Source organism: Cellulomonas sp. GbtcB1 (assembly GCF_019091725.1).
Taxonomy (GTDB): domain Bacteria; phylum Actinomycetota; class Actinomycetes; order Actinomycetales; family Cellulomonadaceae; genus Cellulomonas.
Window position 1 is genome coordinate 1 of the sequence record NZ_JAGXJG010000016.1, and the last position, 57,671, is coordinate 57,671.

51 protein-coding genes and 1 pseudogene (1 of these 52 running past the window's edge) are annotated in these 57,671 nt (G+C 74.6%); 20 read left to right on the top strand and 32 right to left on the bottom strand.

What is annotated here, in order from left to right:
• A pseudogene (locus KVT14_RS07850) lies at positions 1–643 on the top strand (hypothetical protein); the annotation flags it as partial.
• A complete protein-coding gene (locus KVT14_RS07855) occupies positions 640–1,911 on the top strand; it encodes a glycosyltransferase (RefSeq protein ID WP_308160955.1) in 1,272 nt (423 codons plus the stop codon). The pseudogene KVT14_RS07850 and the gene KVT14_RS07855, both read left to right, overlap by 4 nt.
• A 5-nt stretch (positions 1,912–1,916) precedes the next feature.
• Here the strand turns inward: KVT14_RS07855 and KVT14_RS07860 are convergent, their stop codons facing one another.
• From KVT14_RS07860 to KVT14_RS07900, 9 genes are all read right to left on the bottom strand, one after another.
• The gene (locus KVT14_RS07860; RefSeq protein WP_217615144.1) at positions 1,917–2,618 is read right to left on the bottom strand and encodes an NADPH-dependent F420 reductase; all 702 of its coding nucleotides are present in this window, start codon (positions 2,616–2,618) and stop codon (positions 1,917–1,919) included.
• Complete coding sequence (locus tag KVT14_RS07865; RefSeq protein WP_217615145.1) at positions 2,615–3,655, bottom strand: LLM class flavin-dependent oxidoreductase; 1,041 nt, start codon at positions 3,653–3,655, stop codon at positions 2,615–2,617. The genes KVT14_RS07860 and KVT14_RS07865 overlap by 4 nt, the downstream gene beginning before the upstream one ends.
• A gap of 119 nt (positions 3,656–3,774) precedes the next feature.
• Entirely contained in the window at positions 3,775–4,812 is a 1,038-nt protein-coding gene (locus KVT14_RS07870) for a LacI family DNA-binding transcriptional regulator (RefSeq protein WP_217615192.1), read from the bottom strand.
• Positions 4,813–4,964: 152 nt separating this feature from the next.
• Positions 4,965–5,891: a carbohydrate ABC transporter permease gene (locus KVT14_RS07875; RefSeq protein ID WP_147795357.1), complete on the bottom strand. Its 927-nt coding sequence runs from the start codon at positions 5,889–5,891 to the stop codon at positions 4,965–4,967.
• Entirely contained in the window at positions 5,881–6,852 is a 972-nt protein-coding gene (locus KVT14_RS07880; protein ID WP_147795356.1) for a carbohydrate ABC transporter permease, read from the bottom strand. Before KVT14_RS07880 ends, KVT14_RS07875 begins: the two co-directional genes overlap by 11 nt.
• Positions 6,853–6,869: 17 nt before the next feature.
• On the bottom strand, positions 6,870–8,162 hold the full coding sequence (locus KVT14_RS07885) for an extracellular solute-binding protein (RefSeq protein ID WP_168216964.1): 1,293 nt from the start codon (positions 8,160–8,162) through the stop codon (positions 6,870–6,872).
• Between the two features lie 409 nt (positions 8,163–8,571).
• A complete protein-coding gene (locus KVT14_RS07890; protein WP_003792170.1) occupies positions 8,572–8,670 on the bottom strand; it encodes an AURKAIP1/COX24 domain-containing protein in 99 nt (32 codons plus the stop codon).
• Positions 8,671–8,849: 179 nt separating this feature from the next.
• Entirely contained in the window at positions 8,850–9,098 is a 249-nt protein-coding gene (locus KVT14_RS07895) for a helix-turn-helix domain-containing protein (RefSeq protein WP_147795354.1), read from the bottom strand.
• Between the two features lie 182 nt (positions 9,099–9,280).
• Positions 9,281–10,462, bottom strand: coding sequence for an acetoin utilization protein AcuC (locus KVT14_RS07900; RefSeq protein ID WP_217615146.1), 1,182 nt, complete (start codon positions 10,460–10,462; stop codon positions 9,281–9,283).
• Positions 10,463–10,883: 421 nt separating this feature from the next.
• Between KVT14_RS07900 and KVT14_RS07905 the strand changes: the two genes are divergently transcribed.
• The 10 genes from KVT14_RS07905 to KVT14_RS07950 all read left to right on the top strand — a co-directional run bounded on the left by KVT14_RS07905 (position 10,884) and on the right by KVT14_RS07950 (position 20,481).
• Positions 10,884–11,027 (top strand): hypothetical protein, encoded by a 144-nt coding sequence (locus KVT14_RS07905; RefSeq protein WP_217615147.1) that lies wholly within the window; start codon positions 10,884–10,886, stop codon positions 11,025–11,027.
• On the top strand, positions 11,018–11,653 hold the full coding sequence (locus KVT14_RS07910; protein ID WP_217615148.1) for a hypothetical protein: 636 nt from the start codon (positions 11,018–11,020) through the stop codon (positions 11,651–11,653). The genes KVT14_RS07905 and KVT14_RS07910 overlap by 10 nt, the downstream gene beginning before the upstream one ends.
• Before the next feature lie 26 nt (positions 11,654–11,679).
• Positions 11,680–12,660 (top strand): peptidoglycan-binding protein, encoded by a 981-nt coding sequence (locus KVT14_RS07915; RefSeq protein ID WP_217615149.1) that lies wholly within the window; start codon positions 11,680–11,682, stop codon positions 12,658–12,660.
• Positions 12,651–13,298, top strand: a complete 648-nt coding sequence (locus tag KVT14_RS07920; RefSeq protein ID WP_217615150.1) for an ATP-binding cassette domain-containing protein — start codon at positions 12,651–12,653, stop codon at positions 13,296–13,298. Before KVT14_RS07915 ends, KVT14_RS07920 begins: the two co-directional genes overlap by 10 nt.
• Positions 13,295–14,431: a hypothetical protein gene (locus KVT14_RS07925; protein ID WP_217615151.1), complete on the top strand. Its 1,137-nt coding sequence runs from the start codon at positions 13,295–13,297 to the stop codon at positions 14,429–14,431. Before KVT14_RS07920 ends, KVT14_RS07925 begins: the two co-directional genes overlap by 4 nt.
• A gap of 132 nt (positions 14,432–14,563) precedes the next feature.
• Positions 14,564–15,940 carry a TrkH family potassium uptake protein gene (locus KVT14_RS07930; protein ID WP_217615152.1) on the top strand — a complete coding sequence of 459 codons (1,377 nt, stop codon included), beginning with the start codon at positions 14,564–14,566 and terminating at the stop codon, positions 15,938–15,940.
• Between the two features lie 109 nt (positions 15,941–16,049).
• Positions 16,050–16,685 carry a TrkA family potassium uptake protein gene (locus tag KVT14_RS07935; RefSeq protein WP_308160964.1) on the top strand — a complete coding sequence of 212 codons (636 nt, stop codon included), beginning with the start codon at positions 16,050–16,052 and terminating at the stop codon, positions 16,683–16,685.
• Positions 16,682–17,923, top strand: coding sequence for an ROK family transcriptional regulator (locus tag KVT14_RS07940; protein WP_308160956.1), 1,242 nt, complete (start codon positions 16,682–16,684; stop codon positions 17,921–17,923). The genes KVT14_RS07935 and KVT14_RS07940 overlap by 4 nt, the downstream gene beginning before the upstream one ends.
• Before the next feature lie 148 nt (positions 17,924–18,071).
• Positions 18,072–19,331, top strand: coding sequence for a SpoIIE family protein phosphatase (locus KVT14_RS07945; protein ID WP_308160957.1), 1,260 nt, complete (start codon positions 18,072–18,074; stop codon positions 19,329–19,331).
• 121 nt (positions 19,332–19,452) lie between these two features.
• Positions 19,453–20,481, top strand: coding sequence for a magnesium and cobalt transport protein CorA (locus KVT14_RS07950; RefSeq protein ID WP_217615153.1), 1,029 nt, complete (start codon positions 19,453–19,455; stop codon positions 20,479–20,481).
• 151 nt (positions 20,482–20,632) lie between these two features.
• Here the strand turns inward: KVT14_RS07950 and mmsB are convergent, their stop codons facing one another.
• From mmsB to KVT14_RS08045, 19 genes are all read right to left on the bottom strand, one after another.
• Positions 20,633–21,814: a multiple monosaccharide ABC transporter permease gene (mmsB, locus tag KVT14_RS07955; protein WP_217615154.1), complete on the bottom strand. Its 1,182-nt coding sequence runs from the start codon at positions 21,812–21,814 to the stop codon at positions 20,633–20,635.
• Entirely contained in the window at positions 21,811–23,349 is a 1,539-nt protein-coding gene (gene mmsA, locus KVT14_RS07960) for a multiple monosaccharide ABC transporter ATP-binding protein (protein ID WP_217615155.1), read from the bottom strand. The genes mmsB and mmsA overlap by 4 nt, the downstream gene beginning before the upstream one ends.
• A gap of 110 nt (positions 23,350–23,459) precedes the next feature.
• Positions 23,460–24,602: a multiple monosaccharide ABC transporter substrate-binding protein gene (chvE, locus tag KVT14_RS07965; protein ID WP_217615156.1), complete on the bottom strand. Its 1,143-nt coding sequence runs from the start codon at positions 24,600–24,602 to the stop codon at positions 23,460–23,462.
• Between the two features lie 417 nt (positions 24,603–25,019).
• Entirely contained in the window at positions 25,020–26,528 is a 1,509-nt protein-coding gene (gene araA, locus KVT14_RS07970) for an L-arabinose isomerase (protein ID WP_217615157.1), read from the bottom strand.
• Positions 26,525–27,283: an L-ribulose-5-phosphate 4-epimerase gene (locus tag KVT14_RS07975; RefSeq protein WP_217615158.1), complete on the bottom strand. Its 759-nt coding sequence runs from the start codon at positions 27,281–27,283 to the stop codon at positions 26,525–26,527. The genes araA and KVT14_RS07975 overlap by 4 nt, the downstream gene beginning before the upstream one ends.
• A 26-nt stretch (positions 27,284–27,309) precedes the next feature.
• A complete protein-coding gene (locus KVT14_RS07980) occupies positions 27,310–28,923 on the bottom strand; it encodes a xylulokinase (protein WP_217615159.1) in 1,614 nt (537 codons plus the stop codon).
• A 279-nt stretch (positions 28,924–29,202) separates the two neighbouring features.
• The gene (locus tag KVT14_RS07985; RefSeq protein WP_308160958.1) at positions 29,203–30,243 is read right to left on the bottom strand and encodes a LacI family DNA-binding transcriptional regulator; all 1,041 of its coding nucleotides are present in this window, start codon (positions 30,241–30,243) and stop codon (positions 29,203–29,205) included.
• Between the two features lie 7 nt (positions 30,244–30,250).
• Entirely contained in the window at positions 30,251–31,099 is an 849-nt protein-coding gene (proC, locus tag KVT14_RS07990) for a pyrroline-5-carboxylate reductase (protein WP_217615160.1), read from the bottom strand.
• 75 nt (positions 31,100–31,174) lie between these two features.
• Positions 31,175–31,507, bottom strand: coding sequence for a YnfA family protein (locus tag KVT14_RS07995; RefSeq protein WP_217615161.1), 333 nt, complete (start codon positions 31,505–31,507; stop codon positions 31,175–31,177).
• 81 nt (positions 31,508–31,588) lie between these two features.
• Entirely contained in the window at positions 31,589–32,578 is a 990-nt protein-coding gene (locus tag KVT14_RS08000) for an Abi family protein (RefSeq protein WP_217615162.1), read from the bottom strand.
• A gap of 203 nt (positions 32,579–32,781) precedes the next feature.
• On the bottom strand, positions 32,782–34,974 hold the full coding sequence (locus KVT14_RS08005) for an HlyD family efflux transporter periplasmic adaptor subunit (RefSeq protein ID WP_217615163.1): 2,193 nt from the start codon (positions 34,972–34,974) through the stop codon (positions 32,782–32,784).
• Positions 34,967–35,866 carry a DUF5666 domain-containing protein gene (locus tag KVT14_RS08010; protein ID WP_217615164.1) on the bottom strand — a complete coding sequence of 300 codons (900 nt, stop codon included), beginning with the start codon at positions 35,864–35,866 and terminating at the stop codon, positions 34,967–34,969. Before KVT14_RS08010 ends, KVT14_RS08005 begins: the two co-directional genes overlap by 8 nt.
• 59 nt (positions 35,867–35,925) lie before the next feature.
• Positions 35,926–37,158 carry an ABC transporter permease gene (locus tag KVT14_RS08015; protein ID WP_217615165.1) on the bottom strand — a complete coding sequence of 411 codons (1,233 nt, stop codon included), beginning with the start codon at positions 37,156–37,158 and terminating at the stop codon, positions 35,926–35,928.
• A complete protein-coding gene (locus tag KVT14_RS08020; protein ID WP_217615166.1) occupies positions 37,155–37,889 on the bottom strand; it encodes an ABC transporter ATP-binding protein in 735 nt (244 codons plus the stop codon). Before KVT14_RS08020 ends, KVT14_RS08015 begins: the two co-directional genes overlap by 4 nt.
• Positions 37,882–39,177, bottom strand: coding sequence for an efflux RND transporter periplasmic adaptor subunit (locus KVT14_RS08025; RefSeq protein WP_217615167.1), 1,296 nt, complete (start codon positions 39,175–39,177; stop codon positions 37,882–37,884). Before KVT14_RS08025 ends, KVT14_RS08020 begins: the two co-directional genes overlap by 8 nt.
• 278 nt (positions 39,178–39,455) lie before the next feature.
• Positions 39,456–41,018, bottom strand: coding sequence for a methyltransferase (locus KVT14_RS08030; RefSeq protein ID WP_217615168.1), 1,563 nt, complete (start codon positions 41,016–41,018; stop codon positions 39,456–39,458).
• Positions 41,019–41,060: 42 nt separating this feature from the next.
• Positions 41,061–41,723, bottom strand: a complete 663-nt coding sequence (locus tag KVT14_RS08035) for a histidine phosphatase family protein (RefSeq protein WP_308160959.1) — start codon at positions 41,721–41,723, stop codon at positions 41,061–41,063.
• The gene (locus KVT14_RS08040) at positions 41,720–42,172 is read right to left on the bottom strand and encodes a hypothetical protein (protein WP_217615169.1); all 453 of its coding nucleotides are present in this window, start codon (positions 42,170–42,172) and stop codon (positions 41,720–41,722) included. Before KVT14_RS08040 ends, KVT14_RS08035 begins: the two co-directional genes overlap by 4 nt.
• Before the next feature lie 107 nt (positions 42,173–42,279).
• Positions 42,280–44,574: a sodium-translocating pyrophosphatase gene (locus KVT14_RS08045; RefSeq protein ID WP_217615170.1), complete on the bottom strand. Its 2,295-nt coding sequence runs from the start codon at positions 44,572–44,574 to the stop codon at positions 42,280–42,282.
• Between the two features lie 262 nt (positions 44,575–44,836).
• Between KVT14_RS08045 and KVT14_RS08050 the strand changes: the two genes are divergently transcribed.
• From KVT14_RS08050 to KVT14_RS08070, 5 genes are all read left to right on the top strand, one after another.
• On the top strand, positions 44,837–45,370 hold the full coding sequence (locus tag KVT14_RS08050) for a sigma-70 family RNA polymerase sigma factor (RefSeq protein WP_308160960.1): 534 nt from the start codon (positions 44,837–44,839) through the stop codon (positions 45,368–45,370).
• Positions 45,367–46,779, top strand: coding sequence for a hypothetical protein (locus tag KVT14_RS08055; protein ID WP_217615172.1), 1,413 nt, complete (start codon positions 45,367–45,369; stop codon positions 46,777–46,779). The genes KVT14_RS08050 and KVT14_RS08055 overlap by 4 nt, the downstream gene beginning before the upstream one ends.
• Before the next feature lie 26 nt (positions 46,780–46,805).
• Positions 46,806–47,027, top strand: a complete 222-nt coding sequence (locus KVT14_RS08060) for a hypothetical protein (RefSeq protein ID WP_217615173.1) — start codon at positions 46,806–46,808, stop codon at positions 47,025–47,027.
• Between the two features lie 151 nt (positions 47,028–47,178).
• Positions 47,179–47,715, top strand: coding sequence for a SigE family RNA polymerase sigma factor (locus KVT14_RS08065; protein ID WP_217615174.1), 537 nt, complete (start codon positions 47,179–47,181; stop codon positions 47,713–47,715).
• Positions 47,712–49,286: a PQQ-binding-like beta-propeller repeat protein gene (locus KVT14_RS08070; RefSeq protein ID WP_217615175.1), complete on the top strand. Its 1,575-nt coding sequence runs from the start codon at positions 47,712–47,714 to the stop codon at positions 49,284–49,286. The genes KVT14_RS08065 and KVT14_RS08070 overlap by 4 nt, the downstream gene beginning before the upstream one ends.
• Before the next feature lie 56 nt (positions 49,287–49,342).
• Here the strand turns inward: KVT14_RS08070 and KVT14_RS08075 are convergent, their stop codons facing one another.
• A complete protein-coding gene (locus tag KVT14_RS08075; RefSeq protein WP_217615176.1) occupies positions 49,343–50,293 on the bottom strand; it encodes a GGDEF domain-containing protein in 951 nt (316 codons plus the stop codon).
• 179 nt (positions 50,294–50,472) lie between these two features.
• Here KVT14_RS08075 and KVT14_RS08080 point away from each other — a divergent pair, with 179 nt between their 5' ends.
• Entirely contained in the window at positions 50,473–51,006 is a 534-nt protein-coding gene (locus tag KVT14_RS08080) for a SigE family RNA polymerase sigma factor (protein WP_217615177.1), read from the top strand.
• Entirely contained in the window at positions 51,003–51,851 is an 849-nt protein-coding gene (locus KVT14_RS08085; protein WP_217615178.1) for a hypothetical protein, read from the top strand. Before KVT14_RS08080 ends, KVT14_RS08085 begins: the two co-directional genes overlap by 4 nt.
• Positions 51,852–52,333: 482 nt before the next feature.
• Here KVT14_RS08085 and KVT14_RS08090 read toward each other — a convergent pair whose 3' ends face one another.
• The 3 genes from KVT14_RS08090 to KVT14_RS08100 form a co-directional block, all read right to left on the bottom strand.
• The gene (locus KVT14_RS08090; protein WP_217615179.1) at positions 52,334–52,681 is read right to left on the bottom strand and encodes an STAS domain-containing protein; all 348 of its coding nucleotides are present in this window, start codon (positions 52,679–52,681) and stop codon (positions 52,334–52,336) included.
• Positions 52,682–52,749: 68 nt separating this feature from the next.
• Positions 52,750–54,588, bottom strand: a complete 1,839-nt coding sequence (locus tag KVT14_RS08095; RefSeq protein ID WP_217615180.1) for an urea amidolyase family protein — start codon at positions 54,586–54,588, stop codon at positions 52,750–52,752.
• A 109-nt stretch (positions 54,589–54,697) separates the two neighbouring features.
• Entirely contained in the window at positions 54,698–55,471 is a 774-nt protein-coding gene (locus KVT14_RS08100; protein ID WP_217615181.1) for a LamB/YcsF family protein, read from the bottom strand.
• A 91-nt stretch (positions 55,472–55,562) separates the two neighbouring features.
• Here KVT14_RS08100 and KVT14_RS08105 point away from each other — a divergent pair, with 91 nt between their 5' ends.
• Positions 55,563–57,671: the 5' portion of a DEAD/DEAH box helicase gene (locus KVT14_RS08105; RefSeq protein WP_308160961.1), read on the top strand. Its footprint extends 588 nt past the window's final position; 2,109 of the gene's 2,697 nt are visible here — the first part of the coding sequence; the start codon lies at positions 55,563–55,565; the stop codon falls past the right edge of the window.

Genomic DNA, 57,671 nt, shown 5'->3' on the forward strand with positions numbered 1-57,671 from the left:
CGCCGCCCCCGCCGGCGCGGCCGCCCCCGCCGGCGCGGCCGCGGCCCCCGCACCGCAGGGCGCCGGCACCCCGCTCGTCGCCCTCGTCGCCGGGTTCCTCTACCCGGGCAAGGGCCACGACGACGTCGTCCGCGCCGTCGCCGACGCCGCGGACCTGCTCCGCGCGGCCGGCACCCCGCCGGGCGAGGTGGCGGTCGTCGCGGTGGGCGGCCCGTCCCCCGGCCACGAGGACGAGGTCGACCGGCTGCGGGCCCTGGCGGCGGGCCGCGGCGTCGCGCTCCGGGTGACCGGCGGGCTGGACGACGACGCGTTCCACGCGGCGCTGCGGGGGCCGGGCGTCCCCGTCGCGGCGCACCGGCACCTGTCGGCGTCGCGCACGCTGCTCGACTGGGGCGAGGCCGGGCGGCGGCCGCTGGTCGTCGACTCGCGGTACGCCCGCGAGATGGCCGCCCTGCGGCCCGGGACGCTCGCGCTGTACCCGCCGGACGACCTGCCCGCCCACCTCGCGCGCGCCTGGGCCGACCCGGCGGCGACCGCGCTGCCCGCCGGGGCGTCGCTCGCGCCGACGCTCCGGGACGCGGCGGCGGCGTACCTCGCGTGGTGGGCCGGCGACGCCGGCGCGTCCGGCGGGGCCGCCGCGTGACGCCCGCCGGCCGCCCGCTGCCCGGCAACCGGTGGGACCTGCTCGACGGCGTGGTCCCGGAGGCGCCGCCGACGGTCTCGGTGGTCGTCGTGCACTACGACCAGCAGGACGAGCTCGACCGCACGCTGCACGCGCTGGCCCGGCAGGACCACCCGGCCGACCGGACCGAGGTGATCGTGGTCGACGACGGGTCGCCGGAGCCGCCCCGCGTGCCCGCCGGCGTCCGGCTGCTGCGCCAGGAGGACCGCGGGTTCCGGGTCGCCGCCGCGCGCAACCTCGGCGCCGCGGCCGCCACGGGCGACGTGCTGGTGTTCCTCGACGCCGACACGGCGCCCGAGCCCGGCTACCTCCGCGCGCTGGCGCGGCTGCCCGCACTCGCCCCGGACTGCCTCGCGGTCGGCCGGCGGCGGCACGCGGACCTGTCCGGCGTGCCCGCGGACGCACCCGTCGAGCGCGCCGGCCCGGAGCACGAGCTGACCGAGCCCGCCTGGCTCCTGGACGGCTACCGGCACAGCCGCGACCTGCTCGCCGCGGACGACCGGTCCTACCGGTACGTGATCGGGGCCGTGACGGCGTGCAGCCGCGCGCTGTTCGCCGAGGTGGGCGGGTTCGACGAGGGGTTCTCGGCGTACGGCGGCGAGGACTGGGAGTGGACCTACCGCGCCTGGCTCGCGGGCGCCGTGCTCGCGCACGTCCCGGGGGCGGTCGCCTGGCACGACGGGCCGGACTGGTCCGGCCGGGACGAGGCGTCGCGGGCCGCGAAGAACGCCGAGACGCTGCGGCTGGCGGACCTGGTGCCGGTGCCGGGGTCCCGGCCGCGGGGGCTGCCGTCCGGGCGGGTCGACGTGCTGGTGCACCCGCCCGCCGGCGACGCGTCGGCGGCGCAGCGGTTCGTGTCGGTCGACTCGGTGCTGGCCGCGCTGCCGGGCGCCGAGGCCGGGCCGGACCCCGACAGCCCCGGCGGCACCGCCGACGACCCGCGGCTCGACCGCGTCCGCCTCGACGTCGTCCTCGACCGCCCGCTCCGTGCGACCGACCCGCGCGCGGTCGCCGAGGCGGTCGAGCGGGTGGCCGCCGAGGGCCTCGGCGAGCTCGCCCTGCTGACGCCGGACGGCGCGCCGCTGCTCCGGGTCGTGTCCCGGCGCGCCCGCGCCCGCGAGCGCCGCTGGGGCCGGGACGACCTGTTCCCGCGCGCGACGTCCGCGACCGAGGGCCTGGTCCCGCTGACGGACGAGCCGGACCTGGAGGCCTACCTCGGCGGCTGGTGACCCGCTCAGCCCGCGGCGTCCACCGCCGCGTCCGCCCGCGCCGCCGCCACGACCGCGCCCCGCTCCGTCGCCGGGAACCGGGCCAGCACGGCGGCCAGCGTCCCGGCGTCCTCGTTCGCGCCGAACGCCTCGGCGTGCGGCTGCAGCGCCACGCTGTCCGCGAGCGACCCCGCGGGCACCGGGTCGAAACCCAGCGCGTCCACGAACGCCGCCACCTCGGCCGCGGCCGCCGCGTCGTCCGCCGCGACCGCGATCGCCCGCCGCCCCGGCGAGCCCGCGGGCAGCGGGCCCTCGTCGAGGTCGTGGTACCCCATGTGGTTGAAGGCCTTGACCACGCGCGCGCCCGGCAGCGCCTCGGCCACCAGGGCGCTGGTCGCGACGGCAGGGTCGGCGAGGTCGGGGCGCTCGCCGTCGGTCTCCCACCAGTAGTTCATCGCGTCGACGACGAGCCGGCCGGCCAGCAGGTCGCCCTCCCGCTCGACCACCTCGGGCAGCCGGCCGAGCGGCAGCGCGAGCACCACGAGGTCCGCGCGCGCCGCCTCGCGCGCGTCGACGGCCCGGGCGCCCGGCGCCAGCACCTCGACGATCAGCCGGATGCGCTCCGGGTCGCCCGAGCCCGCGACCGCCACGTCGTACCCGGCCGCCACCGCGAGCCGCGCCAGCACGGTGCCGACCTTGCCGGCCCCGAGGATCCCGACGGTCGTCACGCGGCGCCCTCCGCGAGCAGGTCGCGCACCATCGGCGCGACGCGGCTGCCGAACAGCTCGACGGCGCGCAGCCGGTCGCTCACCCGCAGCGGGCCGCCGGTGTAGACGAGGTCGAACCGGCTCACGTCGAGGCCGGACACCGTGCGCGCGATCTTGCGGGCGACCGTCTCCGGCGAGCCGACGTAGAGCGAGCCGTGCGCCACCTCCGCGTCGAACTCCGCGCGGCGCAGCGGCGGCCAGCCGCGGTCGGCGCCGATCGCGTCGCGCATCTGCTTGTACGGGCCGTAGTACGCCTCGAGCGCGGCCTCGTCCGTCTCGGCGACCAGGCCGTGCGAGTGCACGCCGACCCGGCCCTCGGGGGTGCCGAGCTGCGCGGTGGCCCGCCGGTACAGGTCGACGTACGGCCGGAACCGGTCCGGCTCGCCGCCGATGATCGCGAGCATGAGGGGCAGGCCGTAGTGCGCGGCGCGGACCACCGACTGCGGCGAGCCGCCGACGCCCACCCAGGTCTCCAGGCCGCCCGCCGTCTTGGGGTAGACGTCGGCCGCCTCCAGCGGGGCGCGGGTCGTGCCCGACCAGGTCACCGGCTGCTCGCGGAGGAGCTGGGCGAACAGCTCGATCTTCTCCTCGAACAGGACCTCGTAGTCCTGCAGGTCGAACCCGAACAGCGGGAACGACTCCGTGAACGACCCGCGGCCGAGCATCACCTGCGCGCGCCCGCCGGACAGCGCGTCGAGGGTGGCGAACCGCTGGAACACGCGCACCGGGTCGTCGGAGCTCAGCACCGTGACGCCGGACGCGAGCCGGATCCGCTCGGTGCGGGTGGCGATGCCGGCGAGCACGGTCTCGGGCGACGACAGCGCGAAGTCGGGGCGGTGGTGCTCTCCGAGGGCGATGACGTCCAGGCCGACCTGGTCGGCGAGGACGGCCTCGTCGACCACGCGGCGGATCGCCTCGGGGTGGCTGAGCAGGCGCCCGGTGGCGTCGTCGGTCGGCAGGTCGCCGAAGGTGTCCAGGCCGAGCTGCAGGGCGGTCATGACGGGGTCCTCCCGGGTCGTCGTCGGCACCCATCGTGCGCGATGCTGATTGAACAATCAACTATCCGCCCGGATTCCGGGTCCGGTCCGACGGGCTCGTCGAGCTCGAGGGCCCGCCGTCAGGCCACGACCGTGCGCGCCGGCGCCGCCGACCGCACCGCGCTGCCCACCGTGGACTCCCGCGCCACGACCTCGAAGTCCGTGATCACCTCGACGTGCTCCTCCGGCGCCGTGCCCGCGACCCGCGCCAGCAGCAGGTCCACCGCCGTCTGCGCGATCTGCTCCCGCCCCGGCGCGACCGACGACAGCGGCGGGGACGCGTAGGCCGCGTCCTCGATGTCGTCGAACCCGATGACCGCGACCTCCTCGGGCACCGCGATCCCCCGGTCGTGCAGGGCGTGCAGGGCGCCGATCGCGAGGGCGTCGTTGAGCCCGAACACCGCGTCGATCTCGGTGCCGGAGTCGAGCATCCGCTCCATCGCCTCCGCGCCGGTCGACCGGTGCCACAGCCCCGCCTCGCCGAGCAGCGCCGGGTCGAGCGGGAGGCCCGCCTCCGCGAGCGCCTCCTCGTACCCGCGCTGCCGCAGGGCGGCGCTGCCGACGGTCTCGCCCTCGTGCGACCCGATGAGCGCGATCCGCCGGCGGCCGGTCTCGATCAGGTGCCGGGTCGCCGCGCGAGCAGCCTCGACGTTGCTCATCGTCACGTGGTCGGCGGGCCCGCCGAAGATACGCTCGCCGAGCAGCACCATCGGGAAGTCGACCGCGAACGACGCCCGGTCGTCGGTCCCGAGCGCGAGCGGCGAGAAGATCAGCCCGTCGGTCAGGTGCCGGCGCTGGCCGTGCAGCACCTCGAGCTCGCGCTCCCGGCTGGCGTTGGTCTGCTCGATCAGCACGATCACGCCGCGGCGCTCGGCGGCCTGGATCACCGAGTCCGCGAGCTCGGCGAAGTACGGCAGGCTCAGCTCGGGCACGGCCAGGCCGATCATCCCGGTCCGGCCCTGGCGCAGGTTCCGGGCCGACAGGTTCACCCGGTAGCCGAGCTGCTCGATGGCGGCCTCGACGCGGTCCTTGGTGCCCGGGCGGATGTACGGGTACCCGTTGATGACGTTCGAGACCGTCTTGATGGACACCCCGGCCAGCGCCGCGACGTCCTGCATGGTCACGCCCGCCTGGCGCCGCTTCCCGGTCACCGGACCACCTCCTCCGCCACGTGCTGCCCGACCCGGTCCCTGCCGATGCGGCCGCGCCGCGCCCCAGCGTAGGGGCGCGGCGCGGCCGGCGGGTCACGCGTCCGGGGTGGGTCCGGTCGTCACCGGCCGCCGAGCCCGGTGGTGGCGACCGCCTTGACGATCTGCCGCTGGAACAGCATGAACAGCAGGATCAGCGGCAGGGCGGCGATCACGGCCGACGCCATGGTCTGTGCGTAGATCGTGCCGTAGGCGTTCTTGACCGTCGACAGACCCACGGGGAGCGTCATCAGGTCGGGGTTGTTGGTGACGATGAACGGCCACAGGAAGTTGTTCCACGCGCCGATGAACACGAAGATCGCGACCGCCGACACGATGGGCCGGGAGATCGGCAGCACGATGGACCAGAACGTCCGCCAGTGCCCCGCCCCGTCGACCCGCGCCGCGTCCTCGATCTCCTGCGGCACCTCCGCGAAGAACTTGCTGAAGATGTAGACCATCACCGGCGCCACCAGCTGGGGCAGGATCACGCCCTGGTAGGTGTCGACGAAGCCCAGGGCCTCCATCTGCCGGAACAGCGGCACGATGAGGATCTGGCCGGGGACCGCGATCAGCGCGATGGTCGCCGCGAACAGCAGGTTCTTCCCGCGGAACCGGGTGCGGGCGAACCCGTAGCCGGCCAGGGCGCACGCCGCGACGGTGAGGATCGTGACCGACCCGGCGACCAGCAGCGTGTTCGCCATCCAGCGCGGCACCTCGCCGCGCTCGAACACCGTGCGGTAGTTCTCCAGCGTGAACCCGCCGTCCGGGAACCACTGCAGCGGCACGGACTGGGCCTGCGCCTCGGTCTTGAACGAGGTGTCGACCGCCCAGAGCATGGGCAGCAGCCAGGACAGCGCGAGCACCACGAGCAGGACCACCGACAGGACGGTGGCGACCTTGCTGCGGCCGAGCACCAGGCTGCGGGTGCGGCGGTTCTCCTCCCGGCGCTCCGCGTAGGCGCGGCGGAACCCGCCCGTCGCGGGGGCGGTGAGCGTGTCAACGGCCACGGCGCTGCTCCTTCCGGCGAGCGGTGGTCAGCACCTGGAACCCGACGGCGACCACGATGATGAGCGCGAAGTAGATGTAGGACATCGCCGAGGCGTAGCCCATCCGGTACCCGGTGAAGCCGGTGTCGTAGATGTACTGCAGGATCGGCCGGGTCACCCCGTCCGGGCCGCTGCCGCCGTTGAAGGCGATGAACATCTGGTCGAACACCTTGAGCGACGCCAGGACCTGCAGCACCGTGATGAGCACGGTCGTCGACCGGAGCTGGGGCAGCGTGATCGACCACAGCCGGCGCCAGGAGCCCGCGCCGTCCAGCGCCGCGGCCTCGTACATCTGGTCCGGGATGGCCTGCAGCGCCGACAGGTACAGCAGGAAGTTGAAGCCGACGGTCCACCAGAGCGTCAGCAGGGCCATCGACCACATGGCGACGCTCGGGTCGGTCAGCCAGCCGACCTTGTCCAGCCCGAGCCTGTCGAGCCAGTAGTTGAAGAACCCGATCTCGGGCTGGTAGAGCCACACCCAGATCTGCACGACGACCGCGACGGGCAGCATGTACGGCGCGAAGAACGCCAGCCGCCACACCCACTGGCCCGGCAGGCCGGTGTAGACCAGCAGCGCCATCGCCAGCGCGATCACCACCAGGGGGATCGTGCTCATCAGGGTGAACGCGACGGTGTTGCCCAGCGTGGACCACATGACGGGGTCGCCGAACGCCTCGGCGTAGTTGTCGAGCCCGACCCAGCCGCCGTTGCCCATCAGCGACTGCTCGGTGAAGCTCAGGCCGAGGCCCCAGAGTGTCGGGACCACCAGGAACAGCACGGCGATCACGACGAACGGGATGACGAACGGCCAGCCGCTGCCCTCGCGGCGGCTGCGGCCGCGGCGGGTGGGGCGGTCGGGGGTGCGTGGCGGCGAGACGGTGCCGGTCGCCTGCGACTGGGACGGTGTGGTGACGGTGCTCATGTCTGCGATCCCTTCCGTCACGCCGGCGGCTTGGTCTTGAGGGCGGCGTCGAGGCTGCCGATCAGGCGGTCGACGGCGGCCTCGGGGGACGACTTGTCGAGCCAGGCGCCCTGCAGCGCCTCGCCGACGCGCGCCTGGAAGTCCGACCCGGAGCCGGTGAACCACGCCTGCGGGTCGAAGACGGCCTCCTCGCTCGCCGCGGCGTAGTGCGACTGCGGCACCTTGGCCTGGTACTCGGCGGACTCGGTGACCTCGCGGTTGGCCGGGATGTGCCCGCCGTCGGACCAGAGCAGCGACTTGTTGAGCATCGCCGCGACCGTGGCGTAGGCCGCCTCGCGCTTCTCCGGGTCGAGGTTGACCTGGTGCGGCAGCACGAACACGTGCGAGTCGCCGTAGGTGGCCGGGGTGCCGAAGATGTTCGGCATCGGCATGGCGTCCACGTCGACGCCGGCCGTCAGGAACGACTGCAGCTCCCAGTTGCCGTTGAAGCACATCCCGACGCGGCCGGTGGAGAAGTTCGCGACGGCCGACGGGTAGTCGGAGTTCGCGATGGCCACGGTGTCGTCGAGCCAGGACTGCACCCAGCTCACCGACTCGACCAGCGCGTCCCGGTCCAGCTCCGCGGGCTGCCCCGGGTTCAGCACGACCTCGTTGCCGGTCTGCGCGTACAGGCCCCAGAGCATCCGGGACATCTGCGCGCCGTCGCCGGTGTAGCCGTAGCCGACGCCCGCGTACCCGGTGACCTCGGCCATGGCCCGCCCGGCCTCGATGAAGCCGTCGGGCGAGTCGACGCCCGCCAGCTTCCCGTCCGGACCCAGGATCCCGGCCTGGTCGGCCAGCCCCTTGTCGAAGAACAGCAGGAACGCGTGGAAGTCGAGCGGGACGGCCCAGAGCTTCCCGTCGATCGTCGCCCGGTCCCACAGCGCCGGCGGGAACATGTCCTCGGTGACGCCGTGCTCGGCGAGCAGGTCGAGGTCCCAGGGATCGAGCACCCCGCCCGGGACCCAGCCGGCCACCCGGGTCAGGTGCATGACCGCCAGGTCGGGGGCGCGGCCGCCGACCGACGCCATGATGAGCTTGGTGTAGTACGGCGCGCCCCAGGTGAGCACCACGGGGTCGATCCCGATGGCCGGGTTCTCGTCCTGCACCTCGGTCATCATCTGCTGGAAGATGCCGCCGTCACCGCCCGTGAACAGGTGCCAGAGCTGGATCCGCGTCTGGTTCGACGCGGCAGCGGCGTCGCCGCCGCACCCGCTCAGCGCCCAGGCCGTCCCGAGGGCACCGGCCCCCGCCACGGCTCCCCGGAGCACGGACCGGCGGCTGTACGCCGCTCGCCCCGGACCCCCGCGAGCTCCTGAGATCATCCTCGACCTCCCGCCTCCGCCGGCGCGCACGGCACCGGAGGGTTTTCATCGTTGAAGAACCGCTCGGCAGTGAATCAGGACGGGACAAACCCCGTCAAGGGGTGACGATCCACCCCGGTGTGCCACGTGGCAACACGGCGCGCCGGTGCGCCCGCGCGGGCGCCGCGCCATCCCCACCCGATTCTCGCGGCACCACCCGATCGATCGGGGTGCACCGCGAGAATCGGGTGGGAACGCGGCGGGCGGCAGGAACGCAGCCGGCGGCGGGCCTCCGGTGCGCGCGCCCCGAGCACGACGAGGGGCCCGGCACTCGGTGCCGGGCCCCTCGTTCACGACGCCGCTCGCGCGGCGGCCGTCACTTCTTGTTGCGACGCTGGTGACGCGTCTTGCGCAGCAGCTTGCGGTGCTTCTTCTTCGCCATGCGCTTGCGGCGCTTCTTGATGACGGAGCCCATGGGGTCCTCGCTTCCTGTGGCGAGCGCTCGCAGCGCCCCGCCGGGTCGTGGTCGATCGACGCGCGGCACGACGAACGCCCACGCACGGGAAAGTCCGCCCCTACCTTACGCGATCGGCGACGCCGTCCGCGACGCGCCGGTGCGCGACCGCCCCGGGGCGGGTGCGCAGCAGGCGCCGGTCAGGAGGACAGGCGGCCGGCGCGCGGCCCGCCCTCGTCCGCCTCGCCCTCGGCCTCGAGGTCGAGCCGGGCGGTCGCGAGGTAGTGGTCGAGTGCGTCCTGGGGCACCCGGAACGAGCGGCCGACGCGCACCGCAGGCATCTCGCCCGAGTGGAGCAGCCGGTACACCGTCATCTTCGAGACGCGCATGACCTCGGCGACCTCGGCGACGGTGAGGAACCGCACCCGCGGGGGCTGCTCGCTGGTCATGGCCGCTCTTCTCGCTCGTGCGCGCACGACCCGTGCGCGGAACTGGGTGCACACAGGTGCCGCGACGACACCTTAGAGCCTGCTGAGGCTGGTGTGAAAGGGGAGACGGATGGGACCACTCCCCGGGGTGCATCCACCCTCCCGCACCACCCTCGCGGCCGCCTCCCGGGGGCGGGCGGAGGTCAGTCGTGCAGCGGGTCCAGGCCCAGGAGCGGGAAGGCCGCCGAGCGGGTGGCCCGGACGGCGCGGTCGACGTCGTCCGCCGGGTCGAAGCCGTCGGCCCAGGGGCGCCACGCCGGCCCCGCGCCGTCGGACATCGACCCCGGGGCCTCCCGGCCGTAGAGCGCGACGACCTGGTCCAGCCACGCCTGCGGCATCCGGGTCGCCGGGTCGACCGGGGCGTGCGCCGCCACGGCCAGCAGGTGCGTCCACGCGCGCGGCACCACGTCGACCACCGCGTACCCGCCGCCGCCGAGCGCCAGCCACCGGCCGCCGGACACCTCGTGCGCCAGGTCGTGCAGCCACTCGGACACCAGCCGCTGCGCGTCGACGGAGACGTCGAGGTCGGCGATCGGGTCCTCGACGTGGGTGTCGCAGCCGTGCTGCGTGACCAGCACCTGGGGCGCGAACGCGCGGAGCACCGGCGGCACCACGGCGTCGACCGCGCGCAGCCAGCCGGCGTCGCCCGTGTGCGACGGCAGCGCCAGGTTCACCGCGGCGCCGGGCGCGCCGGGCCCGCCGGTCTCGTCCGGGAAGCCGGTCCCGGGGAACAGGGTCGCGCCGCTCTCGTGCACCGAGACCGTGAGCACCCGCGGGTCGTCCCAGAACGCGCGCTGCACGCCGTCGCCGTGGTGCGCGTCGACGTCGACGTAGGCCACCCGCTCGGCGCCGGCGGCGAGCAGGGCGCGGATCGCGACCGCGGCGTCGTTGTAGACGCAGAACCCGGACGCCGCGCCGGGCATCGCGTGGTGCATCCCGCCGGTGAGGTTCACGGCGTGGTCGGCGCGGCCCTCCCAGACGGCGAGCGCCGCCTCGCGGCTGCCGGCGACGATGCGCGCCGCCGCCTCGTGCATGTGCGGGAACACCGGGTCGTCCTCGGTCCCGATGCCGCGGGCCGGGTCGCCGGCGCCGCCCGCGGACGCGCGCCGCACCGCCGCGACGTACTCCGGCTCGTGCACGGTCTCGAGCTGGGCGTCGGTCGCGGGCTCAGCGCCCACCACCTCGACGCCCGGCAGGTCCAGCAGCCCCAGCGCCCGCGCGAGCCGCACCGTGAGGTCCAGCCGCAGCGGCGCCATCGGGTGGCCGGGGCCGAAGTCGTAGTCGAGGAGCTCGGGCGTCCACACCACGCGCACCCGGGCCGTCATGCCCACACCGTAGCCGCTGACCGGCCGCACCCATGCGGCGGTGCACAACGGGGACTGGCGCACCAGGTGCTTACGCACAGCGGGGACGGCTGGCCGATGAGCACTCAGATCTTGCCGACGACCACCTAGTTCCCGGGGACGGGGGCGACTCAGGCACCTACACAGGTTCTGCACAGACCCCGAGAGCGAAACGATCGAGATGCGGTCGGCGCTCCTGATCGACCGACCTGGACGACGCAAGGGGAGAAAGATGCGAAACAGGGCAAGGGTTTCGATGGTCGTGGCAGCAGCGACGTGCGCGCTCGCGTTGGGGACGGGGCCCGCCGTGGCGGCTTCTTCGGCGTGGCGTACCGCGAACGAGTGCGCGATCCTCAAGGTCGGGACGTGCGCCAGCGTCGCCACGATCGCAAGCTCGACCAGGGTGACGGCGGATGACGGGACGTGCGCGGGCCAGGTCGGCGTGTCGGTCAAGTGGCGCAGCGGCGAGATCTCGCAGGCGATCTTCGCCAACGTCTCCGTCACGGTGACTGGTTCGAACTACTCCCAGTACAAGGTGTGGCACTGACCACCGAGGGGCAACTACGTCGCTCGCTCAAGGGCGTCGCGTCGCTCGTCGTGGCTGCCCTCGCGCTGGGTGTCGGTGGTTGCGCGACACGCGGTGACGAGGGGTCCGGGGAGCTCCCGCGAGCGTACACACTCGCCGCAGCGCTCGCGGAGGCCGAGGACGCTGCGGCTGGTGAGCATCAGGTCGTCGCCCTGAGCCGTGCCGTCGATGCTGGCGTCGTCACGGTCGAGGACGTCCGGGAGGCCGCTCGGCGTGCTGTCACCTGCATGGTGGAGAGCGGGATCGACGCGCGGGTCGAGGAGAGCACGCTCTCTCACGGTCTGGTGCTCCCCGGCTATCTGGCGAGCTCGGACGGAGATGATCATGCCGAGGCTCGGATCGAGCTGTGCGACCGCAACGAGTACTTCTGGCTCAGCAAGGCGTACCAGCTGCAGCCGTCCTCGGTCGAAGCGATCGAGCAGCACGCCGAGCAGCGAGCCCCTGCCATCCGTGCGTGCCTTGAAGAGCACGGGGTCCCGAGCGAGGACGCGAGGTCGGCGAGCGAGCTCGCCGACCTCGCGTCCCGCGCGGCTCACGAGCTGATCGGCGTGAGCTGCCTCGCCGAGGCGGGGGTTGATGTGTGGTGAGTGCTCATGGTCGACTGCCCGCGGTCGTGCTGGCCGTCGGACTGATCGGTCCGCTCGTGGTGGCCGTGGCTCTCGCGACCGCCGCCCTGGCACGTTCCCCTCTCGAGGCGGACGCGCAGCCGGCTCCTGTCATCGCGGTGGTCGAGCGGGCCGTGCGCCAGGACGCCGAGTCGTCCTCGGTGACGTGGGTGCCGGCTGATCAGGTCCCGGTGCGGAGCCAGAGCGCAGGCACGGTCACAGCCGTCGACCTCGTTGAGGGTCGTGCGCCGACCGATGGCGATCTGGTCCTCGAGGTCGACGGTCTCCCCGTCTTCGCCTTCGTCGCTCCGACGCCGCCGTACCGGGACATCGTCGTCGGGGTGGCAGGACGGGACGTCCTTGCCCTGCAGCACTTCCTCGCCGCGCGGGGTTACGACGTGACCACCGACGGCACAGCCGGAGTGTCCACCGGGCGCGCGATCGCAGCGTTCAACTCCGACCATGGACGAGCCGGGGGCGAGAAGTGGAGCTCAGAGGCGCTCCTCTGGATCCCGACGACCGTCGGGCCGCCGACCGCTGTCGAGGTGCGGGTCGGCGATGTGATCGCGCCCGAGACCGAGGTCTATCTCGCGCCCGAGGGCCAGGACCGCATCGAGGTCGCCGCGGAGGCGGCGGACGTCGAGCGCACGCTCACCGTCGGGGACGTCGAGGTGCGACTGGGCGCGGGGTCGACGGCGGTCACGGACGCCGATGACGTCGCCCGGATACGCACGGCGATGGCCGACGAGCCCACTGCGGGGGGCGTACTCGCCCGCGCCACGGAGCGCGTCGTGGGGACCGTCCCGGCGTCCGCCGTCGTCGTCGATCGCAGCGGCGTCGCGTGCTTCTTCACGAGCCCCAGAGGGCAGGCCGTCCACATCGACGCAACCGAAGGAGGTTTCGGCCTGGTGGATGTCGACGAGCAGCTCATCGGAAGCCCGGTCCTCGTCGATCCCCGCGCGGCGGGCACCGTACTCACGTGCGGGTGATCGGCGAGCACGTCACATTCACGCACCCGGGTGGTGAACGGCCGGTGCTCAGCGATCTCATGATGGATCTTCCCGCGGGAAGCAGCACCGCGATCGTCGGACCATCGGGTTCCGGGAAGACCACGCTGCTGTCCCTGCTCGGGGAGCTCCTCCGTCCCCAGACGGGACGGTTCTCCTGCGTAGACCGCCATGGCCGGGTGTTTCGTCCGCGAGACGTCGCGACGTGGGTGCTGCAGACCGTGTCCTTGCTCCCCGACCGGACGGTGTCGGACAACGTGCGCCTCGGCGCGTACCTGGACGGGGCGGACCGGACCACCGCTGATCTGCGTGCCGCCTCCGCTCTCGCGCGGATGAGCCTCGCGGACCGCGGGCACGAGAGTGCGCGAGTCCTCTCGGGCGGCGAAGCGCAACGGGTGGCGATCGCACGGGCTCTGGCATCTGCCCGCCCGGTCATGCTGGCTGACGAACCGACGGGGCAGCTCGATGGCGTCACCACAGACCGCGTGCTCGACGCCCTCCTGGGCTCTGCGGGCCGCACGGTCGTCCTCGTGACCCACGACGGACGCGCGGCAGCACGCTGCGACCGCGTGCTTCGACTCGACCGGGGAAGGCTGCACCCGCTAGGAGATGCCGGGTGAGGCGCGACAAGCGGGCACCGGTGGTCTGGCCGGATCGTCTGGCGGCGGCTGAAGGCCTGGCGAACGCTCGGAACGGACGTTGGACATCGGTGCTGCTGGTGCTCGTGGCCAGTTGGCTCGTCGGCAGCAGCGGCGCGGCCAATGCGCTCGAAGTGGGTCGGCTCGTCTCAGTGGAACGCGAATGGGTGGCAGCAGGTGGCCGGACGTTCGTGGTGGAACCTTCGGACCCATCCGAGCGAGGTGGGATCGATGTGGCGTTGTGCGACCGCCTCGTCGACGTCGACGGGGTGACCGGATCGTTCTCCACCCTGAGCACGAGCGCTGCTGCTGCACCGCGATCGGCACCGGGTCATCGGGCGACCATCGTCCAGGTCTCGCCGGGCGTTCATCGGTTCTTCGACGTCACGGCGGCGCGTGGCGCGGGGGTGATCGCCACGTCGGAGATGGTTGCGCGGACGGGGGTACGCGACGGCGAGGTCGTGACGCTCGACATCTCCGCATTCGACGGTGCGGTCCTGCCTGCCACCGCCACAGCCACCGCGGAACTGCGCGTCCTCGACAGTCCTGCGTTGGCGGCCGATCTCCGGGAGGCTTGGCTCGTGCCGGAGCTTCTGGCCGGCGCCGCGTCGAGATGTTACGTCGCGACGGACGCGGCGCACCTCAGCTCGGTGCAGGCCCACCTCGGACAGGCGCTCGCGGCTCACGACGGGACCCCGGCCGTGGTCCGCCCCCGGCTGGCGGGAAGCACGTACGGGCTGGAGCTCGCCGGGGCGTACGCGCAGCGTCCGCTCGCGGGGGCGTCGGTCTTCGGCGGCGCGATGCTCACCGTTCTCTTCATCGTCGTCCGTTGGCACCACCGCGGGCAGTGGGCGGTCTACCGGACGTTCGGCGCTCACCGTCGGGCACTGCTGCTGATCCAGCTCGCCGAGTGGCTGGTCCTCACTGCTGTCGGGTGTGCCTGGGGCTGGGCCACTTCGGTCGCGCTCGGCATCGGCCAAGCGGTGGACGTGCACGTCGTCGTCGTCCAGGCGACGGCACACGCGGCGGTCACCTGGGCGAGCGGGACGCTGGGGGTGATCGCAGCAGCGATGCTGCCCACCGGCACGCTGCTCGACACCCTCAAGGACCGATGACGCCAGCCCGTCCGGGAAACGGCTCGCGCGGCCCTCAGATCCCGGGGTCTGCCGTTGATCTGACGTCCGGGTACCGTTCTGCGCGCAGGTGCGAACCGTCCTGCCGATGGCACCAGCCCAGAGGGAGGGCGGATGGCACGGGGCCTCCCCGGGGTGGTCTGGTCCGGGCGCGAGCTCGTCGACCGGCTGGCCCGCCAGTCCCCCGCCCGGCTGGCGCTCGGCGTGTTCGCATCGGTGATCGTGGTGTTCACGGCCCTGCTGTCGATGCCGTGGGCGACCGCGTCCGGCGAGCGGGCGCCGTTCGTCGACGCCTTCTTCACCGCGACGTCGGCGGTGTGCGTCACCGGCCTGGTCACGGTGGACACCGGGACGTACTGGTCGACCGCGGGCCAGGTGACCATCCTGGTCGGCATCCAGATCGGCGGCCTGGGCGTGATGACCCTGGCGTCGATCCTCGGCCTCGCGGTGTCCCGGCGGATCGGGCTGACCCAGAAGCTGCTGGTCACCTCGGAGACCAAGACGACCCGGCTCGGCGAGGTCGGCTCGCTGGTGCGCACGGTCATCGTCACGTCGGTGGTGCTCGAGGTCGCGATCGCGCTGGTGCTGATCCCGCGCCTGCGGATGCTCGGCGACTCCTGGGGCGAGGCGGTCTGGCACGGGGTGTTCTACGCGGTCTCGGCGTTCAACAACGCGGGCTTCATCCCGACCACCGAGGGCCTGGCGCCGTTCGCCGCCGACTGGTGGGTGCTGCTGCCGATCATCGTCGGGGTGTTCATCGGGTCGCTCGGCTTCCCGGTGATCCTCAACGTCGCGCGCACCTGGCGCCGGCCCCGCCGGTGGAACCTGCACTCCAAGCTGACGATCACCACCAGCCTCGCGCTCGTCGCGTTCGGCGCGGTGGTCGTCGCGGCGTTCGAGTGGACGAACCCGAAGACCCTCGGCGGCATCGGCTGGAACGAGACGCTGCTCGCCGCCCTGTTCGCCGGCGTCATGCCGCGGTCCGGCGGGTTCTCGACGGTGAACGTCGCCGACATGCACGAGGGCACCTGGCTGCTCAACGACGCGCTGATGTTCGTGGGCGGCGGCTCCGCGTCGACCGCGGGCGGCATCAAGGTGACGACGCTCGCCGTGATGCTGCTGGCCATCGTCGCGGAGGCGCGCGGCGACCGGGACGTCGAGGCGTACGGCCGGCGGATCCCGCGCGAGGCCCTGCAGGTCGCGATCGCGGTGTCGCTCGTCAGTGCGACGATCATCCTGGTGGCCTGCCTGCTGCTGCTGGCGATCACCGGGCTCACCCTGGACGTGATCCTGTTCGAGGTGATCTCGGCGTTCGCGACCTGCGGGCTGTCCACCGGGATCACCGCCGACCTGCCCGACGCCGGCAAGTACGTGCTCGCCGTCCTGATGTTCATCGGCCGGACCGGCACGATGACGCTCGCCGCGGCCCTCGCGCTGCGCAGCCGTCGCCGTGTCGTCCGGTTCCCCGAGGAGAGGCCGATCATTGGATGACCTGACCCGCACCGGCGCGACCGGCCTGAGCCCGCTGCCCGGCGACTCCCGGCGCGGCGACCGCCGCGGTCCCGAGGGCCGGGCGAAGGGCCCCAAGCGCGAGGCCGGCATCCTCGTGATCGGCCTCGGCCGGTTCGGCTCGGCCATCGCCGCGACCCTGGACCGGCTCGGCCAGGACGTGCTCGCCGTCGAGCGGGACCCCGACCTGGTCGCGCAGTGGACCGGCCGCATCCCCCTGGTCGAGGCGGACGCCGCCAACCCCGAGGCTCTCGAGCAGGTCGGCGCGCGCGAGTTCTCCGTGGCCGTCGTCGGCGTCGGGTCCTACCTGGAGGCGTCGGTGCTCATCACCGGCAACCTCGTCGACATGGGCACGCCGCAGATCTGGGCCAAGGCGGTCAGCGCCGAGCACGCCCGCATCCTGCAGCGCATCGGCGCGCACCACGTGGTGCTGCCCGAGGCCGACGCCGGGTCCCGGGTCGCGCACCTGGTGTCCGGGAAGATGCTCGACTACATCGAGGTCGAGGACGGGTTCACGATCGTCAAGATGAAGCCGCCGCGCGAGACGCAGGGCTTCACGATCGGGCAGTCGAAGATCCGCGAGCGGTACGGGGTCACGGTCATCGGGGTGAAGAGCCCCGGGATCGACTTCGTGTACGCGACGCCGGACACCCGGATCGCGGCGAACGACCTGCTGATCGTCTCGGGCCACGCGGAGCTGCTCGAGCGGTTCGCGGCCCGGCCGTGACGGGCGCGCCCGCGGGCGACGGGCGCACCGGTCGGACCGCGCGCCCCGAGCCGGTCCCGCCGGGCCGCGACCTGCCGTCCGACGCCGCGCCCGCGCCCCGCGACAGCCGCGGGCTGCTGCTCGCCGCGCTCCGCCGCGAGGACGCGCGCACGCAGGTCGAGCTCTGCCGGGCGACGGGCCTGTCGCCCGCGACGGTGTCCACCGCCGTGGCGGCCCTCGCCGCGGAGCGCCTCGTCCGGGTGTCGCCGACGACGCGGTCCGGCCGCCGGGCCACCCAGGTGCAGCTCGCCCCGGCGGGCGCGCTGGTCGGCGTGCACTGCTACCTGGACGAGGTCCGGGTCGTGCTCGACCGCGGCGACGGCGAGCAGGTCGAGGCGGCGATCCCCCTGCCGGCCGTGCCGGGGGCGGGGCAGCAGCGGGCCGAGCACGCGGTGCGCGCGGCGCGGGCGCTGCTCGACCGCGTGCTGCGGGACACCGGCACCGACCCCGGCGCGGTCGCGGCGGTCGGCGTGGGCGTCCCGGCGCCCGTCGAGGTGCGCACCGGCCGGGTCGCGGGCGCCGGGGTGCGCGCGGGCTGGGGCGGCATGGTCGCCGCGCCCGCGCTGCTGGCTCCGGCGCCCGGGGTGCCCGTGCTGTTCGACAACGACGGCAACCTCGGCGCGCTCGCGGAGGCGCGGCTCGGCGCGGGGCGCGGGCGGTGGTCCGTCGTGCACGTCGCGCTGGGCGAGGGCGTGTCGGGCGGCGTCGTCGTCGGCGGGGAGGTGGTGCACGGCCGCACCGGCACCGCGGGCGAGCTCGGCCACCTCACCATCGACCCGGACGGCCCGGTGTGCTCGTGCGGCAACCGCGGCTGCCTCCAGGTGCTCGCGGGGGCGTCGGCGGTGCTGGACCTGCTGGTGGCGAGCCACGGGCGCCTGACCGTGCCGGAGCTGCTCGCGCACGCCGCGGCGGGCGACCCCGGGTGCCGCCGCGTGCTGTCCGACGTGGGCCGGCACCTCGGCACCGCGCTGGCCTCGGTGTGCACCGTGCTGGACCCCGACGTGCTGGTGGTCGGCGGAGCGCTCGCCGGTGCCGGGGACGTGCTGCTGGACCCCCTGCGCGAGGTGCTGGCCGAGCGCACCGCCGTCACGGCGGGCGCGGTGGTGGAGGTGGTCGCGGGGCGGCTCGGCGTGGGGGCGCCGGCCCGCGGCGCGCTGCTGCTGGCCCGGGACGCGGCGCTGGGGCGCGTCGAGGGCTGACCGCCGGCCGGCGCCGTGCGGCCGGCGGCGCCCCGCCGCACGTCCGTGCACGTGTCCGGGAGCACGCGCCCCCGGGCTCATCCCGCGCCGCAGGATGCCGATGTATCCGGGAGAGCAGGACCGTCGCGCACGCCCCGGGAGGTGATCGGTGCCGACCCGCACGACCACCCCCTCGGTGCCGACCCCGCGCGAGCCCGCGCGCGACGGCGCCGACCCCGCCGCGCCGGCCGTGCCGCCCGTGCCCGTCGTCGACGCCGCCGGCCCGACCGTCGTGGTCGCGCCCCTCGACGCGGCCGCACCCGCGGCGCGCAGCCTCCCCCAGCGCCTGGCCGCGCTCGAGCAGCTGGGCACCGTCACCGGCGCCGTCGAGCCGCGGTTCGACCGGGTCGTCCGGCTCGCCCGGCAGCTCTTCGACGTCCCCACCGCCACGGTGTCGCTCGTCGGCGCCGGCGAGCCCGCCCCCGCGCCGATGGTCGTGCCCGCGGAGCTCGCCGGGACCCCCGCGCCCGGCCGCGACGGCGTCGCCGTCCTGGAGGACCGCGGCCCCGACGCCCGGCTGCGGTTCTACGCCGAGCACCCGCTCGTCGGCGCCGACGGCCGGACCCTCGGCACCCTGTGCATCGCCGACACCCGCCCGCGCCGGTTCACCGCCGACCAGTCCGCCCTGCTCCGCGACCTCGCGCACTGGGTGGCCAAGGAGCTGAGCGTCGACGCCGAGCTCGAGCGCGCCCAGCAGGTGCAGATGGGCCTGCTCCCCCGGGAGTCCCCGCGGGTCGACGGCTACGAGCTGGCCGGCGCGTGCCTGCCGAGCAGCCAGGTCGGCGGCGACTTCTACGACTGGTACCCGGCCGCCGACGGCGTGGTGCTCACGCTCGCCGACGTCATGGGCAAGGGCCCGGCGGCCGCGATCCTGGCCGCCGCCGTGCGCGCCGTGCTCCGCGGCTCCGCGCAGGGCGAGTCCGTCGACCGCGCGATGCTGCAGGCGGGCGCCGTGCTGCACGCCGACCTGTCCGGCGCGGGCCTGTTCGCGACCGCGTTCCACGCGCGGCTCGAGGCCGCGACCGGCCGCGTGACGTACGCCGACGCCGGGCACGGGCTGACGCTGGTCGTGCGCGCCGACGGATCGTGGGAGCGGCTGGACGCCCTCGGGCTGCCGCTCGGCGTCACCGACGAGGCCACCCGGGACCTGGGCGAGACGCACCTCGGGCCCGGGGACCTGCTGCTCGCGTTCAGCGACGGGGTGCTCGACCTGTTCGACGGGTCGCTGCGCTGCGTGCCGCTGCTGGTCGGCGAGCTCCTGGACTGCCCGAGCGCGGACGAGGCCGTGCAGCGGGTGCTGCGGCTGGCGGCCGTGAGCGCGAGCCGGCCGGACGACGTCACGGTCGTCGCGCTGCGCCGCGCCGCCTGAGCCGGGCCGATCGGATCCATCGGCACCGGCACGCCGGGGCGTGTCCGCGCGGACGGATCCATGCGCGCGTGCCGACGTGCACGCGCGGGACGGCCGCGCCCCGCGGACCTATCGTGAGGGAGTGACGGACGTGCAGCGCACCGGGGCCGACGCCGTGATCGGCGACTGCGGCCTCTACACCGGCGGCGAGCGGGTGCCCGGGCGGGTCCCGCTCGGGAAGGCCGCGCACGTCGCCGACGCCACCGACGGCTACGTCTGGGTCGGGCTGCGCGAGCCCACGGACGCCGACATCGCCGAGGTGGCCGCGGAGTTCGCACTGCCGGCGCTGGCCGTCGAGGACGCCGTGCACGCCCACCAGCGGCCCAAGCTCGAGGTCTACGACGACGTCGTGTTCGCCGTGCTCAAGCCCGTCCGGTACGTCGACCACGTGGAGGTCGTCGAGGTCACCGAGATCGCGATGTTCCTCCGGCCGCAGGCGGTCGTGTCCGTCCGGCACGGCGAGGGCGGCGTGCTGCGCCAGGTGCGCGCGGAGCTCGACGCCGGCGTGCCCGCCGAGGAGGACTTCGGCCCCGCGGGCGTCCTCTACCGGACCGCCGACCGCGTCGTGGACGCCTACGAGGTCGCGCTCGGCCACATCGACCTGGACGTCGACGAGATCGAGCTGCAGGTGTTCGGCCCCGGCGACGACGACCACTCCGAGCGCATCTACAAGCTCAAGCAGGAGGTCGCGGAGTTCCGCCGGGCGATGCTGCCCCTGCAGCGGCCGCTGGAGCGGCTGGCGGCCGGCGAGGTGCCGCACGTGCCCGCCGCGGCCGAGCCGTACTTCCGCGACGTGCACGACCACCTGCTGCGGGCCGTCGACCAGATCGAGGTGATCGACCGGCAGCTCACCGACGTCCTGCAGGCCAACACCGCGCGGGTCACCACGGGCCAGAGCCGGGTGGCGCTGCGGCAGAACGAGGACATGCGGAAGATCTCGGCCTGGGCGGCGATCGCGCTGGTGCCCACGGCGGTCGCCGGGATCTACGGGATGAACTTCGAGCACATGCCGGAGCTCGGCACGCGGTACGGGTACTTCGTGGTGCTGGCGGTCATCGCGGGCGCGTGCGTGGCCCTGCACCGCGCGTTCCGCCGCAACCGCTGGCTCTGACCCCCGAGTGGACCCGGGTGGAGCGTTCTGCCCGACACGCACCGGCGTGTCGGGCAGAACGCTCCACCGAACCCCACTCGACGCGGCACGGGCCGGGACCCGGGGTCTCCCCCGCGTCCCGGCCCGTACCGGCCGTGCGCTGCGCCCGAGGTCAGCGGGCGGCGCCCGCGCGGCGCTTGTTGTAGATGTCGAACGCCACGGCCAGCAGGAGCACGAGGCCCTTGACGATCTGCTGCGTCGACTGCGGCACGCCCATCAGCTGCATGCCGTTGGACATCACGGCCATGATCAGACCACCGACCATGGCGCCGGTCACGCGGCCGACACCACCGGTGGTCGACGCGCCGCCGATGAAGCAGGCGGCGATGGCGTCGAGCTCGAACATGTTGCCCGCGCCGGGCTGCGCGCCGTTGGAGCGGGAGGAGTAGATCGCACCCGCGACACCGGCCAGGAAGCCCATGTTCACGAAGATCCAGAAGTTGACCTGCTTGACCTTCACGCCGGACAGCTGGGCGGCGTTGAGGTTGCCACCGATCGCGTAGACGTGGCGGCCGAACACCGTGCGGGTGGTGACCGTGTTGTAGGCCAGGATCAGCACCGCGAGGATGATCAGCACGATCGGCAGGCCGCGCGAGTGCGCCAGCTGCCAGGCGAACGCCATGACGACGACCGCGATCGCGACGATCTTCAGGATGAACAGCGGGAGCGCCTCGACCGACTGCTGGTAGCGGACGCGGCCCATGCGGGAGCGCCAGGCGGAGTACGCGTAGCCGACGATGGCGACCGCCGCGATGATCAGCGTGAAGGCGTCGAAGCCGTTGCCGCCGAGCAGGCCGTTGATGAAGCCGCCGGCGACCTTCTGGTACGAGGAGGGGAACGGCGACAGCGAGATGTTGTTCAGCACCTCGTAGGTGAGGCCGCGGAACAGGAGCATGCCGGCCAGCGTCACGATGAACGCCGGGATGCCGACGTACGCGACCCAGAAGCCCTGCCACGCGCCGACCAGGAGGCCGACCACGAGGGCGGCGAGGATGCCGACCCACCACGGCTGGCCGTTCTTGATGACCAGGATCGCGGACACCGCGCCGGTCAGCGCCACCACGGAGCCCACCGACAGGTCGATGTGGCCGCCGATGATGACGATCACCATGCCGATGGCGAGGATCAGGATGTACGAGTACTGCAGGACGATGTTCGTGATGTTGCCCGGTGCGAGCAGCACGCCGTCCGTGAGGATCGCGAAGAGCGCGATGATCGCGACGAACGCGATGTAGATGCCACTCGTCCGCAGGTTCTTGGTGAAGATGTCCCGCAGGCCTTCCACAGCCGTCATCGAACCGTTTCCTTTTCCTTCGTCATGAGCTCCATGAGGCTCTCCGGGGTGGCGACCGCGCGCTCCTGCACGCCGGTGATCCGACCGAACGCGAGGGTGTAGATGCGGTCGCAGATGCCCAGGAGCTCGGGCAGCTCGGAGGAGATGACCACGACGGCCTTCCCCGCGTCCGCGAGCTTGTTGATGATCGTGTAGATCTCGTACTTGGCGCCGACGTCGATGCCACGGGTCGGCTCGTCCAGGATCAGGACCTCGGGGTCCGTGTAGATCCACTTGGACAGCACGACCTTCTGCTGGTTGCCGCCCGACAGCTTGCCGGTCAGCGCCATCACGGTCGGCGACTTGATGTTCATGGACCGCCGGTACTCCTCGGCGACCTTGATCTCCTCGTTGCCGTTGACCCAGCCGGCCTTCGACAGCTTGCCGAGCGCGGCGGCCGAGATGTTCCGGCGGATGTCCTCGATGAGGTTGAGGCCGTAGGTCTTGCGGTCCTCGGTCGCGTACGCGAGCCCGTGGCCGATCGCCTCGCTCACCGAGCGGGTCTTGATCTCCTTGCCGTGCAGGAAGACCTTGCCCGTCACGTTGCGGCCGTAGGAGCGTCCGAAGACGCTCATGGCGAGCTCGGTGCGGCCGGCGCCCATCAGGCCCGCGATGCCGACGATCTCGCCGGCGCGGACGTTGAAGGACGCGCCGTCGACGACCACGCGACCCGGCTGGGTGGGGTGCTCGACGTGCCAGTCCTCGACCCGGAACACCTCCTCGCCGACGTGCGAGACGTGCTCGGGGTACCGGTGCTCGAGGTCCCGGCCGACCATGCCCTTGATGATCCGGTCCTGGGTGACGTTGTCGGCGACCATGTCGAGGGTCTCGATCGTCTTGCCGTCGCGGATGATCGTCGTGGAGTTCGCGATGTCGGCGATCTCGTTGAGCTTGTGCGAGATCATGATCGAGGTGATGCCCTGGCCCTGCAGGTGCCGCAGCAGGTTGAGCAGGTGCTCGGAGTCCGAGTCGTTGAGCGCCGCGGTCGGCTCGTCGAGGATGAGCAGCTTCACCTTCTTGGAGAGCGCCTTGGCGATCTCCACGAGCTGCTGCTTGCCGACGCCGAGCTGGCCGATCGGGGTGGTCGGGTTCTCGTCGAGGCCGACCCGTGCCAGCAGCACGGCCGCCTCGGAGTTCGCCCGGTTCCAGTCGACGAGGCCGTGGCGCGCCCGCTCGTTGCCGAGGAAGATGTTCTCCGCGACCGAGAGGTAGGGCACCAGAGCGAGCTCCTGGTGGATGATCACGATCCCCTTCTCCTCGGAGTCGTTGATCGAGCTGAACTCGACCGTCTCCCCGTCGAAGCGGATCTCCCCGTCGTAGGTGCCGTGCGGGTACACGCCCGACAGCACCTTCATGAGGGTGGACTTGCCGGCCCCGTTCTCCCCGCAGATCGCGTGGATCTCCCCGCGCTTGACGTTCAGGTTGACGTCCTGCAGCGCCTTGACCCCGGGAAAGGTCTTGGTGATGGAGTGCATTTCCAGGATGTGGTCGCTCATGCGGCCTCGACCGTCCTCAGTCGTGTCGGGCGATGGAACTCGTCACCGCGCAGGCCGGCCGGCACGTGTCGTGCCGGCCGGCCCGCGTCGGTCACGCGGTGGGTCGGGGGTCAGGAGGCCTGACCCGCCGCGACCTCCTCCTCGGTCCAGTAGCCCGAGTCGATGAGGAGCGACTGGATGTTGTCGGCGTAGACGATGTCCGACTCCAGCAGGAACGACGGGACGACCTTCACGCCGTTGTCGTAGTCCTCGGTGTTGTTCGCCTCGGGCTCGTCGCCCTCGAGGAACGCCTGGGCCGAGACGACGGCCTGCTCCGCGAGCTTGCGGGTGTCCTTGAAGATCGTCGAGAACTGCACGCCGTCCTTGATGAGCTTGACGGAGGCGATCTCGGCGTCCTGGCCGGTCACGATCGGCAGGCCGGCCTCGATGCTGTCGCCGTAGCCGGCGTTCTGCAGCGCGGTGATGATGCCGCGGGAGATGCCGTCGTAGGGCGAGAGCACGCCCTGGACCTTGGTGCCGTCCGAGTACGTGGAGGTCAGCAGGTCCTCCATGCGCTTCTGGGCGGTCTCCTGGAGCCAGCGGAGCGTGGCGACCTGCTCGATCTCGGTCTGGCCCGACTTCACGACCAGCGTGCCGTTGTCGATGTACGGCTGCAGCGTGTCCATCGCGCCCTTGAAGAAGAAGTGCGCGTTGTTGTCGTCCAGCGAGCCGGCGAACAGCTCGATGTTGAACGGACCGGTCGCGCCGGCCTCGTTGCCCTCGGCGTCGAGGATGCCCAGGCCGACGAGCAGCGAGGTGGCCTGCTGGACGCCGACGTTGTAGTTGTCGAACGTGACGTAGAAGTCGACGTTCTCGGTGTCGCGGATCAGGCGGTCGTAGGCGATGACCGGGATGCCCTGGTCGGCCGCGGCCTGCAGCTGGTTGGCCAGCGCGGTGCCGTCGATCGAGGCGACGATCAGGAGGTCGGCGCCCTTCGTGATCATCTGGTCGATCTGCTGCGCCTGCGTCGGGATGTCGTCGGCCGCGTACTGCAGGTCGACCGTGTAGCCGGCCTCCTCGAGCTGGCTCTTGACGGCGTCGCCGTCCGCGATCCAGCGCTCCGAGGTCTCGGTCGGCATCGCGACGCCGATCGTGAGGTCGCTGGGGTCCGCGTCGGTGCCCTCGCCGCTGGTGCTGCCGGCGCCGCCGCCGGAGCACGCCGCCAGGCCGAGCGCGAGAACGCCGCCGAGCGCGACGAACCGGATGCTCTTCATGTCCTTCTCCTCCTCGAGAGGGTTGCTGACCTCGTCGTCATGGGCTCGGATTCCGCACCGTCGCCCGTCCTGCCCTGCGCCGCGTGCCGGGGTCGTTCTCCCCCGCCACCGGCGAGCACGTGCACACTCTCGCGGCCTTGACTTCAAGAAGTCAAGCCAAAGGAACGGGGCCCAGGTTGCAGATGGGTAACGGTCCGACGCCCGAGGGCGACCGGCAGCGTCGCCGCAGGTCACACGCACTTTTTCGCACCCTCGGTGCAGCCGGTCGCGCGCCCGGATCACCCGCTCGGCACAGGCTCTTGGATTCGTTCACCGAAGTCAGACGGCCGAACGGGCGATGGCCAGGTGAGCGCTCACACGACGACGGCCCGCCCCCGCAGCAGCGGGGACGGGCCGTCGGGACGGAAGGGCGGGGGCTCAGAACCCCTGCGCGATCCGGTAGTACACCTGGTTCCAGCGCACCTGGTCGCGGAAGCCGCGGCGGGTGGTGTCCTGGTCGATGACCAGCAGCTCGGTGCCGGCGATGTCGGCGTAGATCTCGAACGCCTCGACGCCCGCCGCGGTCGACATGACCGTGTGGTGCGCGCCGCCGGCCGTCAGCCAGGCCTCGGCCGACGTGGCGAAGTCCGGACGGGGCTCCCAGACCGCGCGGGCGACCGGCAGGTTCGGCAGCTCCTGGGTCGGGGGCACGACGTCCACGACGTTCGCGGTCATCCGGAACCGGTCCCGCATGTCGGCCAGCGACACGACCACGGCCTCGCCCGGGTCGGCGTCGAACACCATGCGGACCGGGTCCTCCTTGCCGCCGATGCCGAGCGGGTGGATCTCCACCTTCGGCTTCGACGTGGTCAGGGAGGGGCAGACCTCGAGCATGTGCGCGCCGAGGATCTTCTCGGCGCCCGGGGTCAGGTCGTAGGTGTAGTCCTCCATGAGCGAGGCGCCGCCGGGCAGGCCCTCGCCCATCACCTTGGCCGCGCGCACCAGGACGGCGGTCTTCCAGTCGCCCTCGGCGCCGAACCCGTAGCCCTTCGACATCAGGCGCTGGACGGCGAGGCCCGGGAGCTGGCGCAGGGCGCCGAGGTCCTCGAAGTTCGTGGTGAACGCCTGGGCGCCCACCTCGGTCAGGAAGGCCTCCAGCGCGATCTCCTGGCGGGCCGCGTAGCGCAGCGACTCGTGGCGGTCGCCGTCGCGGCGCAGCTCGGGCACCACGTCGTAGAGCTCCTCGTACTCCGCGACCAGCGCGTCGACGTCGGCGTCCGCCACGGCCTCCACGGCGGCGACGAGCTCGTTCACGCCCCAGGTGTTGACCGAGACGCCGAACCGCAGCTCGGCCTCGGTCTTGTCGCCCTCGGTGACCGCGACGTTGCGCATGTTGTCGCCGAACCGGACGAGCTTCAGCTCGTGCGTGGCGGCCCAGCCCGCGGCGGCGCGCGCCCAGGTGCCGACCCGCTTCGCCACCGCCGGGTTCGACGCGTGGCCGACGACGGTCGTGCGCGCGACGCCGAGCCGGGAGGCGATGTACGCGTACTCGCGGTCGCCGTGCGCGGCCTGGTTGAGGTTCATGAAGTCCATGTCGATGCTGTCCCAGGGCAGCTCGACGTTCGCCTGCGTGTGCAGGTGCAGCAGCGGCTTGCGCAGCTGGTCCAGGCCGGCGATCCACATCTTGGCCGGGCTGAACGTGTGCATCCAGGTGATGACGCCCAGGACGCGGTCGTCGGAGTTCGCGTCGAGCATCGCCCGGCGGATCGACACGGAGTCCTTGAGCACCGGCTTCCACACGATGCGGACCGGCACGTCGGCGGCCTCGTCGAGGGTGCGGGCGACCTCCTGGGACTGCTCGGCGACCTGGCGCAGGGTGTCCTCGCCGTAGAGGTCCTGGCTGCCGGTGAAGAACCAGACCTCGCGGTCGGCGTAGGGCTTGCTCATGCGTCCTGCTCCTTCGTGGTGGGCTCAGCGGCCGGAGCGGCGGTGCCCTGGCCGTAGACGTTCTGGTACCGCGCGTACAGCGAGTCGACCTGGTCCTGCGGGATGCGGGTGGGCTCCCCGAGCTGGCGGGAGATGTGCACGGTGCGCGCGACCTCCTCGACCATGACGGCGGCCTTGACCGCGGCCTTGGCGTCCTTCCCGATCGTGAAGGGGCCGTGGTTGCGCATGAGCACCGCCGGGCTGCGCGACTCCCGCAGCGTCTCGACGATGCCGCGGCCGATCGAGTCGTCGCCGATGAGCGCGAACGGGCCGATCGGGATGTCCCCGCCGAACTCGTCGGCCATCATCGTCAGCACGCACGGCACCGGCTCGGCGCGGGCGGCCCAGGCCGTCGCGTAGGTCGAGTGCGTGTGCACGACGCCGCCGATCTCGGGCATGTGCGTGTAGACGTAGGCGTGCGCCGCGGTGTCCGAGGACGGGCTGCGGGTGCCGTCGACCAGGTTCCCGTCGAGGTCGCACACGACCATCGACTCGGGGGTGAGCTCGTCGTAGGTCACGCCGGACGGCTTGATGACGAGCAGGTCGGCGGCCGACGGGCCGGCCGGGTCGACCTGGACGCGCTGGGACACGTTGCCCGCGGTCCAGACGACGAGCTCCCAGCGGGGCAGCTCGGCGTGCAGCGTCGCGACGACCTCGCGGGTGCGCGCGACCGCCTCCTGCACCTCGGCCGGGTAGTCGGCGAGGGTCCGGGTCATGGGGTCTCCTCCTCGGGAGTGGGTGGTCAGAGGGACTCGGTCGCCGCGCGCTCGACGGCCAGGCCGGCGCGGTAGCGGTCCAGGAACTGCTCGTAGCCGGCGACGTCCGCCGGGTCCGGCGCCACGGTGTCGACGTCCGCACCGGCGAACACGCGCTCGGTCAGGTAGGTCGGCAGGTCCTGCTCGGCCGCGGCGTCGAGGTACGCCGCGAGCACCGCGATGCCCCAGGCGCCGCCCTCGGCCGCGGTCTCGCCGACCGCGACGGGGGCGTCGATCGCCGCCGCCAGCAGGCGCTGCGCGACGCCCGCGGTCCGGAACATCCCGCCGTGCGCGAGCATCGCGTCGATGGCGACGCCCTCGCCCTGCAGGACGTGCATGCCGAGGCTCAGCGTGCCGAACGCCGAGTACAGCTGCGTCCGCATGAAGTTCGCGAGCGTCAGCCGGCTGTCGGGGGTGCGCACCACGAGGGGGCGGCCGGCGTCGAGGCCGGTGATGGGCTCGCCGGAGAGGTAGTTGTATGCCAGCAGGCCGCCGCCGTCCGCGTCGCCCTCGAGCGCCGCGCGGAACAGCGCGCCGAACACGTCGTCGGCCGCGGCGGGCGCGCCGAGCGCGGTGGCGAACTCGCCGAACAGGCCGGCCCAGGCGTTGAGCTCCGAGGCGCCGTTGTTGCAGTGCACCATCGCGACCAGGTCGCCGGCCGGGGTGGTCACGACGTCGAGCTCGTGGTGCACCCGCTCCAGCGGCTTCTCCAGCACGACCATCGCGAAGATCGACGTGCCGGCGCTGACGTTGCCGGTGCGCGGGGCGACCGAGTTGGTCGCCACCATGCCGGTGCCGGCGTCGCCCTCGGGCGGGCACAGCGGGATGCCGGCCCGCAGCGTGCCGGTCGGGTCGAGCAGCGCGGCGCCCTCCTCCGTGAGCCGGCCGGCGTCGGCGCCCGCGGGCAGCACCTCGGGCAGCAGCGCCTCGACCTTCAGGCCGGGGCGACGGGTCGCGACGATCTCGTCGACCTGGGCCAGCATCGTCGCGTCGTAGCCGCGGGTGGCCGGGTCGATCGGGAACATGCCGGACGCGTCGCCGACGCCGAGCACCTTGCGGCCGGTGAGCTTCCAGTGCACGTAGCCGGCCAGCGTCGTGGTGAAGTCGATCTGCGGGACGTGCGGCTCGTGGTCGAGGATCGCCTGGTAGAGGTGGGCGATCGACCAGCGCAGCGGGATGTTGAAGCCGAGCTTGTCGGTGAGCTCGGCGGCGGCCCGGCCGGTCGAGGTGTTGCGCCAGGTGCGGAACGGCACCAGCAGCTCGCCGTCGGCGTCGAACGGCAGGTAGCCGTGCATCATCGCCGAGACGCCGAGCGCGCCGAACGTCGTCGGGCGGACGCCGTACCGCTGCTCGACGTCGGCCAGCAGCGTGGCGATCGACTCCTGGAGGCCGGCCCACACGGCGTCGAGGGAGTAGGTCCACACCCCGTCGACGAGCTGGTTCTCCCACTCGTGGCTGCCCGTGGCGACCGGCGCGTGGTCCGGGCCGATCAGGCAGGCCTTGATCCGGGTCGAGCCGAGCTCGATGCCCAGCGAGGTCCGGCCGTCCGTGATCGCGGCGGCGATCTCGTCGCGGCGTGCGTCGTCGTGGTCCTGCGCCATTGCGTGCTCCGTCCTCGCCGTTCGGGCAGCACTGCCCGCTCGCCTGCGATGTTCCCGCACGCGGCTGAGCGCCGCGTCCTGCCGCCGATGTTAGCGCTCACACGCCCGCGCGCCAACCGCCCTGCTGACGCGCCCGTGCGCTCGCTCCCGCGAAGGCCTGACCTCGCCGAGTCTCCGTTCTCGGCCTGTGCGACACAGGGCGTGCAGAGACGCGAAGTGGAGACTCGACGCACGCGTGGCGAGGGCGGGACGCCCAGCGCGCGGGTGCCACGGGCAGGTTCAGCGCGCGGCCGGGGGCGCGGTGCTCGCGCGCGGGACCAGGGTCGCCGGGAGGAGGGTGCGGGGCGGGGGGTCGCCCGCGAGGGCGGCGACCAGGGCGCGGATCGCGCTGCGGCCGAGCGCCGGGAAGTCCTGCCGGACGGTCGTCAGCGGCGGCACGAAGTACGCGGCGCCGGCCTCGTCGTCGAAGCCGACCACCGACACGTCCTGCGGCACCCGCAGACCGCGCTCCCAGAACGCCCGCAGCAGGCCCAGGGCGAGCTGGTCGTTGGCGGCGAACACAGCCGTCGGCGCGCCGGCGTCGGCCAGCCGCAGCCCCTCGCGGTACCCGGACTCGGCGGACCAGTCGACCTCGACCGGCTCCGGCGCCCCGACGCCCGCGGCCGCGCACGCCTCCCGCCAGCCCGCGAGCCGCTCCTGCGCGTCGAACCAGTCCTGCGGCCCGGCCAGGTGCACGACCTCGCGGTGGCCCAGCTCGACGAGGTGCCGGGTCGCGGCCCGGGCGCCCTCGCGCTGGTCGACGCCGACCGCCACGACGTGCGCGGGCCCGGGCACCGGCTCGCCCGAGGTCACCGACACGACCGGCACCGGCACGTCGAACGCCGCGACCGCCTCGGCCACGTCGACCTGGGGCGCGATGATCGCGATGCCCTCGACGGCCTGGTCGAGGAAGTGGTCGAGCGCCCCGCGCATGGTGCCCGCGTCGAACGTGTCGATCGCCGCGACGCTCACGTAGTAGCCGACCTCGCGCGCCGCGCTCTCCAGGCCGATGAGCGTGCTCGTCGGGCCGTGGTGCACCGACGACGTGGTGACGACTCCGAGCGCCCCGGACCGCCGGGTGACGAGCGCCCGGGCCGCGCTGTTCCGGCGGTAGCCGAGCTCGGCGATCGCCGCGAGCACGCGGTCGCGGGTCTCGGGCCGGACGCTCGGGTGGTCGTTCAGCACGCGCGACACCGTCTGGTGCGACACCCCGGCCAGCGCGGCGACGTCGCTCATCGCGGGCGGTCGCCGCACGGCGGGGACGCCGGGCGTGCCGGTCACGGCGGGCCTACCGGTCCCCGCGGGGCGCCGGGGCCGCCGCCGCGCCGAGCTCACGCGACCGGTCGTGCGCCGCGCGCGCCGCCGCGACGACACCGGCCCGGACGCCGTGCGCGTCGAGCTGCGCCACGCCCGCCACGGTCGTCCCGCCGGGCGACGAGACCCGCTCGCGCAGCACGACCGGGTGGTCGCCGGTCTGCGCGGCCAGGGCGGCCGAGCCCTCGACGGTCGCGACGGCGAGCCGGGTGGAGAGGTCGCGCGTCAGCCCGAGCAGGACGCCGGCCTCCGCCATCGCGTCGATGAGGTAGAACGCGTACGCCGGGCCCGAGCCGGAGATCGCGGTCACGGCGTCCAGGTCCTTCTCGGCCACCCGGACGACGAGCCCGGTCGCGGCGAGCGCGCGCTCCGCGAGGTCGAGGTGCTCGTCGGTGGCGTGCGTGCCGGGGGCGATCGCGCTGGCGCCCTTGCCGACCAGCGCCGGGGTGTTCGGCATGACCCGGACGACCGGCGTGCCCTCGGGCAGCGCCGCCTCGTACACCGCGACGGGGATGCCGGCGGCGACCGAGACGACCAGGGTGCCGGGTCGCAGCGTCGGGGCGATCTCCGCCAGCACGTCCGGCACGACCTGCGGCTTGACCGCGATCAGCACCAGCCCGGCACCCTTGACCGCCTTGGCGTTCGGGTCGGCCGCGCGCACCCCGTACCTGCTCGACAGCTCCATGGCCCGGGCGGCGCTGCGCTCGGTGACGTCGACGTCGTCGGCGGTCCAGCCGGCCGCGAGCAGAGCCGTGACCAGGGCCTCGCCCATGACGCCGCCGCCGAGGACCGCCGCGTGCGGTCGTGCCGTGGTCTGCGTCATCGGGTGTCCTCCGGTGGTGGTCGTGCGGGTGGGGCTGGCGGCGAGCCTAGCCCCGGTGGCGGTCGGCCCGGCCGCTCAGGCCGGCCGCGGCGCGTACATGATGACCGCGACCCCGGCGAGGCACAGCAGCGCGCCGAGCACGTCCCAGCGGTCGGGCCGGAAGCCGTCGGCCACCATCCCCCACGCGAGCGAGCCGGCGACGAACACGCCGCCGTACGCCGCGAGGATCCGGCCGAAGTGCGCGTCCGGCTGCAGGGTCGCGACGAACCCGTACAGCCCGAGCGCGATCACGCCCGCGCCGATCCACACCCAGCCCCTGTGCTCGCGCACGCCCTGCCAGACCAGCCACGCGCCGCCGATCTCCAGCAGCGCGGCGAGCGCGAACAGCAGCACCGACCGCAGCGGCATGCGGACCCCTCCCCTGCCGGGCCGCGGGCGGGCGTCGGCGGGTCCAGCGTGGCAGAAAGGCGCCCGGCCGGGTCCCCTCGGTCAAGCCGGTTCGTAGGTCCAGAGCTCCATCCCCTGCCAGCCCTCGGGAAACCCCATCGACGAATGGGGATCGAGGCCCGGGACAACAGGGAACTTCTTGACGACCGTCGCCAGCTGCCGCGGCCAGTTCGTCGTCGGGTCCAAGCAGATGAGCATGTGCCCGATGATCGCGGCGAGCACGTACACGCGGTTGTTGTCCGTGTGGCGGAGGTGGTGGAGCCGAAGGTGCGTCTGGGTCGTCGCCGGGATGCGCGGTGGGTACACCGTCGCGCGGTTCCACACGCGCGCGTTGTGAGCGCAGTGGTTGCGCAGGACGTTCAGGGATCGCAGCCAACCGTGCACGACATCACGGTTCTTGATCTCGAGAGTGCGTGCGATCGCCCCCGCGTCCCGGGAGCCGAGCAGGTTGTACAGGCCCGTCAAGCACCCGAAGGTCATGATCTCCGTGGCCGCCCAGATCGGGAGCCGGCCCTCGTACTTCCAGACGAAGTGGCGGACGAACTCTTCGGTCCTCGCGTCGTCCAGCAAGGCGTGGAAGCGACGCAACCACTCCTCGTGCAGCGTCCTCCGGGGGCCCGCGCCCCTCACGTGGGCGACCTCTCGGCACCGTGCCCCGTCCAGGTGCGCCGCGTCCAGGTGGCCGTGCGGGTCGGTCTTGCCCAGCTGGTAACCGACCTGCACGCGCAGGGCGACCTCGATCCGCTGGAGCCCGCTCAGGAGCACGCCCCGCAGGCGGTCGTCGAAGTCATGGAGAGCCACCGCCTGCTCGAAGGTCGCCCCGTCGACGAACTTGTCAGACGGTGGCAGCCGCGGTCCCGACGGTCCCTGCGGCGCCGGCCTCCGAAGGACGTAGGTGTAGGCGGAGAGCCGGTAGTAGCCGATCCGGCGCAGCGCGCGGACCGCGGCACGCTCGTCACCGATCTCCAGCCCACGCCGACGCAGCAGGCCGACCTGCGCGTTGTAGTTCAGGTGGGGCTTGGCGTACTTCATCGGACGCTCCTGCACAAGAAAACCGACCCATCAGTGCCGGTGACCGGAGGTCGGTGGCACCCAGAGGGGTCGGTGTTTGTGCCACGAGACTAGCCGAGGCACGACGTGCCTGCAGGTGATCTGGGTCACACGACGAGGCAGGGCGCCCGACCGGTGCCGCGCAGGGGACGCGGGGACCGGCCGGGCGCCGTCGAGGGCCCGGATCAGCTCCCGGGCGGGCCGCCGGCCGGGAGCCCGCCACCGCCGACGTCGCCGCTGAAGCCGCCCGGGAAGGTCATCTGTCCCTGGCCCGACGACGAGTCGTCGGTGCTGCCGCCCAGGCCGGAGAGCCCGCCGCTGGACTCCGAGTCGTCCGACACCAGCGACTCGCTCAGGTCCGCCAGCACCACCTCGTCGCCCGCCGACAGGCCGGACACGATCTGGGTGCGCTCGGCGCCGACGGCACCCCGCTCGACCTCGACGGACTCGACCGTCCCGCCGCTGAGCACCTGCACCGTGGCGGTCGAGCCGTCCAGGTGCACCGCCGACGACGGCACGGTGAGCGTCTGCTCGGACGCGGCGACCGCGATGGACACCTGGGCCGAGGAGCCGTTGTAGAGCGCGACGCCCTCCGGGTCGACCGAGATGTCCACGGTGTAGGTCGGGTCGGACGACGTCGTGGACGCGTTCAGGATGCCGATGGCCGTGACCGTGCCGGTCAGGTCCTCGTCGCTGGTGCGCACCGAGAGGGCGGCCTCCTGGCCGACCTCGACCAGGTCGACCTGGCTGAGCGGCACCGTGGTGGACACGGTGTACCCGTCGTCGCCGATGACGGTGATGACGGCCGACGTCGAGGAGGCCTCGACCTCGTCGCCCGCGGCGATCGAGACCGCCGCGACGGTGCCCGCGATCGGGCTGGTGAGGTCGACCAGGTCCAGCTTGCTCCGCGCGACGGCGAGCTCCGCCTCGGCCTGGTCGATCGCGGCCTGGTCGGCGAGCAGGTCGGCGGCGGTCGCGACCGCGGAGCCGCCCGAGCCCGTGGCGCCCGAGCCCGAGGTGCCGGACGGCACGGAGCCCGTGGTCGAGGAGGTGTCGCCCGAGGACGACTGGCCCGTGCCGGACGACGAGCCGCTCGGCAGCGCGGCGCTCTGGTCGGCGGCCGCGGAGCCGTCGGTGGTGCCGCTCGCCGTGCCGCCGGTCGTCCCGGTCGTGCCGCCCGTCGACGGCGCCTTGCCCGTGCCACCCGAGCCCGCCGACGTCAGCGCGTCCTGCGCCGCGGTCACCGCGGTGTCGAGGTCGGTCACCAGGGCCATGAGGCCGGTCTGCGCCTCGTCCACGGTCGTCTGCGCCGCGAGCACGGCGGTGATGGCGTCCTGGCACGAGGTGAGGTCGCCGGTGGTCGTGCTGGTGGTGGACGCGGCGCCGGTGATCACCGCGCCCGTGGTCGCGGCGGCGCCGCTCGCGGTGGCGTCTGCCGTCGCAGCCTCCTCGGCCGGCGCGTCCTGCGTCGGCTCCTCGGTCGGCTCGGTGGTCGGTTCGGTCGTCGGCTCGTCCGTCGATCCGTCGCCGGCCCCGTCGCCCGAGCCGTCGCCGGACCCGTCACCCGAGCCGTCGTCGTCGAGCACCGCCCGGCACGCCTCCTGCGCGGCCGCAGTCGCGGTGGACGCCTCCGCCAGCGCCGCCTGCGCCGCCTGGTACTGCGCGAGCAGCGCCTGCTGGGCGGCCTTCACGGCGGCGACCGCCTGCGTCACGGCGGGGTCCGCCGCAGACGCGTCGCCGTCGGTCGCGCCGGCTCCCGTCGACCCGCCGGCCTGCGCGTCCCCGCCGGTCGCCGCGTCGTCCGGGGCCGAGCCGGTCGAGCCGATCCCGGTCGACCCGGACCCGGTCGTCGACGTCCCCGTCCCGCCCGAGGACGCGCCGGTGCTGGTCGTGCTGCCGCTCGTGCTGCTGCCCGAGGTCTGGGAGTCGATGTCGTCCTCCAGCTGCTGCTGCGCGTCGGCCACGGCCTGCTCGGCCTCCTCGACGGCGTCCTCCAGGGAGGCGGTGTCGAGCGTGGCGAGCACCTGGCCCGCGGTGACCGTGTCGCCGACGGCCACGTCGACCGCGCCGACGGTGCCCGCGACGGAGAAGGACCGGTCGTACCGGCTGGCCGAGGCGACCGTGCCGGTGGCGTCGATCGTCTGCTCCACGGTCCCCCGCTCGGCGGTCGCCGTCCGGTAGCCGCTGCCCTTCGAGCCGTTGACGGCGATCGCCACGCCGCCGCCGACCATGCTGAGCGCGGCCGCCGAGGCGATCCCGCCCAGGACGAGCCGCCGGCGCCGCGCCGCGCGCCGGGCCCGGGCCTTGGGCGTCAGGGTCTCCGCGGGGGCGACCTCCGCCGCCCGGCGGCCCACGCGCCGCTTCAGGCTGTCACGCATCGTCGCCCTCGCTCCCGGTCGAGCCGGACGCGCCCGGGAAGCCGCCGCGCCCGCCGAACCCGGTCGAACAGCCGTCGTCGGTCGCGTCGGACAGCGTGAGGCTCGTCGCGGCGACCTGGCCGCTGCTGTCGGCCTCGCCCTGCGCCGTCACGCACCGCCCCACCGCGATGGCCGAGGCGTCCGCCGCGACCGTGCTGGTGAACGTGGTCGCGTCGTCGACGGTGACGGTGGCGGTCGTCGTCGTCGCGTCGTCCGAGCCGGGCGCCCCCGTCGACTCGACGGTGATCGTGCTGCCGTCGACCGCGGTGACGAGCCCGGCGGTCGCGCCGCCGAACCCGCCGCCGGAGCCCCCGGAGCCGCCCCCCGGGAAGTCCGTGGGCGCCCCGTCGGGCATCTCGGCGCCCTCGGGCAGGTCGGTCGGCATCCCGCTGGGCATCTCGCCGTCCGTCGGGAACCCGCCGCCCGAGCCGCCGCCGAAGCCGCCCGTGCAGCCGTCGTCGGTCGCCGCGGTGATCGCGACGGACGTCGCCGCCGCGCCCTCGTCGCCCGAGGTGAACGCCACCACGCACGACCCGACGGTGACGTCGGACAGCGCGGCGGTCACGGTCTGGGTGATCGTCGTGGTGCTGTCCCAGGCGACCGCCGTCTGGCCGTCGTCGCCCTGCACCTGCAGGAGGGCGTCGGCGACGGCGGCGATCTCGCCCGAGGTGCCGCCGCCGCCGGGCATCCCCCCGCCGCCCTGGCCGGACGGCGCCTGGGCCTGCGCGCTGTCGCCGGCGTCCGCGGTGCCGGTGGACCCGGCGTCGGCGGTGTCGCTCGAGCAGGCCGCGAGCAGCACCAGGACCGCGACGGCGGCGGGGGCGGCCAGGAGGCCGGTACGGGTGCGGGACATGTCTCTCCTCGTGGTGGTGGTGCCGGGGGCGGGGTCGGGGGCCGGGGGACGCACGGGCCTCACTCCGACCGCAGGGCGTCGATGGGCGCGAGCTTCGCGGCCCGGGTGGCGGGGTAGACGCCGAACACGAGGCCGATGGCCATCGCGATCGCGACCGAGCCGCCGACGGCGGCGCCCGAGATGACGATCGACGTGTCCAGCAGGTCCGGCAGGACCTTCGCGGCGACGACGCCGAGCGCCGCGCCGAGCAGGCCGCCGGCCAGGCCGAGCACGCCCGCCTCGACCAGGAACTGCCGCCGGATGGCCCACGGCGGGGCGCCGAGCGCCTTGCGCAGGCCGATCTCGCGGGTCCGCTCGGTGACGGAGACCAGCATGATGTTCATGACCCCGATGCCGCCGACCAGCAGCGACAGCGCCGCGATGCCGGTGAGCAGGACCGTCAGCGTCCGGTAGACCGAGGTCGCGGTGCTGACCAGGGAGTCCTGGCTGTCGATGCTGAAGTCCGCGCTGTCCGCGTCGGTGATGTCGTGCAGGTTGAGCAGGAGCCGGTTGGCCTCCTGGTACGCCGCCGCCAGCTGGTCCGCCGACGCCGCCTGCACGTAGATCGTGGTCAGCGAGTTGCGGTCGAAGCCGCCGGACACGGTGTCGGACGCGGTGGTCAGCGGGATCACGACCAGGTCGTCCAGGTCGGTGTCGGTGCTGGAGCCGGCGGTGTCGAGGACCCCGACGATCGTGAACGCGGTGTCCGCGATGGTGAGCTGCTGGCCGACGACGTTCGTGGTGCCGAACAGCTCGGTGGCGGTGGTCGCGCCGATGACGGCCACGGTCGCGCCCTCCGCGTCGTCGTCCGCCGTGAGGAACTCGCCGGAGGTGACGGCGCGGGACCGGACGTCGAGCCAGTCCTCGGTGGTGCCGACGACCGTGGTGGTCCAGTTCGTGTCGTTGGCCTCGACGGACAGCGACGACTCCTTCTCCGGCGCGACGGCGCCGATGTCCGGGGCGTTGACCTCGGAGGACAGGGCGTCGGCGTCCGAGCGGGACAGCGTCGCGCCCGTGCCGAAGCCACCGCGCACGCCGTCGGAGTCGGTTGACGAGCCGGGCGTGACGATGAGCAGGTTCGACCCCAGCGCGCTGATCTGCTGGCTGACGTCCTTCTGCGTTCCCAGGCCCAGCCCGACGGTGAGGATCACCGCGGCGATGCCGATGAGGATGCCGAGCACGGTCAGCATCGAGCGCAGCTTGTGCCCCCGCACCGCGGCCCAGCCGGTGCGCAGGGTCTCGGACCAGGTCATCGCGGGTTCACCTCGTCGGACTGGATGAGGCCGTCCCGGACGAACACGATGCGCCGGGCGTGCTCGGCGACCTCGAGCTCGTGGGTGATCAGCACGATGGTGCGGCCCTGGGCGTGCAGCTCGTCGAACAGCGCGAGCACGTCCTCGGTGGACCGGGAGTCGAGGTTGCCGGTGGGCTCGTCCGCCAGGATCAGCGCGGGCTCGCCCACCAGGGCGCGGGCGACGGCGACGCGCTGCTGCTGGCCGCCGGACAGCTCGCCCGGGCGGTTGTCCAGCTTCTCGCCCAGGCCGACCCGCTCCAGGGCGGCGACCGCGCGCTCCTTGCGCTCGGCCGCCGGCACCCGGCCGTAGACCAGGGGCAGCTCGACGTTCCGCCACGCGGTGAGCGACGGCAGCAGGTGGAACTGCTGGAACACGAAGCCGAGCCGCCGGTTCCGGACGTCGGCCAGCTCGACCTCGTCCAGCTCGCCGACGTCCTCCCCCGCCAGCCGGTACTCCCCGGCGGTCAGGACGTCCAGGCAGCCGACGATGTTCATCAGCGTCGACTTGCCCGAGCCGGACGGGCCCATGATCGCCACGTACTCGCCGGCGCCGATCGCCAGGTCGACGCCCCGCAGGGCCTCGAACTCGATGCTGCCCGTGCGGTACGTCTTGCGGGCGCCGACGATCTCGATGACGGTCCCCTCCGGGTCGGCCGCGCCGGGGAACCGGTCCAGGACGAGCTCAGCCATTGCCGCCGCCCGGGAAGCCCGCGCCGCCGCCGGGCAGCTGCGAGAAGTCGGGCATCTCGCCGGACGAGAAGTCGGGCATCTCGCCGCCGCCGGGGAAGCCCTGCTGGGTGTCGCCCGAGCCGTCGCCGGAGCCGGAGGCGCGCGGGCTGAACGTGGTGACCAGCACCTCGTCGCCCTCGGCCAGGCCCTCGGTGATCTCGACGAGGTTGCCCGAAGTCTCGCCGACGGTGACCGCCGTGGTGACCGTCGCGCCGTCCGCACCCTCCTGCGTGACGACGGTCCGGCCGTCCTCGGTGGTCACCGCCGACGCCGGCACGGTCAGCACGTCGGTACGGCGCTCGTAGATGATCGAGACGTCCGCCGACTCGCCGTCGTGCAGTCCTTCGGGGCTGCCGGTGACGTCGATGGTCACCGGGTAGGCCGCGACGCCGCCGGAGCTGCTCGACAGCAGCCCGATCTCGGTCACGGTGCCGTAGACGGTGTCGGTCGAGGAGTCGGTGGTGATCTCCGCCTGGTTGCCGACGGCCAGCAGGGCCACGTCCGACTCGCTCACGCTGACACTGGTCTGCCACGCGTCCGTGCCGACGACGACGAACTGCGCGGTGCTGGTCGACGTGGTCGAGGACGAGCCCGTCGACCCCGTGCTGCCGCCCATCCCGCCGGTGCTGCCGGTGCCCCCGCTGGTGGCGGAGCCGCTGCTGCCCGAGGACGAGCCCGACCCGGTGACGGCATCGCCGACCTCGACGTCCACCGTCGTCAGCAGGCCCGACACCGGCGCCGTGAGCGTCGCGCCGGCCATGTCGGCCTCGGCGTCGTCCACGGCGGTCTGCGCGACGTCCACCTGGGCGGAGAGCGCGGCGACCTGCGCGTCGGAGGAGTCGGAGCCGTCGGCCTCGTCCTGGGCGTTCGACAGCGACGCCTGCGCGCTCGCCAGCTCGGCCTTCGCCTGGAGCAGCGCGGCGTTCAGCTGCAGCGTGTCGACTGTCGCGAGCTGCTGGCCCGCGGTCACGGTGTCGCCGACCGCGACGTCGACCGACGTCACGGTGCCGCTCACCGCGAACGACACGTCCTCCTGGACCGTCGGGGTCAGCGTGCCGGATCCCGAGACCGACTGCTGGATCGTCGTCAGGCTCGCGGCCACCGACGTCGTCGTCGACTCCGGGGTGGCGGCCTGCGCCGGCGACTCGCGGAACCCGAACCAGTAGACCCCGGTCCCGGCGACGCCCACCAGCAGCGCGACCGCCACCACCCGCACCCACGGTCGGGTGCGCCTCCACAGCGACAGCATGTTCTCCCTCGGTCCGTCGGGGACGGACCGCGCTCGCGGGCGGTGCCGCGGGGCCGTCCCGGCTGGTCAGGACCGTAGGGAGCGAGGCTGGACCGGCCGTAGCACCACCCTGTGCTCAGCCTGTGCGGGAGGTTCGGCGCTGCGGGCGGGTTCGCGCGGGCGGGCTCGCGCGGGCGGGCGGATGGATCCACTCGCACGGACACGCCCGGGCGTGTTCGTGCGAAGGGTTCCATCCGCCCGGCGGTGGCTCGTCGAGCGTCCCTCCGGCGGGCGCGAGGTCAGGCCGGGAGGAGGAGGCCGTCCGCCACCAGGCCGCGGACCTCGGGCAGCACGTCCGCCGCCACCGCGTCGGCGTCGACGCCCAGCAGCGCGCCCAGGGCGCCGACGATCTGCCCGACCGTGAGCTCCCCGTCGCAGGCGCCGACCAGACCCGCGAGCGCCGTCCCCGCCTGCACGGTCCGCCCGAACCCGCCGCCCTGGCGCAGCAGCACGATCTGCGGGTCGACGTCGCCCGGACGCAGGTACCGCTCCTCGGTGACGTCGCCCGGCACGAGCAGCCGCTCGGCCGCGAGCGCCGCGTCGTCCCGCCGGCGCAGCCAGTCGTGCGCGGCCAGCGACGCCCCGATGGCCGGGCCGAGCGGCTGCCGGACCGTGCCGGTGACCTCCTCGAGCCGCCGCAGCCTCGGGGCGTCCGCCAGGTCCGCGGCCGGCCGGCGCAGGACGACGATCCCGAACCCGATGCCCTCGACGTCCCGGGACGCGAAGTCCGCGAGCCAGGCGGCGTACCGGGCGCGCCACGCCGCGGGGTCGCGGTCGGGGGTGGTGCCGCCGTCGCGGATCCAGGTCTCGGCGTACTGGGCGGGGTCCTGCAGCTCGCGCTGCACGACCCACCCGTCCAGCCCGGACGCGTCGAGCCAGGCGCCGACGCGCTCGTCCCAGGACTCCCCGCGCCGCACCTCCCAGTTGCCGAGCAGCTGCGCCACGCCGCCGGGCGCCAGCACCGACCCGACGGACGTGATCAGGTCGGACACGATCGCGTCGCCGGTGCGGCCGCCGTCCCGGTACTCGTAGGTCGGGACGTCCGCGGCCGCGCGCGGGGTGATGACGAACGGCGGGTTGCTCACCACCAGGTCGAACCGCTCCCCCGCGACGGGATCCAGCATCGACCCGAGCCGCAGGTCCAGCGCGGACGGCGCCAGCCCCGCCAGCGCCGCGTTGAACCGGGCGAACCCGAGCGCCCGCGCCGAGATGTCCGTGCCGACGACCACGTCGCTGTGCCGGGCCGCGTGCAGCGCCTGGATCCCGCAGCCGGTGCCGAGGTCGAGGGTGCGGGCGCTCGGCTCGCGCACCGTCACCTGCGCGAGCGTCGTGGACGCGCCGCCGACGCCCAGCACGTGGTCGGTGCGCAGCGCGCCGCCGGTCGCCAGCTCGCCGAGGTCCGAGGCCACCCACCAGTCGACGGGGCCGGCGGCGTCCTCCGCCTCGTAGGGCCGCAGGTCGACCCGGGCGCGCGCCGCGTCGTCCGCGCCCGCACCGGCCGCGGCGACCAGCCCCAGCCGCTCGGCGCCCTCGACGCCGAGCGACGGCAGCGCCCGGGCCAGCGCGGCCGCGGGCACCGGGACGCCGAGCACGAACGCGCGGACCAGCGCCGCGCGGGGCTCGTCGCCGGCCGTCGCCAGCAGGGCGGGGACCGGCTCCTCGCGGTGCAGCGCGGCGCTCGCGACCGGGCCGAGCAGCTCCTCGACCCCGGGCACGGTGAACCCGGAGGCGGCGAGGTCGGCGCGCAGCGCGGTGACGAGCGCGGGGTCGGCGGTCAGGGGCTCGGTCGGGGCGGCGTCCACCGGACCATCCTCCCCGACGCGACCCGGCGCGTCGGCCCGGCGTCAGACCGGCAGCGGCTCCCCGCCCGGCCCGTCGCCCCCGGCGGGCGCGGCGTGCGGCACGACCTCGTCCTGCCAGCGCGTCGCGTACCAGCCGGTCGGGCCGCCGGACTCCAGCGTCACCACGCCCGTGTTGTCGAGCGGCCAGCGCCCGGACGTGGCGGCGTCCAGGTTCCCGGCCCGGGTCAGCGTCCAGAGCCGGATCATCGCGCCGTGGCTGACCACCGCGACGGTGCCCGCGCCGGTGCCGAGCAGCTCGTACACGACCGCGTCGAACCGGTCGAGCGTCTCCTGCCCCGACTCCCCGCCCGGCATCGCGGCGCCCAGGTCCCCCGACGCCCAGGCCACCATCGTCGACAGGTACCGGTGCACCGACTCCTCGTCGGTGCGCATCTCCAGGTCCCCGGCGAGCACCTCGCGCAGGCCCTCCCGGACCTGCACCCCGAGGCCGTGCGGGCGCGCCACCTCCGCGGCGGTCGCCCGCGCGCGGTCCAGCGTCGACGCGTACACCGCGTCGAGCGGTTCGGCGGCCAGCGCCTCGCCGACCGCGCGCGCCTGCCGCTCGCCCTCGGGGGTCAGCGGCGCGCCCGGGGCGGCGGTGTCGAGCGCGTGGACCAGGTTGGACGGGGTCTGGCCGTGCCGGACGAGGTGCAGCCGCACGGTCACTCGCAGTTCTCGGTGGTGAACGCGCTCAGGTCGTCGCTCGCCGTGGCGAGGTCCTCGGAGTCGGCCTGCTCGGCGAACTGCTGCAGGGCGGCGGTGAACGCCTCCTGGTCCGTCGGGTCGATGTCGGCCAGCGCGTCGTCGAGCTCGGCGAAGGTCGAGGTGAACACGCCCCACGAGTCGGCGATGTCGTCCGGCGCCTCGACCTCGTCGAACTGGTCGCGGGCGTCCGAGATCGCGTCGGCGAACGCCTGCGGGTCGTCGCTGAGCGACCCGGCGGCGGTGATCTCCGTCATCGCGTCCTCGCCCGCGGAGCAGAACGCCTGGACCTTGTCGTCGTCGCCCGAGCAGGCGGCGAGCGGGACGACGAGCGCCAGCAGCGCGGCACCCGCGAGGGCGCCGCGGGCGGCGCGGCGGGACGGACGGAGGGCGGCGGCGCGGCGCGAGGTCATGGCCCCACCCTGCCGGACGGTCCGCCGGGCGTCGAGGCGGGCGCCGGACCGCCGCGGGGTGGACACCTCCGCGCCACGTCCGGCTCCGCCCGGCGGCACGCCCCGGGTCACGCCCGCAGCGGCACCTCGCGCTCCAGCCGCGCCTCCTCGTCCACCCGCGCCGCCCGCAGCCGGGACAGCACGACCGCGGTGAGCGCGATGAGCCCCGCCGCGATCGCGATCGACAGCCGCACCACGTGGTTCGCCCCGTCGCCGAGGCTGACCGTGACGACGGCCGGCGCGATGAGCAGCGCCACCAGGTTCATGACCTTGATGAGCGGGTTGATCGCCGGCCCGGCGGTGTCCTTGAACGGGTCGCCGACGGTGTCGCCGATGACCACCGCGTCGTGCGCCGGGGAGCCCTTGCCCCCGTACCGGCCGTCCTCGACCAGCTTCTTCGCGTTGTCCCAGGTGCCGCCCGAGTTCGCCAGGAACACCGCCATGAGCACGCCGGCGCCGATCGCCCCGGCGAGGAACCCCGCGAGCGGCCCGATGCCCAGCCCGAACCCGACCGCCACCGGCGCGGACGCCGCGAGCAGCCCGGGGGTGGCGAGCTCGCGCAGCGAGTCCCGGGTGCAGATGTCGACGACCTTGCCGTACTCCGGGCGCTCCGCGCCGGTCATGATCCCGGGGTGCTCGCGGAACTGCCGGCGCACCTCGAACACGATCGCCCCGGCCGCGCGGGTCACCGCGTCGATCGCGAGCCCGGAGAACAGGAACACCGTCGCCCCGCCCAGGATCACGCCGACCAGGGTCACCGGGCTGATCACCTGGTAGTCGGTCATCGCCAGGACGATGTCGCCCGGCACCTGCGTCAGGTCCAGCCCCCGGACCGCCCCGGCCACCGCGTCGGCGTACGACCCGAACAGCGCCGTCGCCGCCAGCACGGCCGTCGCGATCGCGATGCCCTTGGTGACGGCCTTGGTGGTGTTCCCGACGGCGTCGAGGTCGGTGAGGATCTGCGCGCCCTCCTCGGTGACGTCGCCCGACATCTCGGCGATGCCCTGGGCGTTGTCGCTCACCGGCCCGAAGGTGTCCATCGCGACGATCACGCCGACCGTCGTCAGCAGCCCGCAGCCCGCGAGCGCCACCAGGAACAGGGACAGGGAGATCGACCCGCCGGCGAGCAGGAACACCCCGCAGATCGCCGCCGCGATGGTGCCCGCCGTGTAGACCGCCGACTCCAGCCCGACGCCGATCCCGGAGAGCACCACGGTCGCCGCCCCGGTCTGCGAGGTGCGCGCCACGTGGATCGTCGGCTTCGAGGTCGTGCCCGTGAAGTAGCCGGTCAGCCAGAGGATGACGCCGGCCAGCACGACGCCGATCGCGACCGCCCCCGCCGCGACCGCACGCGGGTCGCCCGGGTGGTCCGCCAGCCCGGCCGTCCCGGCGAGGTCCGCGAACGACGACGGCAGGTACGCGAACGCCGCGACGGCCGCGAGCACCGCCCCCGCCACCGCGGCCACCGCGAAGCCGCGGTTGATCGCCGTCAGCCCGCTCTCGTCGCCACGCACCCGGGTCACGACGACCCCCAGCGCCGCGACCACCGCGCCGATCGCCGTGACGATCAGCGGGAACACGAGCCCCTCCTCGCCGAACGCCGCCCGGCCGAGGATCAGCGCCGCCACCAGCGTCACCGCGTACGACTCGAAGAGGTCGGCCGCCATGCCCGCGCAGTCGCCGACGTTGTCCCCCACGTTGTCCGCGATCGTCGCGGCGTTGCGCGGGTCGTCCTCGGGGATGTGCTGCTCGACCTTGCCGACCAGGTCGGCGCCGACGTCGGCCGCCTTGGTGAAGATGCCGCCGCCGACCCGCATGAACATCGCGAGCAGCGCGGCCCCGAAGCCGAAGCCCTCCAGCACCGCCGGCGCCTCGCCGCGGTACAGCAGGACGACCACCGCGGCGCCCAGCAGGCCCAGCCCGACGACCGACATCCCGACGACGCCACCCGTGCGCAGCGCGATCCGCGCCCCGGCCGCACGCCCGCCCGGGAGCGACGCCGCCGCGGCCACCCGCACGTTCGCCCGCGTCGCGAGCCACATCCCGAGGTAGCCGATCGACGCCGAGAACCCCGCGCCGATCAGGAAGAACACCGAGCGGCCGATCTTGACGCCGGCATCCCCCGGCAGCAGGAACAGCAGCGCGAACACCACCACCGCGAACAGCACCAGCGTGCGCAGCTGCCGGGACAGGTACGCCGCGGCGCCCTCCTGTACGGCCGCGGCGATCGCGCGCATCGACGCGGACCCCTCGTCGGCCGCCAGCACCTGCCGGCGCAGCACCACCGCCACGACGAGGGCGGCGACCGCCACGGCCGCGATGACGGCGACCACCACGAGGCTTCCGGACCCGAGCTCGACCATGCATCCTCCTCGGACGCGGGCACGGCCCTGCCCCGGCCGCCCCCGGTACGCGCCGCTCCGTTGCCGCGCGAGAGGACGCCACTGTAGCCAGATATGTCCGGTTGGGAAGGGGTGCGGGCGCACCCCTTGCGACGCCGGGATGGGCCGAACGGGTGACGCACGGCCGGCACCCCAACGGTCGGCGCCGCTGCCACGTCCACCGCACGACACTCATCCCCGGGGGAGCGCCGGCACGACCCCGGACATCAGCTGCGGAGGACCCGTGACCTGGCAGGACGACCTGGCCGCCTTCGCCCGGGAGCGCGGCCCCGCGCTCGTGGGCTACGCGCGGCTGCTCACCGGCGACACCGCGGCCGCCGAGGACCTGGTCCAGGAGGCGATCGTCCGCGCCTGGTCCCGGCGCCGCTCCGGTGGCGACATCACCTGGCTCGAGGCGTACGTCCGGCGTGCCGTCCTCAACGGGTGGGTCGACGACGTCCGGCGTGAGCGGGCGTGGCGGGACCGCGCCCACCTCCTGGTCGACGACCCCGCGACCCCGTCGCCGGAGGGCACCACCGTCGACCGGGCTCGGGTCGCCCGGGCCCTCGACCGGCTGTCCCCGCGCGAGCGGGCCTGCACGGTGCTCCGCCACTACGACGACCTCACGATCCCCGAGATCGCACGGCGGCTCGACCTCTCCGAGGGAGCCGTCAAGCGCTACCTGTCCGACGGTGCGCGCCGCCTGAGCCGGCTGCTCGGCGTCGCCGACGACCTCGACACCGAAGACCTCTCGACCACGAACGGAGGCCCGCGATGAGCGACGAGCTGCGCCGCGCCCTCGACGACCTCGTGCAGGACGTCGCCGCCGAGCAGGACTCCCGGGCGCGCTCCGGGGGCGGCCTGCCCGTCGGCGCGATGACCGCGCGAGCCCGCCGGAACCGCATCCGGCACACCGCGCTCGTGTCCGCCGTGACCGCGTGCGCGGTGCTCGGTGTCGCCGCCGGGGGGGTGGCTGTGGCGTCCTGGGACCGCCCCGAGTCCGCCCCGGCAGCGCCGCCCACCCGGACCTCGGCGCCGTCCCCGACGCCGACGTCGAGCCCGTCCCCGACCACGTCGTCCGTGGTGCTGCCCTCGGGCGACCCTGCGCTGCCGTTCGGGACCTGCGGGTCGTTGGTCGGCGCACCCACGGCAGCACCTGCCGGCGAGGGACTCGCGCTCGAGCTGGCAGCGACGCCCTCGGTGCTCGGCGGCGCACCGGTCGACGTACGGACGACGCTCGCCGCCACCTCGGGCGACGTGGGCGCAGTCGCCCCGCAGACGGGTCCGACCGTGCTGTTCTCGCGGGACGGCGTCGTGGTCGCCACGGCCCTCACCTACCCGGCCGGTACGACGGTCGACGCCGTGGCCTTCGTCTACGACGACCCGGACCACCCGTCGCGCTCGACCTTCGTCAGCCACGTGACCCCGACCGTGTGCGACGCGCCGGGCGCCTCGGTGGGCGAGCCGCTGCCCGCCGGGGACTACGCGGTGATCGCGGTCGCCGGGACGTGGACGACCGGGCGCGACGCGCTGCGCGGCGTAGCAGGGGACGGCGTCTGGACCGCGGCGGACATCGCTTCCTCCGTGCCGCTCGAGGAGCGCTCCGTGATGTCCGCCGCGGTGCCCGTCCGGGTCGAGGTGCAGGATGCCGACCCTGCGACGCTCCCGCAGGCACCGACGGGGCCGCCGAGCCTCGACGGCGTCGGCGTCGCGGACGATCTGAACCCCTACCCCGACAGCTGCGACACCGTCGTCACGCCGGACCCGGCCGGGGGCCTGCTCGCCGTGACCGGCCCACGGGGCACCGTCACCGCGGGGACGGAGGTCGAGGTCGCCACCACCTACGGCGGCTCCGGCAGGATCTCGCTCGGCCGAGGCAGCCTGCTCCGGCTGGTGCGCGACGGCGCGGTGGTCGCGGCCACCGCGGTCGGGTACGACCTGGAGGACGTCGACTTCGGCAGCACGGTCACGACGGCCGTGCCCACCGCGTCCTGGGGGACCTGCGCGGGCGGGACGACGACGGCGTACGGGGTCGCGCTCGAGCCCGGCACGTACACGGCCTACCCGGTGGTGCTGGCGAGCCCGTACGGGCTCGTCGGCCCCGACGGGACGGAGATCGTGCCGCGCGGGTCGGAGGTCACCACGCGCCAGCTCGTCGGGGAGCCGTTCACGCTCGTCGTGCCGTGAGGCGTGCTCGCAGGTCACCGCGCACCATGCTGGTCGGGGACTACCCGCTGCCCGACGTCCCGCTCGTCGGCGCCCTCGCGGGCGCCAAGATCACCGCCCTCCTCGCGGCCGACGCCGGACCCGATGACGCCGACCTCGGCGGGAGCAGCACGTCCTTCTTCCTGACGCTCCAGGGCTACGACGTCGAGGTGACCGAGCAGCCCGGGCCCGGTGGGAGGAACAGCCTGGTGTACCGCGTGACTCGCTGACGAGGACCGGACCCGCCGCGTCGGAGCCGGCGGAGCCGCTCCGCCGACCGGGTGAACGCGGCCCGCACCCCAACGTTGCGCAGCCCGTCCTCGTCTCACCTCACGACAGGATCACCCCGGCCGTGCCGGGCGGGACGACGAGGGGGGCCACGTGGCGTGGCAGGACCAGGTGACGGAGTTCGTCACGACACGGGGCCCGGCGCTGGTCGGGTACGCCCGGCTGCTGACCGGTGACCACGACAGCGCGCAGGACCTGGTGCAGGACGCTCTCGCCAAGGCGTGGTCCCGCTGGCGGGCGGGCGCCGACATCGAGTCGCTGGAGGCGTACGTCCGGAAGGCCGTGCTGACGACCTACCTGGACCAGTACCGGCGCCGGCGGCTCTGGCAGGGGCGGGCCCACCTGCTCGTCATGCCCGAGGCCGAGGCGGCCACCGCTGCGGCGACGGAGACCGCGACCGACCTGGAGTCCGCGCTGCGGCACCTCGGGCCGCGCGAGCGGGCGTGCGTGGTTCTGCGGTTCTACGAGGACCTGACCGTCGCGGGTATCGCGGACCGGCTCGGGATCTCGGACGGTGCGGTGAAGCGCTACCTGTCGGACAGGACCAAGCGCCTCGGCGCGCTCATGGGGGAGGTGCGCCCGGTCGCGGAGACGGTCGAGGTGCAGACGGCGACGGAGGACCGGCGATGAACGAGCACGACCTGCACGGTGCTTTCGGCGACCTCGCCCGGCGCGGGGCCGACGACCAGGCGGCGCGGATGCGCGAGGGCGCGGGGCTGTCCGCGGGCGAGATCACCCACCGGGCCGCCCGCGCCCGGCAGCGGCGCGCCGGCGCGAGCGCCGTGACCGGCGTCGTGGTCGTCGCCGGCCTGGTCTTCGGTGGCTCGGCGCTCACCCACCGACCGGACCCGCAGCCCGCGGACACGCCCAGCCCGACGGTCACCCGGCCGGCACCGGAGCCGAGCCTGACGAACGACCCGGTCCCCACCGCGTCGCCGACGTCGACCGGGTCGGGCCCCGACGTGGGCGACGCAGGGGCCGACGTCATGCCTGTCGGCCTGCTGCGTGCCTACGCCGGCGCCCCGCGGCTCGCGTGGACGGTGCCGGGCGCGGACCTCCGGCCGCCGGGCGGCGAGGGCGGTGGCACCGCGCTCGGCGACGCCACCGCGAGCACGCACTCCCTCAGCCCGTTCCGCGCCGTCGCAGCCGGCAGCGGCTGGCTGGTCGCGGCCGGAGCCCCCGCGGACGAGCGCCTCGTGACGGTCGACCCGGGGACCGGCGACATCAGGTGGGCGGTCGACGGCGGCGCCGACGGCGTGCTCTCCTGCGGCGGCGCCTTTGACGGGCTCCTGGTGTGCCTGGCACGGGTGGGCACGTCCACGGACACGGAGGTCCAGCTGCGGGACCCCGGCACGGGGGCTGTCGTCCGGACGGCCGGGCCCGGGGGTCACGGGCTCGCGGTCGTCGGCGACACCGCACTCGTCTTCGGCTCGGACGACGCCGACGTGCACCTCCGGACCATCGACCTCGCCACGGGCGCGACCCGGCACGAGACCACGGTGGCCGGGCTCGTCCAGCTCGACGCACCGGTCGGTGACGGGGTCGAGTCCTGGGAGAGCGCGGGGTCGCTCGTCCTCGTGCACGGCTACCAGTACAACCTCGCCGTCGACGTCATCGACCTCTCGGTGCGGGCCCGGTCGCTCACCGTGCCGACCGCCGTCCGCGCGGACGGCTGGGTCACCGGTCCCGGCGCGGACGAGACCCTCCGGGCCGTCGGGCCGCAGGGGCAGGAGGTGCCGCTGCCGGGCGCCTACGTCAGCACGCCCTCGGTGTGGGCTCCGACGGCCGGGTCGGTCGTGCCGCTGCTGGTCGGGAGCAGCCCGTACGACGGCGCGGCGGACCGTGTCACGGCCGTCGACCCCGGCTCGGGCGCGACCCTCTGGTCCGTGCAGGGCGCGTGGAGCGCGGACGGGGTGGTGGGGGACACCGCCCTGCTGCGCGGGGACGGCGTGCTGATCGCGGTCGACCTCCGTTCCGGCGCCGAGCGCTGGCGCTCCGCGACATCGGGTGAGCTGGTCGGGTTCGACGGCACCCGGGTCGTCGTGGGCGCGTACGACGGGGCGAACCGCGCGATCGCCCTCGACCTGGGCGACGGCGCCGAGTCGTGGTCGCTCCCCCTGGCCGACCAGCGCGTGGAGCAGGTCGACGGGACGCTGGTGCTCGTCGACGCCGACGGGTCGCTCAGCGCCCTGCTGCCGTAGCCGAGCAGGGGCGGCGCTGACCGGCCGGACGCAGGGGGTCCTGCCGGTCGGCGCCGTCAGCCCGGCGCCGCCACCACGGGCAGGGGGTCCGCCTTCCGGGCCAGCATCCGCCGCTGGGCCTCCTGCACCAGCGCGTCGCCGTCCGCGGCGCCCCGCTCCGAGGCCACCCAGGCCAGCCGGACCGGCGGTTCGTCCAGCGCCCGTGGCAGCAGCGCGCGGCCCACGCGCTCGACGACCCGCGCGACCTGCTCCTCCGCCTCCGCTTCGGGCACCCCCGGCAGCAGCACCACGGCCATCAGCTCGTCGCTGCCGGTGCGGCCGACCAGCGCCCCGGCAGGGACCCCGTCGGCGAACCGGGCAGCCAGCAGCCGGAGCAGCGCGTCGCCTGCCGCACCGCCGAACCGCGCGTTCACGCCGGCGAACCCCTCGATGTCGGCCTGCACCAGCAGCAGGCGGCGACCGCTCCCGGGCAGCAGGCGTGCCCACTCGCGCAACGTGTGCAGCACCAGCTCGCGCCCCGGCAGCCGGGTGAGCGGGTCGTGCAGCGACCGCTCCGACAGCGCGGCCACCAGCGCGCGCACCAGGTCCGACGTCGCCACCGCTCCCCAGGTGCCCGACCGGACGAGCACGTCGTCGTAGCGCGTCTCCCCGGACCGCTCCATCGCGCGGGTCGCCGACTCGACGATGGCGGTGCGCTCGTCGACCACGAGCGGGGACCAGTCCGCGACCTCCCCGACGGGCCGCCGCGCGAGCACCGCGCGGCCGTACCCGAGCCGCCCGGTCTGCGCGTCGGTGAACCGGCTGCGGGACACCATGCCGATGCTGCCGTCCCGCTCGTCGACCACCGCCAGGCACGGCAGGTGCGGCGATCGGAACAGGACCTCGACCTCGCTCATCGGCAGGTCACGGTCCACCACCGCGACGGGCACGGCGATCTCGCCCACGGAGCGGTGCACCCCGCCGACGGCGCGGGAGGTGCGGACGAGGAGGTCGACGTCGTTCGGCACGACCGCATGGTGCCGCCCGCCGGGCGGCGACCCCCGCCCCGCGACCCCGAGGCGCCGAGAGTTCCTCCGCTGTTCACCGGGCGGCCCCTGCGCCTGCGCCGATCGGGTGACCGGTACAACCTCGGGTGCCGGCCGGTCGTCCACCTGACGAGAGGATCGCGACGAGCGGGAGGACGAGCGTGCAGCACGGAGACGAGGCGGTCGCGGCACTCGCCCGCGAGCGGGGACGTGCCCTGGTGGGCTACGCGTACCTGCTCACGGGCAGTCTGCGGGACGCGGAGGACCTGGTCCAGGACGCCCTGGTCAAGGCGATGGTGCGGGCGCGTTCGGGCGTCGACCTCGACACCGCGGAGGCCTACGTGCGCCGCGCGATCCTCACCACGTTCGTCGACGGGCACCGCCGGCTGCGCCGGTGGCGGGACGCGGTCCCCCGGCTGGGGCACGAGAGCACGCTCCCCGTCCCGGACGGCGCGGACCGCGTCACCGCGCAGGTCGACGTGCGGTCCGCTCTCGCGGCCCTGCCGCCGCGAGAGCGCGCCTGCGTCGTGCTGCGCTACTTCGACGACCTCCCGCTCGCCGAGATCGCCGACGCCCTCGGTGTGAGCGTCGGCGCGGTGAAGCGCTACCTGTCCACCGGGACGCACCGCCTGGAAGGACTGCTGGGACCGGTGCACGGACGCGCGGTGCGCGACGCGGAGAGGAGCTCGCTGTGACGTTCGACCTGAGCCGGGCGCTGGACGAGATCGCGGACGACGCCGGTGCCCACGGGCGGCCCGCCGACCCGGGTCGGGTGGTCGCCCTCCGCCGGCGCCGGCGAGTCGTGCGGCGTGGCGTCGGTGCGGTCGGGGCCCTCGCCGTCACCGGCGTGCTCGTCCTGACGGGCGCGACACTCGCGGACTGGCGCGCGCCCGACCCCTTGCCCGCGGCGCCGGAACCGACCACGTCCGCACCGGAGCCGGCCCCGGAACCGGACCCGGGCGAGACGCCGGACCCGGGCGTGCCGAGCACGTCGAACCCGCCGGTGACGCCGGGCGTGCAGGCCACCGAGCGGCCGGCAGCGGACTCCGCCCCGTTGGCCGATCCGGGCGTCAGCAGGTGGGACGGGGAGTCGAGCCTGGTGTCCGACGCCCCGACCTCGGGCGACGGCCTGGAGGACGGCGACTTCTTCGGCAGCGTCCTCGCGGTCGACCCCGTCGCGCGCACGATCACCGTCGACCTCGGGATCTTCTACGGGGGCGACGCCGCGACGACCTGGGCGCAGGAGCACGAACCGGAGCTGCTCGAGAACGACGGCCCGCACAGCGGATACGTGATCGTCGACGACGTCCCCCGATCGCGGACGCTCGCGCTCGCACCCGACGCGGTCGTCACCGGCTACTGCCAGCTCCCCGAGGCGGTGGTGCAGCAGCCGCGGGACCTCGGCGGGCTCACCGGCCCGGAGCCGGCGGGGTGCGCCGACGCCTCACGCGTGGACGGCTCCGTCGGGGGCAGGGCCCGGTTCTGGGTCGACGTCCGGGGCGGCCAGGTCGCCCAGCTGGCGGGGCAGTTCCTTCCCTGACCCACGACGGCGGTCCGGCGGGCGCAGGGGGCCCGCCGGACCGTGCGCCGTCGTCTCCCTCGTCCACCACCGCCAGGCACCGCAGGTGCGGCGACCGGAGCAGGAGGCTCGCCGACCCGATGGTGAGAGCGGTCAGGGGCAGGACCGCGATGGTCGCAGCCCCGGTCTTGCGCAGGGACAAGACCACAAGAGCAACGCTGGAGCCACCGTGACCTCGGGCGACATCGTGAGCAACCCCTCGGTTGGCGCCACGGCGACCTCGGGACCCGTGAACTCCGTCGGCTGATGGATCTAGCCGTGGGCCGGTCGTCGGCCCCGCACGCTGGGATCCTCGGCTGGTTGCGCCGACGAGCGGGAGGGCTCGCGACGGCCGGAGAAGCCCGCCTGACAGGGACGACGTAACGACCGCCCACGCCGGACGGGCGGACGCCGTCGTCGCAGCCACGGGACCCGGACGTCGGTGCGTGCCGACCCCGGTGAGGTCAGTCCTCGCGGTCGGCGGCGAGCGCCTCCTCCACCGTCTCCCGGATGGTGAACACCTGGGTGAGCGCGGTGATGCGGAAGACCTTGAGCAGCCGCTCGGAGTCGATGACGAGCTGGAGGCGCCCGTCGAGCCCCCGGACGCGCTTGAGCACGCCGACGAGCAGCCCGAGTCCCGTGGAGTCCATGAACCGCACCTCGGTGAGGTTCACGACCAGGTCCACGTGCCCGGAGTCGACCAGGCCGGTGAGCTTCTCGCGCAGCGCGGGCGCGGTGTACACGTCGATCTCGCCGGTCACGTCGACGACGGTCCTGCCCTCGACGGTCCTGCTGGCCACGCTGACGTCCACCGGAGCTCCCCTCTGCCTTCCGGGAGCATTCAAACAGACCGCACGCCCGTGGCCCATGCGTTGCGTGCTCACGCGTGTCCGGCAGACCCCTCGAACCGGGTGAACGTCACCGCGTCGCCGGGCCGCAGCTGCGCCGCGAGGTCGCGGGACCGGGGCTCGACGACGGCGACCACCGGGTAGCCGCCGGTCACCGGGTGGTCCGCGCCGAACACGACCGGCCGACCGTCCGGCGGCACCTGCACCGCGCCGGGGACCAGGGGCTCGGAGGGCAGCTCGCCGCGGTCGACCCGCTCGACCGGCGGACCGTCGAGGCGCAGCGCCACGCGGTCGCTGGCCGGCGCGACGGCGTAGCGCCCGGCGAGCAGCCGCTCGAACGCGCCCGGGGTGAACCAGTCGGCGCGCGGCCCCGGGGTCACGCGGAGCACGGCCGTGGTCGGCCAGTCGCGGGGCGGGTCCGCCCAGGGCTGCGCAGCCTCGACGACCTGCGACCCGACCGGCAGCACGTCACCGGCGCCCAGCGGCTCGGGGCCGAGGCCCGCGAGCCGGTCGGCGGAGCGCGAGCCGAGGACGCGCGGCACGTCGACGCCGCCGCGGACCGCGAGGTACAGCCGGAGGCCCCGCGTCGCCGTGCCGGTGCGGAGCACGCCACCGGGCTGGACGCGCGTGGCGGCGTGCGGGGCGACCGGGACGCCGTCGACGTCCGCGGGCACCTCGGCCCCGGCGAGCGCGACGACGCCGCCCGCCGGGAACCGGAGGGACAGGCCGCCGAGCAGCACCTCCAGGCCGGCGGCGTCGGGGTCGTTGCCGACGAGGCGGTTCGCGAGGCGGAGCGCCCCGGCGTCGGCGGCACCGGACCGGCCGACGCCGAGGGCCGCCAGGCCGGGGCGGCCGCGGTCCTGGACGAGGGCGAGCGGACCGGGGGCGAGGACCTCGACGGCGGCGCGGGCGGAAGCGGAGGCGGTCGCCGAGGCGGCGGTGGGGGCGGCGGCGCGGCCGAGGTCGGGAGCGGCGCGACCCGCCGGAGGGGTCGGAGCGCCCCGAGCGGCGCCCGCCGCGGGGTCGTCGGCCGGCCGGTCGGCGGGGGCGTCGGCGGGCACGAACCGCACCCGCGTGCCGGGGCGGAGCAGCGCGGGCGGGTCCCGGTCGACGTCGAACAGCGGCACGTCGCACGTGCCGAGCAGCATCCAGCCGCCCGGGGTCGCCGCCGGGTAGACGGCGGCGAACTCGCCGGCGATCGCGACCACGCCCGCGGGGACCCGCTCGCGCGGGGTCGACCGCCGGGGGACGTACAGGGCGGGGTCCAGACCGGTCAGGTAGGCGAACCCCGGCATGAAGCCGCCGAACGCCACGGTGTACTCCGCCGAGGCGTGACGGTGCACGACCTCGTCCTCGCTCAGGCCGGTGGTGCGGGCGACCTCGGCCAGGTCGGCGCCGTCGTACCGCACGGGCAGGACGACGGCGGCGGGCAGGGGCGCAGCGTCCGGGTCGTCCGTGGGCCGATCGGCGCGGTCCGTGCGGTCGGGGTCGTCGGTGGGCGGGTCGGTGTCGCGGTGAGTGCCGGTCGCGACGCCAGCCGCCTCCTGGAGGCTGTCCAGGGCGGCGCGCGCGTCGGCCGGCGTCGCGAACCGCACGAGCACCGTGCGGGCAGCCGGGACCACGTCCACCGCGCCGCGGAGCGGGCTCGACCGCAGGGCGTCGTCCAGCGCGCGGACTGCGACGAGGTCGGGCAGGTCGGCCAGCAGGGCGTCGACGCCGTAGGGCACGACACGGCTGGCCGTCGCGGGCACGGCCCCGGCGTCCAGAGCGAGGGACCTGGGCTGCGCGCCGCCGTCGGGGCCCGTGGGGTCCGTGGCGTGCGTCGTGGCGTACGCCAGGTCCGTCGAGTTCGCAGGATCCGACGAGTTCATCGGGTTCGTCGAGTTCGCAGAGTCCGCCGAGCTCACTAGATCCGCCGAGCTCACTAGATCCGCCGAGTTCGCAGGGTCCGCCGGGTCCGTCGTCACGACGGCGCTCCGCTCACGCCGCGGCGGGGCGCAGCTCGACCCCCGCGGCCTCGAGCGCCGCGCGGACGGCGCGCGCCACGGGCACCGCCCCGGGCGTGTCCGAGTGCACGCACAGCGACGCCGCGTCGAGGCGCACGAGCGTGCCGTCCACGGCGACCACCGTGCCCTCGGTGGCCATCCGCACGGCGCGCCCGGCGGCCTCGTCCGGGTCGGTCACCAGCGCCCCCGCGCTGCCGCGCGGCACCAGCGTGCCGTCCGCGAGGTAGCCGCGGTCGACGAACGCCTCGGTCACCGTCCGCAGCCCGGCGTCGCGCGCGTGCCGGAGCACGGCGGAGCCGGGCAGACCGACGACCGCGAGGGTCGGGTCGACCGCGGCGACGCCCGCGACGACAGCGGCGGCCTGCTCCTCGTCGCGCACGACGCGGTTGTAGAGGGCGCCGTGCGGCTTGACGTAGCCGACGCGCGCGCCGACGGTCCGGGCGACGGCCTGCAACGCGCCGACCTGGTAGGCGACCTCGGCGGCGAGCTCACCCGGCGGCACGTCCAGCCGGCGGCGCCCGAACCCGACGAGGTCCCGGTACGAGACGTGCGCGCCGACCGCCACGCCGCGGGCCAGTGCCGTCGCGCACCGGGCCGCCATGATCGACGGGTCGCCGGCATGGAACCCGCAGGCGACGTTCGCGCTGCTGACCACGGACAGCAGGGCGTCGTCCGCGCCGGGCTCCCCCAGGCTCCACGGGCCGTAGCCCTCGCCGAGGTCGCAGTTCAGGTCGATGTGCGTGGCCACGTGCCCATCCTGCCCCGCCCGCCACGAGCGCCGGGAGCCGCGGCGGAGGCACCGGTACGCCGCAGCGCCGTCGAGGGGCGAGGATGGTCCCGTGGTGGGGACCGGTGAGCTGCTCGACGTGCTGCTCGCCGCGGGCCGCCGCGCCGACCGGCTGACGCACGTCCGGCACCTGCCCGCCCGCGAGGGCACCCCGGTGGACTGGCCCGCCTGGGCGGACGCGGACCTGGTCGCGGGTTACCGGGCGCTCGGCGTGGAGCGTCCGTGGCGGCACCAGGCGCTCGCGGCGGACGCGGCGTGGTCCGGGCGGCACACCGTGCTGTCGACGTCCACCGGGTCCGGCAAGTCGCTGGCGTTCTGGCTCCCGTCGCTGTCGGCGGTCCGCGCGCAGGCCGCGGCGCGGGCGCTCGACCCGGGGCGGATCGAGACGGTCGCCCGCCGCGGGTCGGTGCTGTACCTCTGCCCGACCAAGGCGCTCGCGGCGGACCAGCGGCACGCGCTGGACCGGGTGCTGCACGCCGCCCGCCTCCGGGACGTCCGGGTGGCCACCTGCGACGGCGACACCGCGCAGGAGGAGCGGCGCTGGGTGCAGGAGCACGCCGACGTCGTGCTCACGAACCCGGACTTCCTGCACTTCGCCCTGCTGCCGCAGCACCGGCGCTGGGCCCGGCTGCTGGGGTCGCTGCGGTACGTCGTGCTGGACGAGTGCCACGCCTTCCGCGGGGTGTTCGGCGCGCACGTCGCGGCCGTCCTGCGGCGGCTGCGCCGCGTCGCGGGGACCTACGGCGCCGACCCGGTCTTCCTGCTCGCCTCCGCGACCACGGCGGAGCCCGCGGTGAGCGCGGCGCGGCTGATCGGAGTCCCCGCCGAGGACGTCGTGTCCGTCGCGGACGACGCCTCCCCCGCCGGTCGGAAGACGGTCGCGCTCTGGCAGCCGCCCGAGGTCGCGCCCGCCGAGGGCCCGTGGAGCGGGCTGCTGCCCGAGGACGACCCGTGGGCGCTCCCCCTGGACGAGCCCCCGGTCGACGTGGACCGCGCGGGGACCGACGTGACGGCCGGCACCGAGGTGGACGCCAGGGCGCGGGCCGGGACCGACAGCACAGCCGTCGGCGCCGACGGCGACGTGGCGGCCGGGGCCGACGGCGACGTGGCGGCCGGGGCCGACGGCGACGGGGCGGCCGGGGCCGACCCCACCGCCCGCACCGCCGCTCCCGCGCCGGGCCCGGACGCCGGCACGGTCGGCCCGGCGCGGGAGGGCTCGGGCCCTCTGGGCACCGGCGAGGACCTCGTCGCCGACGACCCGGACCGCCCTCGCCGCTCGGCGACGGCCGAGGTGGCCGACCTGCTCGCCGACCTCACGGCCGCGGGCGCCCGGACGCTCGCGTTCACGCGGTCGCGGCGCGCCGCGGAGTCGGTCGCGACGGTGACCCGGGAGCACCTGCGGGAGGTGGACCCCGAGCTCGCGGTGGCCGTCGCCGCCTACCGCGGCGGGTACCTGCCCGAGGAGCGCCGCGAGCTGGAGGCGGCGATCCGCACCGGGCGGCTGCGCGCGCTCGCCACGACGAACGCGCTGGAGCTCGGCGTCGACATCTCGGGGCTCGACGCGGTCGTGATCGCGGGGTGGCCGGGCACGCGCGTGTCGCTCTGGCAGCAGGCGGGCCGGGCGGGGCGGGCGGGCGCCGACGGCCTGGTCGTGCTCGTCGCGCGCGAGGACCCGCTCGACACCTACCTGGTCCACCACCCCGAGGCGGCGCTCGACGCCCCCGTGGAGGCCACGGTCTTCGACCCCGGCAACCCCTACGTGCTCGCTCCGCACCTGTGCGCCGCCGCGGCGGAGACCCCGCTGCGCGCCGAGGAGCTCGACCTGTTCGGTCCGGGGACGCGGGAGCTGCTGGACGTCCTGGTCGCGCGGGGCGCGCTGCGTCGCCGGCCGTCCGGCTGGTACTGGACGCACGCCGAGCAGGCGGCGCGGCTCACGGACCTGCGCGGGACCGGGGGCGACCCGGTGCGCGTCGTCGAGTCCACCACCGGACGGCTGCTGGGCACGGTGGACTCGGCCGCAGCCGACTCCACCGTGCACGCGGGCGCGGTCTACGTGCACCAGGGCGCGACGTACGTCGTCGACGAGCTGCGGCTCGAGGACGGGGTCGCCCTGGTCGACCGGCGCGACGTCGACTACGGGACGTGGGCCCGCTGGGTGACG

Excerpts from the sequence above, each read along its gene's own strand:
- KVT14_RS07995 (WP_217615161.1), bottom strand. The coding sequence starts at position 31,507 with ATGCCGCTGCGGTCGGTGCTGCTGTTCGCGCTCGCCGCGCTGCTGGAG.
- KVT14_RS07865 (WP_217615145.1), bottom strand. The coding sequence starts at position 3,655 with ATGACCGCCCTGCAGCTCGGCCTGGACACCTTCGGCGACCTGCCGACC.
- KVT14_RS07895 (WP_147795354.1), bottom strand. The coding sequence starts at position 9,098 with ATGACCAGCGAGCAGCCCCCGCGGGTGCGGTTCCTCACCGTCGCCGAG.
- KVT14_RS08070 (WP_217615175.1), top strand. The coding sequence starts at position 47,712 with ATGAACGAGCACGACCTGCACGGTGCTTTCGGCGACCTCGCCCGGCGC.
- KVT14_RS08010 (WP_217615164.1), bottom strand. The coding sequence starts at position 35,866 with ATGTCCCGCACCCGTACCGGCCTCCTGGCCGCCCCCGCCGCCGTCGCG.
- KVT14_RS07930 (WP_217615152.1), top strand. The coding sequence starts at position 14,564 with ATGGCACGGGGCCTCCCCGGGGTGGTCTGGTCCGGGCGCGAGCTCGTC.
- KVT14_RS08025 (WP_217615167.1), bottom strand. The coding sequence starts at position 39,177 with ATGCTGTCGCTGTGGAGGCGCACCCGACCGTGGGTGCGGGTGGTGGCG.
- KVT14_RS08040 (WP_217615169.1), bottom strand. The coding sequence starts at position 42,172 with ATGACCTCGCGCCGCGCCGCCGCCCTCCGTCCGTCCCGCCGCGCCGCC.
- KVT14_RS07975 (WP_217615158.1), bottom strand. The coding sequence starts at position 27,283 with ATGACCCGGACCCTCGCCGACTACCCGGCCGAGGTGCAGGAGGCGGTC.
- proC (WP_217615160.1), bottom strand. The coding sequence starts at position 31,099 with ATGACGCAGACCACGGCACGACCGCACGCGGCGGTCCTCGGCGGCGGC.
- KVT14_RS08015 (WP_217615165.1), bottom strand. The coding sequence starts at position 37,158 with ATGACCTGGTCCGAGACCCTGCGCACCGGCTGGGCCGCGGTGCGGGGG.
- mmsA (WP_217615155.1), bottom strand. The coding sequence starts at position 23,349 with ATGAGCGACCACATCCTGGAAATGCACTCCATCACCAAGACCTTTCCC.
- KVT14_RS08095 (WP_217615180.1), bottom strand. The coding sequence starts at position 54,588 with ATGAACTCGTCGGATCCTGCGAACTCGACGGACCTGGCGTACGCCACG.
- KVT14_RS07980 (WP_217615159.1), bottom strand. The coding sequence starts at position 28,923 with ATGGCGCAGGACCACGACGACGCACGCCGCGACGAGATCGCCGCCGCG.
- KVT14_RS07890 (WP_003792170.1), bottom strand. The coding sequence starts at position 8,670 with ATGGGCTCCGTCATCAAGAAGCGCCGCAAGCGCATGGCGAAGAAGAAG.
- araA (WP_217615157.1), bottom strand. The coding sequence starts at position 26,528 with ATGAGCAAGCCCTACGCCGACCGCGAGGTCTGGTTCTTCACCGGCAGC.
- KVT14_RS07900 (WP_217615146.1), bottom strand. The coding sequence starts at position 10,462 with ATGACGGCCCGGGTGCGCGTGGTGTGGACGCCCGAGCTCCTCGACTAC.
- KVT14_RS08045 (WP_217615170.1), bottom strand. The coding sequence starts at position 44,574 with ATGGTCGAGCTCGGGTCCGGAAGCCTCGTGGTGGTCGCCGTCATCGCG.
- chvE (WP_217615156.1), bottom strand. The coding sequence starts at position 24,602 with ATGAAGAGCATCCGGTTCGTCGCGCTCGGCGGCGTTCTCGCGCTCGGC.
- KVT14_RS08055 (WP_217615172.1), top strand. The coding sequence starts at position 45,367 with ATGAGCGACGAGCTGCGCCGCGCCCTCGACGACCTCGTGCAGGACGTC.
- KVT14_RS08000 (WP_217615162.1), bottom strand. The coding sequence starts at position 32,578 with ATGAAGTACGCCAAGCCCCACCTGAACTACAACGCGCAGGTCGGCCTG.
- KVT14_RS08020 (WP_217615166.1), bottom strand. The coding sequence starts at position 37,889 with ATGGCTGAGCTCGTCCTGGACCGGTTCCCCGGCGCGGCCGACCCGGAG.
- KVT14_RS08060 (WP_217615173.1), top strand. The coding sequence starts at position 46,806 with ATGCTGGTCGGGGACTACCCGCTGCCCGACGTCCCGCTCGTCGGCGCC.
- KVT14_RS08005 (WP_217615163.1), bottom strand. The coding sequence starts at position 34,974 with ATGCGTGACAGCCTGAAGCGGCGCGTGGGCCGCCGGGCGGCGGAGGTC.
- KVT14_RS07870 (WP_217615192.1), bottom strand. The coding sequence starts at position 4,812 with ATGCAGGACGTCGCGGCGCTGGCCGGGGTGTCCATCAAGACGGTCTCG.
- KVT14_RS07880 (WP_147795356.1), bottom strand. The coding sequence starts at position 6,852 with ATGAGCACCGTCACCACACCGTCCCAGTCGCAGGCGACCGGCACCGTC.
- mmsB (WP_217615154.1), bottom strand. The coding sequence starts at position 21,814 with ATGACGGCTGTGGAAGGCCTGCGGGACATCTTCACCAAGAACCTGCGG.